This window comes from Mesorhizobium sp. LSJC280B00 (assembly GCF_000502835.1).
GTDB lineage: Bacteria > Pseudomonadota > Alphaproteobacteria > Rhizobiales > Rhizobiaceae > Mesorhizobium.
In genome coordinates this window covers 1-57,014 of record NZ_AYVL01000025.1, presented here as the reverse complement: position 1 = coordinate 57,014, position 57,014 = coordinate 1, and the positions used below count along the sequence as shown (strand labels likewise).

53 protein-coding genes and 6 pseudogenes (1 of these 59 running past the window's edge) are annotated in these 57,014 nt (G+C 60.7%); 36 read left to right on the top strand and 23 right to left on the bottom strand.

The genetic code is table 11. The features are described 5' to 3' along the window. Positions 1 to 345: the 5' end (the start) of a GntR family transcriptional regulator gene (locus X773_RS66310; protein WP_023679264.1), read on the bottom strand. The gene continues 357 nt to the left of window position 1, outside the view; the window shows 345 of its 702 coding nt (coding positions 1–345); its start codon is at positions 343 to 345; the stop codon falls past the left edge of the window. A gap of 323 nt (positions 346 to 668) precedes the next feature. Between X773_RS66310 and X773_RS66300 the strand changes: the two genes are divergently transcribed. From X773_RS66300 to X773_RS66290, 3 genes are read left to right on the top strand one after another with little or no spacing between them, the layout of a single operon-like run. Further along, entirely contained in the window at positions 669 to 1,895 is a 1,227-nt protein-coding gene (locus tag X773_RS66300; protein ID WP_023679262.1) for an iron-containing alcohol dehydrogenase, read from the top strand. Positions 1,896 to 1,913: 18 nt separating this feature from the next. Continuing rightward, the gene (locus X773_RS66295) at positions 1,914 to 3,401 is read left to right on the top strand and encodes an NAD-dependent succinate-semialdehyde dehydrogenase (RefSeq protein ID WP_023679261.1); all 1,488 of its coding nucleotides are present in this window, start codon (positions 1,914 to 1,916) and stop codon (positions 3,399 to 3,401) included. Between the two features lie 8 nt (positions 3,402 to 3,409). Then, positions 3,410 to 4,231, top strand: coding sequence for an alpha/beta hydrolase (locus tag X773_RS66290; RefSeq protein ID WP_023679260.1), 822 nt, complete (start codon positions 3,410 to 3,412; stop codon positions 4,229 to 4,231). On the opposite strand, the gene X773_RS66285 is transcribed toward X773_RS66290, so the two are convergent. From X773_RS66285 to X773_RS66260, 6 genes are all read right to left on the bottom strand, one after another. After that, on the bottom strand, positions 4,232 to 4,981 hold the full coding sequence (locus X773_RS66285) for a ribonuclease activity regulator RraA (protein ID WP_023679259.1): 750 nt from the start codon (positions 4,979 to 4,981) through the stop codon (positions 4,232 to 4,234). It lies immediately after the preceding gene. A 22-nt stretch (positions 4,982 to 5,003) separates the two neighbouring features. Continuing rightward, entirely contained in the window at positions 5,004 to 6,167 is a 1,164-nt protein-coding gene (locus tag X773_RS66280; RefSeq protein ID WP_023679258.1) for a mandelate racemase/muconate lactonizing enzyme family protein, read from the bottom strand. Positions 6,168 to 6,200: 33 nt separating this feature from the next. Then, positions 6,201 to 7,298, bottom strand: coding sequence for an ABC transporter ATP-binding protein (locus X773_RS66275; protein WP_023679257.1), 1,098 nt, complete (start codon positions 7,296 to 7,298; stop codon positions 6,201 to 6,203). Between the two features lie 10 nt (positions 7,299 to 7,308). Next, positions 7,309 to 8,199: a carbohydrate ABC transporter permease gene (locus X773_RS66270; RefSeq protein WP_023679256.1), complete on the bottom strand. Its 891-nt coding sequence runs from the start codon at positions 8,197 to 8,199 to the stop codon at positions 7,309 to 7,311. After that, the gene (locus X773_RS66265) at positions 8,196 to 9,155 is read right to left on the bottom strand and encodes a sugar ABC transporter permease (protein WP_023679255.1); all 960 of its coding nucleotides are present in this window, start codon (positions 9,153 to 9,155) and stop codon (positions 8,196 to 8,198) included. The genes X773_RS66270 and X773_RS66265 overlap by 4 nt, the downstream gene beginning before the upstream one ends. Positions 9,156 to 9,231: 76 nt before the next feature. Next, positions 9,232 to 10,710 carry a sugar ABC transporter substrate-binding protein gene (locus X773_RS66260; protein WP_023679254.1) on the bottom strand — a complete coding sequence of 493 codons (1,479 nt, stop codon included), beginning with the start codon at positions 10,708 to 10,710 and terminating at the stop codon, positions 9,232 to 9,234. 208 nt (positions 10,711 to 10,918) lie between these two features. On the opposite strand from X773_RS66260, the gene X773_RS66255 reads away from it, so the two are divergent. From X773_RS66255 to X773_RS66240, 4 genes and pseudogenes are all read left to right on the top strand, one after another. Beyond that, on the top strand, positions 10,919 to 11,629 hold the full coding sequence (locus X773_RS66255) for a GntR family transcriptional regulator (protein ID WP_023679253.1): 711 nt from the start codon (positions 10,919 to 10,921) through the stop codon (positions 11,627 to 11,629). A gap of 54 nt (positions 11,630 to 11,683) precedes the next feature. Continuing rightward, the gene (locus tag X773_RS66250; RefSeq protein ID WP_023679252.1) at positions 11,684 to 12,850 is read left to right on the top strand and encodes a mandelate racemase/muconate lactonizing enzyme family protein; all 1,167 of its coding nucleotides are present in this window, start codon (positions 11,684 to 11,686) and stop codon (positions 12,848 to 12,850) included. Between the two features lie 56 nt (positions 12,851 to 12,906). Beyond that, complete coding sequence (locus X773_RS66245) at positions 12,907 to 14,268, top strand: mandelate racemase/muconate lactonizing enzyme family protein (protein WP_023679251.1); 1,362 nt, start codon at positions 12,907 to 12,909, stop codon at positions 14,266 to 14,268. A 17-nt stretch (positions 14,269 to 14,285) separates the two neighbouring features. Next, positions 14,286 to 15,393: pseudogene (locus tag X773_RS66240) on the top strand (mandelate racemase/muconate lactonizing enzyme family protein). A gap of 278 nt (positions 15,394 to 15,671) precedes the next feature. Here the strand turns inward: X773_RS66240 and X773_RS66235 are convergent. After that, a complete protein-coding gene (locus X773_RS66235) occupies positions 15,672 to 17,258 on the bottom strand; it encodes a serine hydrolase (RefSeq protein ID WP_031212501.1) in 1,587 nt (528 codons plus the stop codon). Between the two features lie 224 nt (positions 17,259 to 17,482). Here X773_RS66235 and X773_RS66230 point away from each other — a divergent pair, with 224 nt between their 5' ends. Both X773_RS66230 and X773_RS66225 read left to right on the top strand, forming a co-directional pair. Further along, on the top strand, positions 17,483 to 17,710 hold the full coding sequence (locus X773_RS66230; protein ID WP_023679247.1) for a hypothetical protein: 228 nt from the start codon (positions 17,483 to 17,485) through the stop codon (positions 17,708 to 17,710). Positions 17,711 to 17,782: 72 nt separating this feature from the next. Continuing rightward, a pseudogene (locus tag X773_RS66225) lies at positions 17,783 to 18,941 on the top strand (IS110 family transposase). 775 nt (positions 18,942 to 19,716) lie between these two features. Here X773_RS66225 and X773_RS76685 read toward each other — a convergent pair. Then, positions 19,717 to 20,025 carry a hypothetical protein gene (locus X773_RS76685; protein WP_156937426.1) on the bottom strand — a complete coding sequence of 103 codons (309 nt, stop codon included), beginning with the start codon at positions 20,023 to 20,025 and terminating at the stop codon, positions 19,717 to 19,719. A gap of 88 nt (positions 20,026 to 20,113) precedes the next feature. Here X773_RS76685 and X773_RS66220 point away from each other — a divergent pair, with 88 nt between their 5' ends. Further along, positions 20,114 to 21,790, top strand: coding sequence for a winged helix-turn-helix domain-containing protein (locus X773_RS66220; protein WP_023679245.1), 1,677 nt, complete (start codon positions 20,114 to 20,116; stop codon positions 21,788 to 21,790). 70 nt (positions 21,791 to 21,860) lie between these two features. After that, positions 21,861 to 22,028, top strand: a complete 168-nt coding sequence (locus tag X773_RS76680; RefSeq protein WP_156937425.1) for a hypothetical protein — start codon at positions 21,861 to 21,863, stop codon at positions 22,026 to 22,028. Positions 22,029 to 22,296: 268 nt separating this feature from the next. On the opposite strand, the gene X773_RS66215 is transcribed toward X773_RS76680, so the two are convergent. Next, a complete protein-coding gene (locus X773_RS66215) occupies positions 22,297 to 22,809 on the bottom strand; it encodes an OmpA family protein (protein WP_023679243.1) in 513 nt (170 codons plus the stop codon). A gap of 10 nt (positions 22,810 to 22,819) precedes the next feature. Next, a complete protein-coding gene (locus X773_RS66210) occupies positions 22,820 to 23,479 on the bottom strand; it encodes a L,D-transpeptidase (RefSeq protein WP_023679242.1) in 660 nt (219 codons plus the stop codon). A gap of 267 nt (positions 23,480 to 23,746) precedes the next feature. Between X773_RS66210 and X773_RS66205 the strand changes: the two genes are divergently transcribed. Then, positions 23,747 to 24,808: an aminopeptidase gene (locus X773_RS66205; protein WP_348625946.1), complete on the top strand. Its 1,062-nt coding sequence runs from the start codon at positions 23,747 to 23,749 to the stop codon at positions 24,806 to 24,808. 231 nt (positions 24,809 to 25,039) lie between these two features. On the opposite strand, the gene X773_RS66200 is transcribed toward X773_RS66205, so the two are convergent. After that, positions 25,040 to 25,273, bottom strand: a complete 234-nt coding sequence (locus tag X773_RS66200) for a hypothetical protein (protein WP_023679240.1) — start codon at positions 25,271 to 25,273, stop codon at positions 25,040 to 25,042. 323 nt (positions 25,274 to 25,596) lie between these two features. Here X773_RS66200 and X773_RS75110 point away from each other — a divergent pair. The 3 pseudogenes from X773_RS75110 to X773_RS0139060 all read left to right on the top strand — a co-directional run. Next, a pseudogene (locus X773_RS75110) lies at positions 25,597 to 25,881 on the top strand (enolase C-terminal domain-like protein); the annotation flags it as partial. A 4-nt stretch (positions 25,882 to 25,885) separates the two neighbouring features. Continuing rightward, positions 25,886 to 26,379: pseudogene (locus X773_RS66195) on the top strand (enolase C-terminal domain-like protein); the annotation flags it as partial. Between the two features lie 138 nt (positions 26,380 to 26,517). Continuing rightward, positions 26,518 to 26,766, top strand: a pseudogene (locus X773_RS0139060) (glutathione S-transferase family protein); the annotation flags it as partial. 55 nt (positions 26,767 to 26,821) lie between these two features. Here the strand turns inward: X773_RS0139060 and X773_RS66190 are convergent. Beyond that, entirely contained in the window at positions 26,822 to 28,492 is a 1,671-nt protein-coding gene (locus X773_RS66190) for an FAD-dependent oxidoreductase (RefSeq protein WP_023679237.1), read from the bottom strand. A 145-nt stretch (positions 28,493 to 28,637) separates the two neighbouring features. On the opposite strand from X773_RS66190, the pseudogene X773_RS66185 reads away from it, so the two are divergent. The 5 genes and pseudogenes from X773_RS66185 to X773_RS66165 form a co-directional block, all read left to right on the top strand. Then, positions 28,638 to 28,910, top strand: a pseudogene (locus X773_RS66185) (SAM-dependent methyltransferase); the annotation flags it as partial. 38 nt (positions 28,911 to 28,948) lie between these two features. After that, positions 28,949 to 29,272, top strand: a complete 324-nt coding sequence (locus tag X773_RS66180; protein ID WP_245274789.1) for a DUF718 domain-containing protein — start codon at positions 28,949 to 28,951, stop codon at positions 29,270 to 29,272. An 813-nt stretch (positions 29,273 to 30,085) separates the two neighbouring features. Beyond that, on the top strand, positions 30,086 to 31,441 hold the full coding sequence (locus X773_RS66175) for a selenium-binding family protein (protein ID WP_023679235.1): 1,356 nt from the start codon (positions 30,086 to 30,088) through the stop codon (positions 31,439 to 31,441). Beyond that, complete coding sequence (locus tag X773_RS66170; RefSeq protein ID WP_023679234.1) at positions 31,438 to 31,809, top strand: 2Fe-2S iron-sulfur cluster-binding protein; 372 nt, start codon at positions 31,438 to 31,440, stop codon at positions 31,807 to 31,809. Before X773_RS66175 ends, X773_RS66170 begins: the two co-directional genes overlap by 4 nt. 5 nt (positions 31,810 to 31,814) lie before the next feature. After that, positions 31,815 to 32,264, top strand: a complete 450-nt coding sequence (locus X773_RS66165; protein ID WP_031212498.1) for a CoA-binding protein — start codon at positions 31,815 to 31,817, stop codon at positions 32,262 to 32,264. A gap of 73 nt (positions 32,265 to 32,337) precedes the next feature. Here X773_RS66165 and X773_RS66160 read toward each other — a convergent pair whose 3' ends face one another. Continuing rightward, the gene (locus X773_RS66160; protein WP_036239198.1) at positions 32,338 to 33,567 is read right to left on the bottom strand and encodes an NAD(P)-binding domain-containing protein; all 1,230 of its coding nucleotides are present in this window, start codon (positions 33,565 to 33,567) and stop codon (positions 32,338 to 32,340) included. A 59-nt stretch (positions 33,568 to 33,626) separates the two neighbouring features. After that, positions 33,627 to 34,184, bottom strand: coding sequence for an OsmC family protein (locus tag X773_RS66155; protein WP_023679231.1), 558 nt, complete (start codon positions 34,182 to 34,184; stop codon positions 33,627 to 33,629). Between the two features lie 1,335 nt (positions 34,185 to 35,519). Here X773_RS66155 and X773_RS66150 point away from each other — a divergent pair. The 8 genes from X773_RS66150 to X773_RS66115 all read left to right on the top strand — a co-directional run bounded on the left by X773_RS66150 (position 35,520) and on the right by X773_RS66115 (position 42,689). Then, positions 35,520 to 36,131: a cupin domain-containing protein gene (locus X773_RS66150; RefSeq protein WP_023679230.1), complete on the top strand. Its 612-nt coding sequence runs from the start codon at positions 35,520 to 35,522 to the stop codon at positions 36,129 to 36,131. Positions 36,132 to 36,247: 116 nt separating this feature from the next. Continuing rightward, positions 36,248 to 37,186 carry a substrate-binding domain-containing protein gene (locus X773_RS66145; protein ID WP_023679229.1) on the top strand — a complete coding sequence of 313 codons (939 nt, stop codon included), beginning with the start codon at positions 36,248 to 36,250 and terminating at the stop codon, positions 37,184 to 37,186. Positions 37,187 to 37,260: 74 nt separating this feature from the next. Further along, positions 37,261 to 38,058: an ATP-binding cassette domain-containing protein gene (locus X773_RS66140; protein ID WP_023679228.1), complete on the top strand. Its 798-nt coding sequence runs from the start codon at positions 37,261 to 37,263 to the stop codon at positions 38,056 to 38,058. Then, entirely contained in the window at positions 38,055 to 39,059 is a 1,005-nt protein-coding gene (locus X773_RS66135) for an ABC transporter permease (RefSeq protein ID WP_023679227.1), read from the top strand. Before X773_RS66140 ends, X773_RS66135 begins: the two co-directional genes overlap by 4 nt. A 4-nt stretch (positions 39,060 to 39,063) precedes the next feature. Next, entirely contained in the window at positions 39,064 to 40,152 is a 1,089-nt protein-coding gene (locus X773_RS66130; RefSeq protein ID WP_023679226.1) for a phosphotriesterase, read from the top strand. Positions 40,153 to 40,179: 27 nt separating this feature from the next. Beyond that, positions 40,180 to 40,950 (top strand): glutamine amidotransferase, encoded by a 771-nt coding sequence (locus X773_RS66125; protein WP_023679225.1) that lies wholly within the window; start codon positions 40,180 to 40,182, stop codon positions 40,948 to 40,950. Positions 40,951 to 40,953: 3 nt separating this feature from the next. After that, positions 40,954 to 41,862 (top strand): ribokinase, encoded by a 909-nt coding sequence (locus X773_RS66120; RefSeq protein ID WP_023679224.1) that lies wholly within the window; start codon positions 40,954 to 40,956, stop codon positions 41,860 to 41,862. Further along, complete coding sequence (locus tag X773_RS66115) at positions 41,859 to 42,689, top strand: BtpA/SgcQ family protein (RefSeq protein ID WP_023679223.1); 831 nt, start codon at positions 41,859 to 41,861, stop codon at positions 42,687 to 42,689. The genes X773_RS66120 and X773_RS66115 overlap by 4 nt, the downstream gene beginning before the upstream one ends. A 222-nt stretch (positions 42,690 to 42,911) precedes the next feature. Here the strand turns inward: X773_RS66115 and X773_RS79375 are convergent, their stop codons facing one another. The 4 genes from X773_RS79375 to X773_RS66100 all read right to left on the bottom strand — a co-directional run bounded on the left by X773_RS79375 (position 42,912) and on the right by X773_RS66100 (position 44,854). After that, entirely contained in the window at positions 42,912 to 43,112 is a 201-nt protein-coding gene (locus tag X773_RS79375; protein WP_348625945.1) for a hypothetical protein, read from the bottom strand. After that, positions 43,109 to 43,354: a type II toxin-antitoxin system prevent-host-death family antitoxin gene (locus tag X773_RS66105; protein WP_023679222.1), complete on the bottom strand. Its 246-nt coding sequence runs from the start codon at positions 43,352 to 43,354 to the stop codon at positions 43,109 to 43,111. The genes X773_RS79375 and X773_RS66105 overlap by 4 nt, the downstream gene beginning before the upstream one ends. Positions 43,355 to 43,736: 382 nt before the next feature. Continuing rightward, positions 43,737 to 44,024: a hypothetical protein gene (locus X773_RS75105; protein WP_023679221.1), complete on the bottom strand. Its 288-nt coding sequence runs from the start codon at positions 44,022 to 44,024 to the stop codon at positions 43,737 to 43,739. A 365-nt stretch (positions 44,025 to 44,389) separates the two neighbouring features. Further along, on the bottom strand, positions 44,390 to 44,854 hold the full coding sequence (locus tag X773_RS66100) for a hypothetical protein (RefSeq protein ID WP_245274788.1): 465 nt from the start codon (positions 44,852 to 44,854) through the stop codon (positions 44,390 to 44,392). Between the two features lie 236 nt (positions 44,855 to 45,090). Here X773_RS66100 and X773_RS66095 point away from each other — a divergent pair, with 236 nt between their 5' ends. Further along, entirely contained in the window at positions 45,091 to 45,483 is a 393-nt protein-coding gene (locus tag X773_RS66095) for a hypothetical protein (protein WP_031212493.1), read from the top strand. A 57-nt stretch (positions 45,484 to 45,540) separates the two neighbouring features. Here the strand turns inward: X773_RS66095 and X773_RS0139035 are convergent, their stop codons facing one another. Further along, positions 45,541 to 47,082: a caspase domain-containing protein gene (locus X773_RS0139035; RefSeq protein WP_051406215.1), complete on the bottom strand. Its 1,542-nt coding sequence runs from the start codon at positions 47,080 to 47,082 to the stop codon at positions 45,541 to 45,543. 209 nt (positions 47,083 to 47,291) lie between these two features. Here X773_RS0139035 and X773_RS66090 point away from each other — a divergent pair, with 209 nt between their 5' ends. The 3 genes from X773_RS66090 (at position 47,292) to X773_RS66080 (ending at position 50,945) form a co-directional block, all read left to right on the top strand. Next, on the top strand, positions 47,292 to 49,241 hold the full coding sequence (locus X773_RS66090; protein ID WP_156937424.1) for an adenylate/guanylate cyclase domain-containing protein: 1,950 nt from the start codon (positions 47,292 to 47,294) through the stop codon (positions 49,239 to 49,241). A 26-nt stretch (positions 49,242 to 49,267) separates the two neighbouring features. Continuing rightward, positions 49,268 to 50,026 (top strand): hypothetical protein, encoded by a 759-nt coding sequence (locus tag X773_RS66085; protein WP_023679216.1) that lies wholly within the window; start codon positions 49,268 to 49,270, stop codon positions 50,024 to 50,026. 457 nt (positions 50,027 to 50,483) lie between these two features. Continuing rightward, the gene (locus X773_RS66080) at positions 50,484 to 50,945 is read left to right on the top strand and encodes a phasin (RefSeq protein WP_023679215.1); all 462 of its coding nucleotides are present in this window, start codon (positions 50,484 to 50,486) and stop codon (positions 50,943 to 50,945) included. On the opposite strand, the gene X773_RS66075 is transcribed toward X773_RS66080, so the two are convergent. Further along, entirely contained in the window at positions 50,942 to 51,259 is a 318-nt protein-coding gene (locus X773_RS66075) for a hypothetical protein (protein ID WP_023679214.1), read from the bottom strand. The two genes, X773_RS66080 and X773_RS66075, sit on opposite strands and share 4 nt — an antisense overlap. Positions 51,260 to 51,626: 367 nt before the next feature. On the opposite strand from X773_RS66075, the gene X773_RS66070 reads away from it, so the two are divergent. From X773_RS66070 to X773_RS66060, 4 genes are all read left to right on the top strand, one after another. Continuing rightward, entirely contained in the window at positions 51,627 to 52,577 is a 951-nt protein-coding gene (locus X773_RS66070) for an FIST N-terminal domain-containing protein (protein WP_245274787.1), read from the top strand. Then, a complete protein-coding gene (locus tag X773_RS78390) occupies positions 52,555 to 52,842 on the top strand; it encodes an FIST C-terminal domain-containing protein (RefSeq protein ID WP_245274786.1) in 288 nt (95 codons plus the stop codon). Before X773_RS66070 ends, X773_RS78390 begins: the two co-directional genes overlap by 23 nt. 10 nt (positions 52,843 to 52,852) lie before the next feature. Further along, a complete protein-coding gene (locus tag X773_RS66065) occupies positions 52,853 to 54,193 on the top strand; it encodes a hybrid sensor histidine kinase/response regulator (RefSeq protein WP_023679213.1) in 1,341 nt (446 codons plus the stop codon). A 70-nt stretch (positions 54,194 to 54,263) separates the two neighbouring features. Then, positions 54,264 to 54,809, top strand: coding sequence for a hypothetical protein (locus X773_RS66060; protein ID WP_023679212.1), 546 nt, complete (start codon positions 54,264 to 54,266; stop codon positions 54,807 to 54,809). Positions 54,810 to 54,907: 98 nt separating this feature from the next. Here the strand turns inward: X773_RS66060 and X773_RS66055 are convergent, their stop codons facing one another. Both X773_RS66055 and X773_RS66050 read right to left on the bottom strand, forming a co-directional pair. Beyond that, on the bottom strand, positions 54,908 to 55,591 hold the full coding sequence (locus X773_RS66055; protein WP_023679211.1) for a response regulator transcription factor: 684 nt from the start codon (positions 55,589 to 55,591) through the stop codon (positions 54,908 to 54,910). Between the two features lie 809 nt (positions 55,592 to 56,400). After that, on the bottom strand, positions 56,401 to 56,859 hold the full coding sequence (locus X773_RS66050) for a hypothetical protein (protein ID WP_245274785.1): 459 nt from the start codon (positions 56,857 to 56,859) through the stop codon (positions 56,401 to 56,403). Positions 56,860 to 57,014: the final 155 nt, after the last annotated feature.

The following is a 57,014-nucleotide window of genomic DNA, read 5'->3' as shown; positions in this document are numbered from 1 at the left end:
CGCTGCCTTGGCTGCACCATGAGGCTCGAGCAGCAGGCGAAGCTCGTAGAGTTCATCGAACCGTCGTTTCGTGATCTGCGGCGCAGCGCGGTAGCCGATCAGATGCGTCTTCAGCACCAGGCCTTCGCCTTCGAGCCGGCCGAGCGCCTCGCGGATCGGCGTGTGGGATACGTTGAATTCCTTGACCAGGCTGTCGACGGTGATGCGCGAGCCCGGCGCAATCTTCAGGGACATGAGTTGCGCAAAGATCGCTTCGTAGACGTCCTCAACCAAGCTGCTGGAGCGCTGGATACGTCCGCCGGCGGGGTTCGCTTCGTCTACACTGGGTAAGTTCATGGGCTGCATTTTTTGCCTCTTGACACATCAAGTTGCTAACACGATGCTCCGGCCAATGCAATCCTATATCCTATACGATTTTATAGAGGATATTATTTGAGGCCATTTCAAGACAAAGCGATGGCGCTTGCGGTGGTCCTGCTGGAACAGCGTGCCGCCCTGGCAGCCCGTGCTTCCTCACCGGCTGAACGGACCGCCAGCGTTGCGGGCGATGGTTCGGCACGTCGATACGCAACCGCGCTGCGAGACGGGTTTTACATCGAACCCGGCCTTTGGGCCGAGTTGAACGCCATCTCGCATTCCAATCCAGTCATCATCACAGGATGCAGGTCATGAGCCTTTTCGCTGCCCTAAGGCTGCCGCGCGAAATCCTCTTCGGGAAGGGCCAACGCCACGTCATTCCGGTTGTCGCGGCGAGGCTCGGGCGTCGCGCACTCGTCTGCACCGATGAACGTTTTGCCGCAACGGGCCCGTTCGCAGAGATTGTCACGGGGCTGCGAGCCGCCTCGATAGACGTACTGGTGCATGATCGTGTGCTGCCCGACGTTCCTCGGGACACCGTTGCCGTCTGCGTCGAGGAAGCACGGAAGTTCGCGCCCAACGTGGTGATCGGCATTGGCGGCGGCAGTTGTCTCGACATGGCGAAATGCGCCGCGTTGCTCATCACTCACGGCGGTCAGCTCCAGGATTACTACGGCGAGTTCAAGGTGCCCGGCCCGACGCTGCCGCTGATCGCGGTGCCGACGACAGCCGGCACGGGCTCTGAAGTGACCCCGGTCGCCGTAATCTCCGATCCGGATCGCACGCTGAAGGTCGGCATCTCCAGCCCGTATCTGATCGCGGCCGCGGCCATCTGCGATCCTGAACTGACGATGACATGCCCGCCGGCATTAACCGCGATCGCAGGCGCCGATGCGCTGACGCATGCAATCGAGGCCTTCACCGCCGCCAGGCGCGGAACCGATCCCGGCCTTCCGCAGAACCATGTCTTTATCGGCAAAACCGCCTTGACCGATCACTTCGCCCTGCTGGCGATCAAGCTGCTTGGCCGAAGCCTTGAAACGGCATACCGCCGGCCCTCCGACGAGGACGCCCGGGCCGACGTCATGATGGGTGCACTTGCAGCCGGCTGCGCGTTCGGAACGGCCGGCACAGCGGCAGCGCACGCCGTGCAATATCCGGTTGGCGCGATAACCCACACCGCTCACGGATTGGGTGTCGCCACCATGCTGCCATTCGTCATGAAGTACAACAGAACAGCCGCAGTGACCGAGATGGCCGAGATCGCCAACGCGCTCTGCCTCGATGCAAAAGGCCGGACGCCCGAAGAGTTGGCCGACGCGACCATTGGCGAGGTCAGTCGGCTGTTTGGGGCAATCGGGATCACCCCCACGTTGGCCGAGCTGGGGCTGCCTGCCGACAAGCTCGATTGGACGGCGGAACAGGCGATCGGTATCGAGCGTCTCATCAAGAACAATCCGCGGCCATTCGATTTGAGGTCCATGCGACGTCTGGTCCAGGCCGCCTTTGATGGCGACCTCGCCAGCTGCGTCATGTAAACAATCGGGAATATCGAGATGAACACGTTTTCACAGGTTCTGTCGGATGATCAGGGCGTCAGCGACTTCCACACAATCTCGCACCGGCTGTATATTGGCGGCCAATGGCGGCAGTCCGCGGATGGCAGGGTAATTCCGGTCATTGATCCGTCGACGGAAGCCATCATCGCGGCCGTACCCGATGCGACCTTGGAGGACGCGGCCGCCGCCGTTGACGCCGCTGCCAAAGCAGCCCATGGCTGGCGGACAACGTCGCCGCGAAAGCGTTCCGAGATCCTCAGACGCTGCTTTGAGCTGATGACGGAACGATCGGAGGCACTGGCTACTCTCATCGCACTGGAAAACGGCAAGGCCCTGCGGGATGCCCGCGGCGAGATCGCTTATGCCGCGGAATTTTTCCGTTGGAATGCCGAGGAGGCCGTTCGCATTACCGGTGAATTCGGTACTGCGCCTTCCGGCACCAATCGCATTGTGGTCGACTACGAACCGATCGGCATATGCATCCTGATCACGCCCTGGAATTTTCCTGCCGCGATGGCGACGCGCAAGATCGCGCCGGCACTTGCCGCTGGATGCACGGTGATCCTGAAACCGGCCAGTGAGACCCCGCTTACCGCCTACGCGCTGGCCGCGCTCTACCAGGACGCAGGCGTTCCACCGGGGGTGGTTAACGTCCTGACAACCTCCAGTCCCGGCCCTTTGACAGCCGCCATGCTGGCCGATCCGCGGGTGCGCAAACTCTCCTTCACCGGTTCGACGAGTGTGGGCCGCGCTCTGCTGGCAGAGGCTGCCAGGCATGTGGTCTCGTGTTCCATGGAACTCGGCGGCAACGCACCGTTCATTGTGTTCGACGACGCCGATCTCGAAGCGGCGATCGATGGCGCAATGGTGGCCAAGATGCGCAACGCCGGCGAGGCCTGCACGGCCGCAAACCGCCTCTACGTCCAATCTGGCATCTACGAAGCCTTCTGCGAGGGCCTCGAGAAGCGGATGTCGTCGCTCAAGGTCGGCGCCGGCACCGACCCGGACACGGAATGCGGGCCTATGATCACGAAAAAGGCGATCGAGAAGATAGACCGCCTTGTCGTCGACGCGGTCACACGCGGCGCGCGGGTCTTGTGCGGCGGCTCAGTCCTGTCCGGACGTGGTTTCTTCTACCCTCCGACAGTGCTTCGCGACGTGCCGGGCGACGCAAAGATGGCGCATGAGGAGATATTCGGGCCGGTGGCGCCGATCTCCAGCTTCGAAACGGAGGCCGAGGTCATCGCGCGCGCCAATGACACCGAATATGGGCTTGCTGCCTACATCTACACGCGCGATCTGACGCGCGGCATGCGGGTGGCCTCCCGGATCGAGGCCGGGATGATTGCTCTCAACCGCGGGCTGATGTCCGATCCAGGAGCCCCCTTCGGCGGCGTCAAGCAGAGCGGGCTCGGCCGCGAGGGAGGGCAGCATCACGGCATTGCGGAATTCATGGAGGCGAAATACCTCGCCATCAGCATGTGAGCAGAAGAATGCAAGGCGATCCCTTTCGCATCCGCGACCACGTCGCGGATTTTGACGAAATCGTGCAGGACTTCGTTGATCGCAGCGAGGTCGCCCGCGCCACCATTGCGATGGCGGCAGACGTGGCCTACGGACCGGATCCGACCGAGACCATGGACCTGTTCTTTCCCGCGGGCAAAAGAACGGCGCTTCCGGTGCACATCTTTGTCCATGGCGGCTACTGGAGAATGTTCTCCAAGCGCGACTATTCATATATGGCGACGACGATTACCCAGGCCGGGGCCATTGCCGTCATCCTTGATTATGCTCTGATGCCCAAGGTCCGAATGGCGAGGATCGTCGACCAGGTGCGCCGGGCCAAGCAGTGGGTCCTGGCCAACATCGCCGATCATGGCGGAACCCCGGCGGCCCTGACCGTCAGTGGTCATTCGGCTGGAGCCCATCTTGCAACGTTCCTGTTCGATGGGGCGCACACCCCCTCGAATGTAAGGGCAGCCCTTCTGTTGAGCGGGCTCTACGATTTGAAGCCGCTCCAGGATTCCTTTCTCGCCAACGAGATTGGAATAACCGACGAGGAAGTCGCCATGTTCACGCCGCTCGCCTGTCGGCATGATCCTCAAACCAAGGCGGCGGTTCTGGTCGGAGCCAATGAGACGCCACCCTTCCATCAGCAAGCCGATCGATTCAAAGCAAGCTTGCTGCGGCAGGGATCGTTGGTAACGTCGCATGTGCTCCCGAACCGCAACCACATGGACAGTGTCAGAGATCTTGGCGTGCCGGGGACTGAGGCTGCCGATTGCCTGGCAAAACTGATCGCCAAGGCCTGCTGACTAACTCGGGTTCTCCAGGCGATTTGTTTTGCGCCACTCCTCGTACTCCCCGCGGGCATCGTCATGCAGCGGATAGTAACGCTGCAACGGGCCGCCCTCCATGAGCTTCACTCGTGAGAACTCCTCCCAATCATGATGCTTTTGTGATTCTTCGATCACCTTCGGGGCCATCACGACGGGAAGCACCACCACCCCGTCGTCGTCGGCGACAATGATATCGCCGGGGATCACCGTGACACCGCCGCAGGCAATCGGAACGTTGACGGCATTGGGATAGATGCTGGTTTGCACATGATAGTTTGGCGTCCAGCCGCGCAGCCATAGGGGCAGGTCGAGCTTTTCGACATTGGGCCGGTCGCGCATGCACCCGTCGATGACGATACCCGCCCCGCCCCTGCCCTTGAAATACGTCGACATCATATCGCCGAAGACGCCCGAGCTCATATCGCCGCGCGCGTCGACCACGACCACATCGCCCTCCTGCGCGTGATAGAGCACGTGCCGGTGCAGTTGCGTCTCCGGATCAGCATATTCTCCCTCGGTGAAGAGGTCCGGCCGCTGCGGCAGGAACTGCAGCGTCAACGCCTGCCCGACGATCGACTTCCCGTGGTTTTGCGCCACCGGACCGACCATATGCGGATTGCGGAAGCCCATGTGGCCAAGCGTGCCGGCAACCGTCGCGGCGCCGATCTCCCTTAGCGCGTCGATCAGGTCTTTAGGCGGCCGCGTGATATCGGAAGTATGCGTCATTGTGGACTCCGGATGAATGGAACTACCAGTTCGTAACAGAACCATCGCGGCGCTTAAGGTGAGGCGCTTCCCAGAAACGCAAACTCTGCGCCTGGACCGCAACTTCGTTGACCTCGACGCCGAGTCCCGGCAGATCGCCGACCGGGTAATCGGTCCCGTCGAGCCGTGGTTGCACGGGGAAGAAGTCGGAATTGTCGAAGCCCAGCTTTGTTTCGGGTGCCCTGGTCTCGAGCCACGCGAAGTTGGGTACCGCGGCAGCGAGATGCACGGTCGCGGCCGTGCACACTGGACCAAGGGGATTGTGCGGCATCAGGTCCACATAATGCGCCTCGCTCCAGCCAGCGATTTTCATCGCCTCGGTGAGCCCGCCGACATTGCAAATATCGATCCGGTTGAACTGATGGATGCCGCGCTCGATATAGGGCAGGAACTGCCACTTGCTGGCAAATTCCTCGCCGATGGCAAAGGGGATTTCGGTCATCGTGCGCAGCGATTCATAGGCCTCCGGCGTCTCGGCCCGTATCGGCTCCTCGAGGAAATCAAGCACGCCGCGACCGAGCTTGTTGCAGAAGCTCGCCGCCTCTGCCACCGACAGCCGATGATGATAGTCGAGGCCGAGGACCACGTCGCTGCCCAGCGCCTCGCGCGCCTTGTTCAGCATACCCGCGGTAGCGCCGATGGACTCGCGCGGCTCGAAGATGTCCTTGCTGTTTTGCCCGAAGGGGAAGAAGCGGATCGCCTGCCACCCCTGCGCGCGAAGTTCGCGGGCCCGTTCGATGGCAACGTCGCCCTCGGCCTCGTCGCCGGTCGAGGCAAAGGTGGGAATGCGGTCGCGCTGCTTGCCGCCCAGCAGCTCGTAGACCGGCACGCCCAGCGCCTTGCCCTTGATGTCGTGAAGGGCGATGTCGATGGCGGAAATCGCCGCCTGAAGGACTCGCCCGCCTTCGAAGTACTGGCTGCGGTAAATCTCCTGCCAGATCCGCCCGATCTGCATCGGGTCGCGGCCGATGAGAAACTCGCGATAGTGCTCGACCGCGCCGGCCACGGCCCTCTCGCGACCGCTCAAGCCGCTCTCGCCCCAGCCGAAGATGCCCTGGTCGGTCTCGACCTTGACGAGCATCTGGTTGCGCGTTCCTACCCAAACCGGATAGGGCTTGATCGCGGTGATCTTAAGCTTCTCAGTCATCCACGCCCACGTTCCACACGCATCGGCCCTATCTCAGTTGGCCTTGAGGGCCATTTCAGTTTCGCCATCGAACAGATGCATCCGCTCCTGGTCGAACTCGAGCCAGATCTGCTCGTCGGGCGCGACGGCAATGTTCGGCGGCACGCTGACGTTGACGATAGCGCCGGACAGGAACGCCTGAACGAAGGTGACGTCTCCGGTCGGCTCCACCGTATAGGCCTTGGCCGGGACGCTGCCTGGCACCGCACTCTTGTGGAGCTTGATCGTCGAGTGACGTGCGCCGAGCACGACTTTCCGGGTCGTCGCTTTCGCCACCTTCTGGGCATTGCGCGGTGAGAGCTCAAGGCGCCAGCCCTCGGCGCCGGTCAACACCGTGTTGCCGTTTGCCGTCGAGGCCTGCAGCGGAATAAGGCTCATCGCCGGGCTGCCGATGAAGCTGGCCACGAACATGTTCACCGGATGGGCAAAGACCTGCGCCGGTGAATCGTATTGCTGCAGGTAGCCGCCATTCATCACCGCCATCTTGTCGGCCATGGTCACGGCTTCGAGCTGGTCGTGCGTCACATAGATGATCGTCGCCTTGAGGTCCTGGTGGAAACGCTTGATCTCCGACCGCATCTGCACGCGCAGTTTGGCATCGAGGTTGGACAGTGGCTCGTCCATGAGGAACACTGCGGGGTCGCGAACGAGGGCACGGCCAAGAGCCACACGCTGCTGCTGCCCGCCCGAAAGTTCGCGCGGCTTGCGCTCGAGCAGGTGCGTCATGTCGAGCACTCGCGCCGCTTCCTTGACCTTCTTGTCGATCTCGTCCCTGGGGAGTTTGCGCATCTGAAGCGGGAACGCCAGGTTCTTGTAGACCGATTTCTGCGGGTAGAGCGCGTAGTTCTGGAACACCATTGCGATGTCCCGGTCCTTGGGGTCGAGGTCGTTGACCACGCGCTCGCCGATGATGATGTCGCCCGATGTGATCGGGGTCAGCCCAGCGACGAGATTGAGCGTGGTTGTCTTGCCGCAGCCTGAAGGGCCGACGAGCGCAACGAACTCGCCGTCATTGACCGTCAACGAGACGTGGTTGACAGCTTTGAAGCCGCCATAGCTCTTGACGAGATCTTGGAGGACCACGTGGGCCATCGGCAACTCCCTAGTGCTTGACCGCGCCTTCTGTAAGGGCGCGTACGAAGTATCGTTGCAGGACCAGGAACAGCACCACGACGGGCACGCTCATCATGAAGCTGGCCGCCATCAGGCCCGGAAAATCCGTCGTATTTTCCGAGAAGAAGCGTTGGATGCCGACCGGCAGGGTCAACTGCTCGTTCTTGGAGAGGAAGGTGTAGGCGTAGATGTACTCGTTCCACGCGCCGATGAAGGAATAGATTGCGGTGGCGATGATCCCCGGCGTCGAGAGCGGCATCACGATCATGATGAAGGCCTGGAACCGTGTTGCGCCATCGATGCGCGCCGCCTGCTCAAGCTGCACCGGGATATTGTCGTAAAAGCCCTTGAGCAGCCAGATCGCCAGCGGCAGGCCAAAGGTGAGATAGGTGAGTATCAGTGAGCCATGCGTGTTTATCAGACCGATCGCGCGCATCAGGATGAAGAGTGGCACGAGAAAGATCACCGCCGGGAACATATTGCGCAGCAGCACGGCAAAGAACAGGAAATTCCGGCCGGGGAAACTGAAGCGCGAAAACGCGTAGGCCGCTGGGACAGCCACGATCACTGAAAGGATTGTCGTGACGGTCGACACGAAAAGGCTGTTCCAGAAGAAGCGGAGGAAGTCCTGGCCGACGCTGTTCTGCGGATCGAGCAGTTTCTGATAGCTGGCGAGGGTAGGTTCGTCCGGCCACCATTGCGGCGGGAATTGCGTCGCCGCGAATCCGGACTTGATCGAGGTGATCAGCATCCAGATCATCGGCAACGCGGTATAAAGCAGCATGAACACGAGGAATATGCGCCCGGCCCACCGCCATCCGTCGACGCGCATGCGGCGACGGGTCTGGGCTCGAGGGGCTGTCTCGGCAATCGTGCTCATGCGCTCCCCTCTTTCCGCTCGTTGCCGCTTAACGCACGGACGTAGAAGTAGCCCAGCGTCATCAGCGTGAGGAACAGGAGCACCGAATAAGCCGATGCCACGCCCCAGCGCTGCCGTCCGAAGGCGAGCTCATAAATGTGGGTTATCCAGATATGCGATGCGTTCGACGGCCCGCCGCCGGTCATGATCCAGGGGATGATGAAGGAATTGAAGTTGGCCACCGCGAGCAGCAGCATCGTCACCACCGAGACGTTGCGCAAGTGCGGGAAGGTGACGTGCCAAAAGCGCTGCCACGCATTGGCACCGTCGACTTTTGCGGCGCGCAGCAATTGGTCGGGGACTGTCTGCAGGCCGGCCATCATCATGATCATGGCAAACGGAAACTCGCGCCAGATATTGACGACGATCAGGGAGGGCAGCACCGTGCTGACATTGTCGATGAAATTCGGCGGCTGGTCGGCCAATCCGCGGCCGACCAGCACCGCGCCGATGACCCCGAAGTCCGAATGGTAGATCCACTTCCAGATATAGGAGGCGGCGACGGCGCTGATGACCCAAGGGATGATCAGGATAGCGCGCAAGACACCACGGCCGATGAAGTCGCGGTGGAGCGCCAGCGCCGTTGCAAACCCCAGGACAAAGGAGATGAAAGTGGACCCCAGCGTCCAGATCAGTGTGTTCCAGGTGACCTTCCAGAACACCTGACTGGTGAGGATGGTCGTGTAGTTGTCGAAGCCGATGAAGGTCTTGTCGCGGAGTTGCAGGCCAGGCGGTGTCTTAAAGAACGACAGCTCGACTGTGTAGTAGATCGGATAGGCGATGACGATGAGCATCACGGCGATCGCTGGGAGCACGTACGCGTAGTCGGCGCGATGCTCCCAGATCTTCCGCAGCGCGCCGGACCAACCGGGTTGCAATCTTCGGCGAGCCTCGGCCTTGCCGGTCACGATCGTCACTTGTGGCGTGCCCTTTTTCTTCGGAACGAGGCGGCTGCGCCAGCGGCGCAGCCGTCAGTCGTAGGTCCGGCCTGGACTAGAGTCCGCCCATCAGGTCTTTTACCTTCTTGGCCGCGTCGTCCGCTGCCTCGTCGACGGTCATCGCTCCGGTCAGGGCATTCTGCAGCATGTCCGGGATGATGATGTTCATGATCTCGGGGGCCTGCGGCAGAGCTGGGAACGGGATGCCGTATGGCAGCATCGAGGTGGTGACGTCGAGGAACTTGATGTTGTCCAGACGTTCCTTCATCCACTTGGTCTTGAAGCCGTTGAGGTTGCCCGGGTTTGATCCCGCGTAGGCCATCTTCAGCGACCATTCAGGGCTCGTCCACATGCAGATGATAGCTTTCGCAGCCGGCTCGTCTACCTTGCCGCCCTCGACGTATTCGGGTTTCAGGATGTGAATGTTCGAGCCGCCGAACACGACGGCGCGCTTGCCGTCGGGACCAGTCGGGATCAGGCCGTAGCGCATGTTGTCGATGACCGTCTGCGCCTTGTCCTTGTCGGTGCCCGTCGCCTTTTTCTGCAGGTCGAGCATGACGTTGTAATCGGACGGGTGCGAGATCATCATGCCGAGCTGGCCGGCGACGAACAGGGGCTGATTATCGGCCTGCTGGTTGGTGAGCGCCGAAACCGGAACCGACTTGTCGCGAACATACATGTCGTAGGAGGCTTGCAGCGCCGCCTTGCTCTGTGGACTATCGAGCTGGACCTGCTCATAGGTCGGATTCGCGGTGGCTTCGTCGAAGACGCCGCCGCCATAGGCCCACAGCTGTGGCATGAAACGGTACGGCGTATTGCCGGCATTCTTGCGCGCCACGAGGCCGTAGCCGGCAATGCCGAGCTTGTCGTGGATCTGCTTGGAATATTTGACGACATCTTCCCAGGTTGCCGGAGCCTTGTCCGGATCGAGGCCCGCACGCTTGAAGATGTCGGCGTTCCAGATGAACGCCATCGTCTCGTTGTTGGTCGGAATGCCGTAGGTCACGCCCTCCCAGGTCACGGCCTTCATGGCGCCGGGCCAGAAATCCTCGGTCGAATACCCCACGTCCTCTGGCTTGAGCGGCTGCAGATAGCCCTTTGAGGCGAACTCGGTACCACCCAGGATTTGCAGGCGGACCGCCATAGGCGCGGCATTGCCCAGGAGCGCGGTGCGGAACTTGTCGAGAAGATCGTTATAGGTGAGGGCTTGTTCCTCGAGCTGGATGTTCGGATATGTTTTGCGGAAGGTCTCGAAGAATTCCTTGTAGTACTGGCGCAGGAGGTCCGGGTCGCCTTCGAACACGCCCTGATACCAGAAAGTCAGTCGCCCCTTGTAGTCGAGCGGTGTGACCTTGGCGCAATCGGCCGCCGTGTCAAAATCCTGTGTGCCCGCAATCGAGCGCACATATTCCGGCGACCACTTGCTCAGGTCGACCGGCGGTGCACCCAGCGCCGATGTAGACGTCAGGGATGCCATCAAAGCAGTGGCGACAGTGCCGCGCAGGACGGCACTGCCGAGCGCAATTCTCGTCATAGGTATCCTCCCTGGTTCTCCCATGCCGCCCTAAAGCGGTCCTTGCTCGTTTCGATCGCGAGGATGCCTCTTTCAACTCAGTGTATCCTCTCGATCGCTTGGTACGTTTTCAGATCATGGATTGCCTGTCAACGCGCCAGATCGTACATTGTTTGCGAAAGCCGTGTGTGATATCGGGCAAAGTATGTATTAAATTGGGGAGCCGGCCTTGGCCGAAATAAGCGATTTCAAAGCGATGCCACCGGTGGGGACCGATCCCATCGGGGCCTCCAGCGAGGGCGCCTCGCTTTATGAATTGATCAGGGAAGATATCATCGAGGGACGGCTCGCCGCCAACGAACGGCTTGTCGTCACCGATCTCGCCCGGCGTCACGGCACTTCGACCAATCCTGTGCGCGAGGCCCTGCAGTTGTTGCGCGGCGAAGGGTTTGTCACCTTTGTCGCCAACCGTGGGGCGCGCGTGCGACCCATTGATCAAGATTTTGTCCGAGATATCTACGAGATCGGTGTTCTGATCGAGCCAGCCCTGACACGATGGTTTGTGAATATGGCTACCGGCGAGGACATCGCCGAACTCGAACGTCTCCAAGGCCTGATCGAAGAGAACAATTTCGCCGACACATTCAGGCATAGTGAGCTGGATACCGCTTTCCACACCGTGATGTACCAGCGGCACTACAACCGCCACGCAGCCGAGCTTTGGTGGAAGCATCGCGAAGTGCTGCGAGCCGTGAGCCGTCGTTTCAATTTCACGCTGGCGCGACGTGCCGCGATCATGCGCGAGCACCGCGAACTCATCGCGCTTGTGAAGGCGGGAGAGGCCGACAAGGCGGCCGAACTCGTTTCCCGCCATGTCGAGGGTTCGGGCCGGCATATTCTCGAACAGATGCGAGCGCGCAACGCCGCTCGGGCCGGATAAAATGTCCAGTCCAGAACATCGTTAGCTGACCATTTTCAGGCAAAGGTAGTTGAGATGAAAATCACGAGCATTCGGCCGTGGCTGATCAAGTCCGATGCTTCTTACTGGGGAGAGTTCCTGTTCGTCGAAGTGACGACCGACGAGGGAGTGAGTGGCTGGGGAGAGATCACCACCACGACAAGGCTCGCCAACCGCGCTCTCTGCACGATCCTGCGGCAGATCGGCGTCGCCGTGACAGGCGAGGATCCGGCGCGTATCGAGCATCTCTGGCACAAGATCTTCCGCAGCTTCACCTACATGGGAAGCCGCGGCGCCGCCGTCGAATGCGTGAGCGCCATCGATATTGCCCTCTGGGACATCCGGGGCAAAGTCCTCGGCAAGCCGATTTACGAGCTGCTTGGCGGGCCGGTACGCGATGAAATCGCGCTCTACACCCATCCCAACCAGGCCAAATTCACCAGCAAGGAGGCTGTGGTCCGCGAAATTCTAGACATTGTCGAGTCCGGACACACTGCGCTCAAGTTCGATCCCTACCCCCACCAGGGCCGCAGCGCCGATGGCCTGCCCCGCGAACAGCGAGACGGCTACCTCGATGGCAGCATGACCCGCAAGGACGAGCGCGAAGCCGCCGAACTCACGGCTCTGATCCGCGAAACGGCAGGACCCGATGTCGACATTCTCATCGATGCGCACGGCCGCTTCGACGTCCCCACCGCCATTCGCCTCTGTCGGAGCCTCGAGGAGGCCGGCCAGATCGACTGGTTTGAGGAGCCCTGCCCGCCCGAGAGCCTTAACGCCCTCAAGCAGGTACGTGAGAAGGTCAATACCGCCATCTCGTGGGGCGAGCGCGGCCACACGAAGTGGGATTTCGTGCCGGTACTCGAGAACAGGCTCGCTGATTACATCATGCCCGACGTTACCTGGACCGGCGGCATTACCGAACTCAAGAAGATTGCTGCGCTATGCGAAGCCTACTACGTGCCGGTCTCGCCACATGACGCCGCGGGACCGATCAACGTGGTTGCGGGAGCGCAGGTGATGATGACCGTTCCCAACTTCTACAAACTTGAAACATCGGAGTGGAACCTGGGCAAATACGATCACCTGATCGACAGACCACTCGACATTTCGAACGGCAGCCTCAAGCTGACGTCGAAGCCTGGTCTCGGTATTGAGATGGACCGCGACTACCTGCAGGCCCACGAGATTGAGCTGGGCTAGCAACACGCTGTGCCGGCCCAGGGTGCGGGACGACAAGCCGAAAACGAGGATAAGTCATGGCAAAGACAGGTGGCGCCGACGAAGCGCTCAATCGGGTAAACGCGAACTCCAAGCCATCCCAGCTTCGCATCACCGACATGCGGGTAGCCGAAATCGTCGGCGCGCCGTTCACCTCAACCCTGCTCAAGATTTACACCAACCAGGGCATCGTCGGGCTTGGCGAGGTGCGCGACGCCGCCAGTGCCACCTACGCGCTGATGCTGAAGAGCCGGCTGCTTGGCGAGAACCCTTGCGACATCGACCGCCTGTTTCGCCGGATCAAGCAGTTCGGTGGCCACGGCCGGCAAGGCGGCGGCGTCTCGGCGGTCGAGATCGCGTTGTGGGATCTCGCCGGCAAGGCCTATGGCGTTCCCATCTACCAGATGCTCGGCGGCCGGTTTCGGGAGAAGGTGCGCATCTATTGCGACACCGACGCTACCGTGCCGAGCGGCACCGAGACCGGCAAGCGCCTCAAGCAGCGCATGGCGCTCGGCTTCACCTTCCTCAAGATGGATCTGGGGCTGATGCAGATCGCGGATGTACGCGGTGCGGTCGTCTCCCCTGCCGGTTCACTTGAAGGGTACCGCATCCATCCCGGCCGCGGACCGGTCAAGACCATGGAGGAGCGGCGCGCCCGCAATGCCGCTTACGATTTGCATAACGTCCCCCATCCGTTTACCGGCCTCCACTTTTCCGACAAGGGCCTCGACCTGCTTGAACAGTACATTGCCGAGGTTCGCGATGTTATCGGCATGGATATTCCGCTCGCCATTGACCATGTCGGCCACATCTCGCTGCAGAACGGCATTCGGCTCGCCAGGCGGATTGAAAAATACGTGCCGGCCTGGCTCGAGGATGTGATCCCATGGCAGTACACCGAGCAGTTCCGGCAACTGCAGGCCGCCACTACGGTGCCGATCTGCACCGGCGAGGACATCTACCTTAAGGAAGGCTTCGAGCCTCTGCTCAAGAGCGGCGGCCTCTCCATTATCCACCCGGACCTGCTCACCAGCGGGGGCATCCTCGAGACCAAGAAGATCGGCGACATGGCCCAGGACCACGGCGTCGCAATGGCCATCCATATGGCCGAAAGTCCAATCGCCGCAATGGCCGCGGCACATGTCGCGACCGCGACCGAAAACTTCATGGCGCTCGAATACCACTCTGCCGATGTCGACTGGTGGGACGATATCGTCACCGGCGTTCCCAAGCCGCTCGTGAAGGACGGCTTTATCACTGTTCCGGACAAACCTGGCCTGGGGATTGACGACGTCGTCGACGAGGTGATCTCGCAGCATCTGCAGCCGGGTGTCACCGGCATCTGGCAGCCCACGGATCACTGGGACAACGAGTATTCCTGGGACCGCACCTGGAGCTGAGGCGAAAAGAACCGAAGATGAAGATCACCGATCTCCGCTGCGCCGTCATCGGCAAACATCCCATCGTCCGCATCGTTACCGACGAGGGCCTCTATGGCCTTGGCGAAGTCGAGTTCACCAAGACCTATCTCAAGCCTTGGGTGCTGCATTTTCGCGATGCGCTGATCGGCGAGGACCCTACCGACGTCGAGCGGGTGATGCTGAAGATCCGCCAACGCGGCTCTTTCAAGCCCTATGGCGCGGCGGTAAGCGCTATCGAGCATGCGCTGTGGGACATAGCCGGCAAGGCCGCAGGCGTGCCGGCCTACAAACTGCTCGGCGGCAAGGTGCGCGACAAGGTGCGCGTCTATAACGGCTCGATCCGGCAGAAGCGAACGGGGGACCGGCCGGAGGATTACGCCGCCGACGTGAAATGGATGATAGAGCAGCCGCAGAATTTCTTCATGATCAAGCAAGGGATCTCGTTCCACTCCAACATGAAGGACACCATCGAGGACTTCCATTACGGCGTGAAGCAGAATAAGGCTGGCTACCACGGTGCCATGGATCAGGGCGTCATCAGCGAGCGCGGTTTCAACCACATGCTCGATTGCGTGATCGCGATGAAGGAAGTGCTGGGCGACAAGGTGAGCCTGGCGCTCGACTGCGGCCCGGGCTGGATGCTGCCCGATGCGATCAAGTTCGCTCGCGCGGTCGAGAAGTACAATTTGATGTNCCGGCGAGCAGATATACCTGCGGCACAATTTCAAGGAGCTGATCGAAACGCAGGCGGTGCGCGTCATCGGCCCGGATCCGGCCGATATTGGCGGCATTGCCGAGCTCAAATGGGTCGCCGAGCACGCCTATATGCACTCGATCCTGATGGCACCGCACGGCACCGCGAACGGCCTTCTAGGCCTCGGCGCGCTGATCAATGTCTGCGCCACGCTGCCCGCCAACTACATTGCGTTCGAATACCCGAGCGCCTCCGACCCCTGGTGGGAGGACCTCGTAATCGGCCTGCCGTCGCAGATCGTGAAGGACAGCATGGTGGACTTGCTGGAAGCGCCGGGGCTGGGCCTCGACATCGACGCCGAAGCAACCAGGAAGTATCTCCGGGAAGAGGATGCAGGCTTCTTCGACTGAACCATCCTTCTTGCGCCACCCAGCACCGCGCGGACTGATTCTCGCAAATTGGCATCCAGAATGACCGTTTCGGGGCCTGGAGCCGTCGGTCTGCTTCGGATCAGCGGCTGGCCAAAGCCGACGTAGCTTGTCGGAAGCTCCCGAGCAAATGCCGGCTTCCTGATTTCCATGCCCGGAAGCGAACCGTCACAAATCCGCCATCTCAGGCATCACCTTGCAGACGGCCGGTTCGCCTTTTCGACGGCATAGGGTGTATGGAGCACCCGACGCCCCCACCCCTACCTCTGAAAATGCCCCAACCCGTTCTCATTCAGATAGTCCACCGTCATCACCCGCGCGCGAATGCCGCCGGGGGAACCGACGAACTTCACCGATGACAGCGAGCCGGTCGGCGCGTTCTCTCCGCGGGGCGTGAGGGCGTAGGTGTCGCCGTCCCAGTGATCGAGCGTGAACTGCATGGGCTTGGGGCCGAGTTCGAGCATCAGCTTGTCGCCATCGGCCCGCACGGTGGCGGTGTCGAAATAATTGCTCGTATATTGGCCCTCGTAGAAGGATGGACTGCGCGCCTTGGCGGGGTTCGTCGGCTTGTCCTCGCCGGCGAGGTCGCCCACCGGCTTGTAGTAGCCCATGAACCGCGGCTTGATGTAGGGATACCAGTCGCGGGTGACCTGGCCATATTGCACGATGTCCATGAAGCTGGCGGCGACCGCCTCGGCGGCGCCGACGGGGGAGCCGTTGGTGAGCACGACGATGCCGACATCGGCCGAGGGCAAGATCTGGAAGGTGGTGCCGGCGCCGAGCAGGAAGGCGCCGGAATGGCCCATGGTGGTGCGCCCATTGGCGTTCACCCCCACATTGAAGCCATAGCCATAGGAGCTGGCCCGCGTATCGGGCGTCTCGCCGCGGTAGGTCACGCTCTGCGGTGTGATGGCGGGCTGCAGGATCTTCGGGTCGATCATGGGCTGGCCGTTATAGGTGCCGTCGCCAAGCAGCAGGATCATCCACTTGGCAAGATCCTGGGCGCTGGAGGAGACGCCGCCCGCCGGCGCCTGCTGGTCGGGGTCGCGGTCATAGAGCGGCTCGAACACATTCTCCGCCACGCGCGCATGCAGCAGGGCGCGGTTCTTGCCGGCGGCAATGAAGTCCTCGTGCCGATAGCTGCTCGAGCGCATGCCGAGCGGATCGAACAACAGGCTCTTGGCCAGCGGCTCCCAAGGCTGTTTCTCGGCGTGGGCCACTGCCTCGGCGCCGATCGTCGTGCCGAAATTGGCGTAGTGATAGGAGATGCGGAAGGGATCGAGCGGCACCATCCACAGGCTCCCGACGATCTGCTTGCGCTGGAAGCCGAGATCCTCGAGTTCGTCGCCCGCCGCCATCGGCAGGCCCGAGCGATGCGCGAAGAAATCGCCGATGGTGGCGTTGCCCGAGACATAGTCGAGATTGAGGCGGAAGCCGTCCCAGACCTTGCGGACCGGGGTATCCCAGTCGAAGCTGTGGTCCTTCGTCATGGCGATCGCGGCCACCATGGCCGAGATCGACTTCGACACCGAGGCGACCTGGAAAATGGTGGTGCTGCTGACCTTAGAAGTGTCGTCCCGGTTGTCGCGAAGGCCATAGCCCTCGTCAAAGATCATTTTGCCGCCATGCACCACCGCCACGGCGAAGCCGGGAACGTCGGATGCTTCCTTGACTTTCTTGACGATGTCCGGCAGCGCGGCCAACGCCTTCTCGACACCGCCGGGATACAGCTGCATAGCATCCTGCGGCGGCGATGGCCCAAGCTCCGGCAGGCAGGACTGCGCGGCTGCCACGGCGGGCAGCATGATAACGAGGGAAAGTACCAGGAGAGCAGCGACCTTCTTCATTGCATGTCCTCAAACTTGCACCGGCAGATGATCGGACCATACGCGGCAAGATGAAAGATGGTTACAGCTATTTTCTACTGATATGTTTAAGTCCAAAGATCAGACAGAGACGGCGGCTGCGCGCATGTGATTTCGGGACCTGGTGAAGTATCCGCGTTACCCACGCGCCCGGCAATTGGATGGGACTGCGCGGGAGAACGTCAAGTTCCAAGGCCGGGCGGCAAATGGCATCCGATCACGAGTTGTTCGCCAACGGGCTGGCGGCCAACCAGAAAGTCATCGAAGCCAGCTATATGGCCCATCGCGAGGCCCTATGGCCTGCTGCATGGAGTCCGAGGGCCGAGGGGCCGGGACGCTTCGTCTTCACCGATCTTGCCTGCGACACGGGGCCGTTTGCTGTCCGTCCGGTTATTGCCGCGGGACCAGTTAAAGCCGCCGTTCGGCTCACGTGAAGATCCTATGGGGATGGAAGGCGACCAGCGCTCTGCCAGAGTGAAGTCGCCAAACATCACCTGGAGGTCAGCATGCAAGCCAACACCACCAAAGCCCCGGCCGCTATCCGCGTCGATCTTGCCGCAATATTTGTCTCGTTAGAACTGTCTCGTTCAAAATGGCTCGTGACTTCGCTTGCGCCAGGTGCGGGCGAGAGAATATCGAGACACATCGTGCCGGGGGGGCGACATCCCGGGTTTGCTCGATCACGTCGCAGAGCTGCAACGAAAGGCGGAAGTGCGGACAGGGCAGAGCTTCCGGGTCATATCAATCCAGGAAGCTGGTCTGGATGGATTCTGGATACATCGGGTCCTCGAACGCGAAGGCATCGAGAGTTATGTCGTGGACCCGGCATCCATTGCCACATCGCGTCGCCGCCGGCGGGCCAAGACCGACAGGATTGACGGGGAAGCACTGGTTCGAGCGTTGCTGGCCTACAACCGCGGCGAGCCTAGGGTTTGCGCCATGTTGCGAGTGCCAACGCCGGAGGAGGAAGACCGTCGCCGGTTGGTGCGGGAGCGGAAGGCTCTGACGAACGAGCGGATCAGGCACGTCAACAGGATAAAGGGCCTTTTGTTCAGCCAAGGCGTGTCCGGATACGAACCGTTGAAAGGCGATCGACGCAAACGCCTCGACGCGCTCATTACCGGAGATGGACGTCCACTGCCGCCAGCGCTCAAGGCGCAGATCAGCCGCGAACTTGATCGCATCGAGTTGCTGATCCAGCAGATCAAGGATGTTGAAGAGGCCCGCGACGCCATGCTCGTCGCGGCAGATGTACCAACACCGGCCCTGCTGCTCAGCCTCAAGGGAATAGGTCCGGAGTTCGCGGCCGTCCTGTGGTCTGAGGGATTGTCGCGCAAGTTTGACAATCGACGACAGGTTGCCGCCTACGCTGGTTTGGTGCCAACGCCCTGGCAAAGTGGGCAGATTAATTGCGAGCAGGGAGTCTCGAAGTCCGGCAATCCTAGGCTCCGGTCGACGCTTGTCCAGGTTGCGTGGCTCTGGGTGCGCCATCAACCCAATTCCGCACTCAGCCAGTGGTTCAGGGCGCGAGCCATCCAGAATGGTGGCCGGTACAAGAAGACGGCGATCATCGCCCTCGCTCGGAAACTGCTTGTTGCACTGTGGAAATACGTGAACGCCGGAGTCGTTATAGAAGGAGCTCTCCTGACGAAACCATCAGCGTAGACGCCAATCGATCATAACAATCTCTAGGCCGATCAGGCCTGGCAGATCCTCGGTAGACGAACCGACGAAACTCATGGCCTCAACAGCCGCCGCTGAAGAATGGTTTCGTCTCTTGGGTCCGAATCCGCCGCAAGCGGGATCATGGAACAGGTGCATGCGCCCTGACCGAATATAAGGTGGACTGGGTTCGTTCGCGAACCGCGTCACGCAAACGGACCCATCGAATGGATCTGCGGATTGCCCGGAGGTACATGACAATGTCGACGTGACGCCGTTTGTGGTTGACCATCCCCATATAAGAGTTTCGGGCGCCGGCAGGCGTACGAAAGTCCCCGAGGAAGGAACCCGCGGGCCGCAGACGATGGCTATGGGGATTTCGGATTTCGGCAGACGTCGGCGATGGCGTGACCGCCGTCGGGAAGCGCTGGGGTGAATGCGGACAGACCGCTTCGTTGCGCCCCCGCGCGGTGTTGTCGGCTTGGTCGGCAGCTGGACGCGACCTCTTCAGCATCGAGGATCATCATGGACGTGCGTCGATCCGTTGCCGGAGGCTGAGTGCCTGCAGCTGAAGGCTGAACCATTCCATGCCGGGTCATGGCGTGCTGCTCCCGGTCGACCGGGAGCCGTGTGGTGGTCCGCGCGGTTGCCTCCACCGTTCAAACAGCTCGATGACGATCATGCGGCCGCCGCAGCACGGGCACGGCGGGCGGAAGTCGTCCGGTTCGTCGGGGTCGCCGTCGTCGGGCGGCGCGGCAGGGGCAGTCGAGGATCGCCCTCACTGACCCTCCTGGGTAAGTTGGAAGATACTGGCCGTCCGAGCAGGACCAACGTTAGTTAGCTCACAGTACGTGAAAGAAGCAAAAGAACCCGGTTGCGGCGGAAGAAATTCCCCCTGGTGCTTCCATGCGAGGCAGGTTTTGATCGTGTCGAAAGATTTTTGTTCTCGGCGTTCATCGATGCGGCCATCGATAAATACAAGAGAAATTACATGCGCGGTTGCATTTAGAGATTGAGGATCTGCTTTCGCAGCCGTTGGCACTGCCAAGAGAAGAGCCAGAGCGATGATGAGCTTGGTGCGATTCATGTCGTCCTCCGTTTCATCCGGTGCTGCTGGGGTCGCTTGGAGGCGAAGGCCGAATGGGCTAGACTAGGAAGCGCGCCAGGAAGGTGAAATGTCCCGAACGGCCCCTGAAATTGACCTGAAATCTGCTGAAACGATCACGTTCCGCGGTTTCGTCTTCCTGAGCAAAAGCAAAGAACTCCGAACCGTCGAAGGCAAAGCGGTCAATCTTCGCAGCCAGTCCGCCGAGGTGCTCTCGGTGCTCGCGGCGCGACCGGGCGAAATCGTGTCCAAGGATGCTCTGATGCAGGCGGTTTGGCCCGATACCTTCGTGACCGACGACAGCCTCACTCAATGCATTGCCGATATTCGCCGCGCGTTGGGGGACGACGCGCACGTGATGGTGGAAACCGTCCCAAAGAGAGGCTACCGACTGAACGCCGATCTATGGGACGCGGCGGACCCAAACGCCGCAGCCGGCACGGAACGTGCCAGGACCCGATTCTCGCAGCGCGGCTTCATTCTTGCTGCACTCGCTCTCCTTGCGGCAGCGATCGGCGCATACTACGGCGCGGAAGCCTGGCGAGCCGCTCCCGTTCGTTCGAGCGACATGCCCAGGATTGCGATCCTTCCCTTCGACGACATGAGTGCAGGTGCGGACAAGGGATATCTCAGCGATGCCGTTGCCGAGGGGATCATCACCGAGCTGGCGCGGAGCAAGACTTATGCCGTCATCGCCCGGAACTCGAGCTTCAGGTACCGCGGTAAGCCGATCGACGCCAGACAGATTGGAGATGAACTCGGCGTCGACTACCTGCTCGAAGGTAGCCAGCAGAAGATCGGAGACCGGCTGAAAGTGTCCGCCCAGTTGCTGAATGCGCATGACGGATCACATGTCTGGGCCAACTCCTACAACCGGGAGATTGGCGATCTTTTCGTCGTCCAGGAGGAAATCATCCGCACGCTTGCGGATCGGGTCGGAATAAGGATCGAGCGACCGTTGCCACAGAGCGATGCCGCGCAGGTCAGCGCGCTCCGCTATTACCTGATGGGGAGGGCCAAGATCGGAGAGGATATCTCAGCCGAGGGGAACGAGCTGTTAAGGCAGTTCAGCCTCAAGGCGATCGAAGAGGATCCGAACTCCCAGTTCGGCTATATCGGGCTGGCCTGGTACTATCGCAATGACGCGGTATTCGGGTGGCACGCGCAGGAACACAACCGGAACGAGGCGTTGAAACTCGCTGTCAAATACGCCGACAAGGCCATCCTGCTCGCTCCTGATGACGCAGAAGCGCATGAGGTCCGCGCCAGCATCCACACCGAAGCCGGAGAGGTCGAGCAGGCCCTTGCCCAGTACGATCAGGCGATCGCCTTGAACCCGAGCAACTCGCATATCCTCGTCATGAGTACGAACGTGCTGCTGTATGTTGGCCGCGCCGACGAAGCGATCGATCGGATCGAGCAGGCCAAAGGCATCGATCCCTTCCACCCTGACTGGTTTCACTGGCAGATGGGCTGGGCGCTCTGGGAAAAGAACGATTGTGGGGCGGCGCTGGCTGCGATGCGGAAAATGTCCAGGATCCCGAGCGGCGCACAGCGCATGCTTGCGGGGATCCACGCTTGTCTAGGAAACAAGCGAGAGGCAAAGGAAGCGCTTGCGGTTTTCCTCCAGAACACTCCCAGTGAATCCATCAGTAAAGAACGCAGGGAGTGGGACAAGATTTGGACCGCACCCGGAAGCCTCGACCGCTGGATCAAGCAGATGCGGTTCGCGGGGTTGCCGGAGTGACGGCCGACCGTATGCGGCCCAGCAGAAGTCATGGGCTGCAAACGACCCTTGAAGTGGGCCACGAGCGCTGGTGGCGCTCACGCTCAGGGCGCCGATGCGTACCAAACACCTTCATTTCCTCACTTTTATGTTGCGACTTGCCAGGCTGGCCGATGACCAGCCTGATGCGGCCGCGGAGACGATCGCGGTAATGCCCCAGGCCCATCCGCGCTTCACACTCAAAGTCTTTCGTCGCTAGGAACCCTACAGGGAGGCGGAGGTGCTCGATAAGATTGTCACGCTCCTGCGCCGTGCCGGTATTCCGGACTGACCTTGGTCGTCTACTTGCCGCCTTGCCTGAACCAGTGACAGCTGCGTCCGCAATTACTATCCTAGCGACGCATGCCGCTGCGTCCGCTTCGGGAAATCAAAGAACGCGAGCCAGATGACCGACATTAGGCGCAAAGCAGCCATGCCGCCGTCGCGTGTGAGACTCTGCTTCGGGTCACAAGCAGAACAGCAGCCCCCTACGGCTCGTCCCTCTCATCGCGCAAATTAGACACAACGCGGCGGTTCTGCGACCTGCAGGCGGTGTCGGGGCACTCGCGGACGAGCCTGTCCTTGCCGTAGCCCTTGGCCCACATGCGGTTGCGATCTATGCCGCCGGCGGCGAGGTAGTCCATCACCGCATCGGCGCGCTGCTGCGACAGCGCCATTTCACTTGCGCCGGGGTCGTCGGCGAAACCCTGCAGCTTGAGCAGCCAGCGCGGATGCTTTGCTAACCAGGCGATCTGGGTGTCGAGGGTGGCCTTGGCGACAGAATCGAGCGCGGCCGAACCTTGCGTAAAATAGGTGCGGCGGCCGACATTGAGGATAAAATCCTCCTCGCTGCCCGGCTGCACGTTCTGGAAGCCGGCAACCTCGGTGTTGGTGACGTCGGGCGTGGAAGGGGCCAGCGTGTTACTGGTCGAGCAGGATGCGGCCAGCACCAGCAGGCCGGCGGCGAGCAGCCGGCGGGTGTTTTCAATCATGCGGTTCATGAGGCGCCAATCATTCGACAGTGGTGGAAGCGGGCGCCTGGTCGGCGATGTGCGGCAGGACCTGCACCGCGGTGCCGATCGGGCAGCGCTGGTAGAGGTCGATGATGTCTTCCGGGAACATGCGGATGCAGCCGCTGGAAGCGTCGGTGCCGATGCTCCATGGCTCCAGCGTGCCATGCAGGCGGTAGCCGGTGTCGGCGCCGTTGCGGTCCAGATAGAGCGCGCGCGGCCCGAGCGGATTGTTGGACGCGCCGCCTGCGACCATGGGCGGTAGGTCCGGCCTGCGCTTCCGCATTTCGGGGGGCGGGACCCATTGCGGCCACAGCGCGCGGCGGTCGATCGTCGCGCGGCCGTACCATTTGAAGCCGTCCTTGCCGACGCCGACGCCGTAGCGGATGGCGGTCTTGTTTTCCATGATGACATAGAGGAAATGGTGGCGGGTATCGACCACGACGGTGCCGACCGGCTCGCTGCTGAAATACTTGACGATCTGGCGATGCCATCTCTTGTCGATCTTCGCGAAGTTGGTCTTGCGATACACAAAATTGTTGTCGCTGGCGGTACCGGCGAAAAAGGATTTTGCCGCCGCTGCTTGAGCAATGTTGCCGGTTGCACCCACCGCGACCAGCGCCAGGCCGCCGAGCACGACATCCCTGCGTGATAAAACCATCGGCAATATTCCCCCCCATGCCAAAAGCCTGGCGGACCATAGTTGAGAATTACTTCGCCTCAAAGTGGAAAATGCTGCGTTGCTTCAGGCCGCCGTGTCCGGACATTCGGCAATTTGGCGGCGTGTGACCGAATTGTGACAATCTTGCCGAGGACGAACGTCTAGCCTAAACCCCATCCAGGATCTTAACCAAATTGGCGCGATGGTTTCGGACCGGGCGTAGTTGCGACATTTGCCCTATCCGGACGTGTGAGCGATGCTGTGGGCATGATGCATGCTTTTTTTCGTTCGGTTGCTGCGATGATCGTGATGTCCGGCGTGGCAGGTTGCACCAGCATTTCCTACTACGCACAATCCCTGAAGGGTCACCTGGAGATCATGGCGGCGCGGCAGGATGTAGGAAAGCTGATCGAAAATCCTTCGACCCCTGGGACATTGCGCGCTCGAATGGCATCGGCGAGCGCCATCCGACAGTTTGCGATAGATGAACTAGCGCTGCCGGACAACAATAGCTACCGCAGCTATGTTGACGTTGGTCGGGACGCGGTGACATGGGCCATCTTCGCAGCGCCGGAATTCTCGCTGACGCCACGAACATGGTGCTTTCCAGTGTTCGGATGCGTTCCGTACCGAGGATACTTCTCCAAAAGGTCTGCGATTGAAACCGCTGTCGAACTTCAGAGACAGGGCCTGGACGTCTATGTGACGGGCATCACTGCATATTCCACACTCGGCTGGTCAAGTGACCCGCTGCTAAGCACCATGCTCAGCCAAGATGAAGCGGGTCTTGCAGGGCTGGTGTTCCATGAGCTGGCCCACCAGCGCGTCTACGTACAGGACGATTCCGGGTTCAACGAGGCGTTCGCTACCGCTGTCGAAACAACCGGTGTAAGAAAATGGCTGCGCGCGAATGGGGATACTGCCGGTTTGCGCCGTTACGAAGCCGACCGGAGGCGCAGAGCTCAATTTCTTGCGCTGGTGTCGCAGACCCGAGACGAGCTAAGGCACGTCTATGACGACAGCGCTACCTCTGAGCAAAAGCGGGCCGCAAAGATAGCCGCGATCGAACGGCTGCGGATGCGCTACCGAGAGATGCGCGACAGTCGCTGGCATGGATACCGGAGGTACGATGTCTGGTTCGATTCTCCGATCAACAACGCGAAGCTCGCCGCGACTTCCGTCTACGGCGATCGGGTGGCGACGTTTCTCCGCTTGTTCGATTTGTGTTCGGGCGACTATCCACGATTCTTCGCGTCGGTTCGATGGATAGGAGCGTTAGACAAATCTGACCGCGCCGAAGCGCTCAAGGCGGCAGATTCATGCGATTGATCCGGTCAAATCCGCAAGCCAGAAGCGGCGAATCGGTCGCTGATGTACTCGGCAGCCGGAGCAGGTGATTGAATTGACCATTTGTCGGCCGATTTCCTAGGTACTTTGACGTCGGCGGGGCCGGAAGCCGCATGCCGGCCTACAGAAGCCAAAAGCGGACTTGCCTGAACTCCCTGCGGGATCTTGGACCACAATGATTGCCGGCGGGCCGTGGCGCCGCAGCGTGCGCCCCTACGAGGCCGAAAACCTCACGCTCACGCCGCGCTGCCGAAAATAAGCCTGCATTAGCTTGCGGCCCGAACGGTTGTTCTGCGCCAGCCTGGTCGGATCGAACACCGCTTGTTCTATCCCCTCTCGCGCCAGCGCTGCTTTGAGCGCCGCGATATGTGCGTCGATGTCGGCATTGTTCACCCGGAGCGATGCATAGATGCTGTCGGTCGCCTCGGCCACGGTCGGCTCGCTCACGGGTGTACTCCTTTGGCTATTCGGGCGGCGGCTTAGCACAGATCAGCGGCTTCGCCGATACCGATAATACGGCTAGATGGGCGGCAACAGTGTCCCTTGGGGTCGGTTGTGAATCATGGGTTCCGCCTGAGTCGGAGATCGCAAGCCATGTCGACACGAACGAGTCAGGAGGATTGGACGCACACGTTCGAGTATCCGGGCTTGCCTGCCGCGACGCGGGCGGGGGATGGCTCCGCCCGGGCGTGGTCTGAGGAAGTTCACCTCAAATTGCTCTTCGAAAACCGCACGCGATCGGGTTTTGCATTCATTCGCGCCAGCATTTCCTGGGCGACAGGGTCGGCCTGGCGCTAGACTGCGGCCCGGGCTGGATGCTGCCCGATGCGATCAAGTTCGCTCGCGCGGTCGAGAAGTACAATTTGATGTGGCTCGAGGACATGCTGACCGGCGACTATGTGCCGTGGGTCAATCCGCAGGCCTATCGGGAGCTGACCACCGCCACCTCGACGCCAATTCATACCGGCGAGCAGATATACCTGCGGCACAATTTCAAGGAGCTGATCGAAACGCAGGCGGTGCGCGTCATCGGCCCCGATCCGGCCGATATTGGCGNCGCCAATTCATACCGGCGAGCAGATATACCTGCGGCACAATTTCAAGGAGCTGATCGAAACGCAGGCGGTGCGCGTCATCGGCCCCGATCCGGCCGATATTGGCGGCATTGCCGAGCTCAAATGGGTCGCCGAGCACGCCTGTATGCACTCGATCCTGATGGCACCGCACGGCACCGCGAACGGCCTTCTCGGCCTCGGCGCGCTGATCAATGTCTGCGCCACCCTGCCCGCCAACTTCATTGCCTTCGAATACCCGAGCGCCTCCGACCCCTGGTGGGAGGACCTCGTAATCGGCCTGCCGTCGCAGATCGTGAAGNCTTCGAATACCCGAGCGCCTCCGACCCCTGGTGGGAGGACCTCGTAATCGGCCTGCCGTCGCAGATCGTGAAGGACAGCATGGTGGACTTGCTGGAAGCGCCGGGGCTGGGCCTCGATATCGACGCCGAAGCAGCCAGGAAGTATCTCCGGGAAGAGGATGCAGGCTTCTTCGACTGAACCATGCTTGCGCCACCCTGCACCATGCGGACCGCTTCACGCAAATTGGCATCCAGAATGACCGTTTCGGGGCTGGATGCGGACGGTCCGGTTCTCGAACGACCTAGTCAGAAAACTGCCCTTCCGCTGACGACCCGCGACGAGACCTGGCATAAGCAGCGCCTGCCCATGGTCGAGGATCGCATCCGTGGCCGGCTGGGCGAACTTTCCGATCGCCTGGGCAATGCCGACTGGCTCGATGGTGCGTTCAGCGCCGGTGACCTTCTGATGGTGGCGGTGCTGCGCAGGTTGAACGGATCGGGTATACTGGACGAATATCCGAACCTCTCCGCTTATGTAGCCCGCGGCGAAGTGCGGCCAGCCTTCAAGCGTGCTTTCGATGCTTAATTGGCGGTTTTCACGCCGCATCGACCGGCTGATGACATTCTGGTTACTTGACCCTCTAGCTTTGGTTGCGGTCTACTTTCTCTTTATTGGCCAGATACTGGTGGACGAAGGCGATGGCCATGCTGCCCTCGCCGACCGCCGAGGCAACGCGTTTGACCGGGCTCAGGCGTACGTCGCCGCAGGCGAAGATGCCGGGCGCGCTGGTCTCGAGCAGGTAGGGGTCGCGGCCATGCGACCAGAGCCCGGCCTTCTTCACGTCGTCGCCGGTCAGCACATAACCGCGTGCATCGCGCGCTACGTCGGCCGGCAGCCACTCGGTCTCGGCGTTGGCGCCGATGAACACGAACAGCCCGCCGCATTCGTGCCGGCTCACCTCGTTGCCGGTCTTGTCGAGAATGTCGATCGCCGTCAGGTGCGTCTCGCCGTGCACGGCCTGGACTTCGGAGCGAAGCTGGACCTTTACGTTGGATTTCGCCCTGAGCTGCTCGATCAGATAGTGGGACATGCTGTCGGCAAGCGAGGGGCCGCGCACCAGCAGCGTCACGCTGCGCGCATGGCCGGAAAAATGCATCGCCGCCTGGCCGGCCGAATTGCCGGCGCCGATCAGGTAGACATCCTGCCCATGCGTGCTGCTCGCCTCGCTGCGCGCGGCGCCATAATAAACGCCTTTGCCGATCAACCGGTCGAACCCGTCGATGGCAAGACGGCGCCAGGCGACGCCGATTGCCAGGATGAGGCTGCGGGCGCGCACGACATCGGTGCCGTCGAGCACCACCTCGTGCGTCGTCGGGTCAATGCCGGCGACCGAACGGGTGACCAGGATTTCGGCGCCGAGCCGCTTTGCCTGCTGCAGCGCGCGGCTGGCAAGCTCGTCGCCGGAAATGCCGCTTGGAAAGCCGAGATAGTTCTCGATGCGCGAGGATGTTCCCGCCTGCCCGCCGGGCGCCTCGCGTTCGACGACGATGGTGCGCAGCCCCTCGGAGGCGCCATAGACCGCAGCCGCAAGACCGGCCGGTCCGCCGCCGATGATCGCGACGTCGTACTCGGCGCCGCGCGGGCGCGTCTGCAGCCCGAGGCGAATGGCAAGATCGCGCACGGCGGGTGCTTCGATAATCTCCCCGTCCGCCAGCCGGGCAACGGGATCATCGAGAGCCGGCCTGCCGAGGGCAGACCAGAAAGCCTCGGCATCCGACGTGTCGGGCAACAGCCAGGTGAACGAAATCTGGTTGCGGGCCAGAAACCGGCGCAGTTCGCCGCACGCCGTGTCCCAGCGATGGCCGACCAATGTGACGCGCGGCCTCTGCGGCTCGGCAGTGACGCTTTGCAGCCCGCCCATCCGCTCGCGGGCAAGCGCGCTGACCTTTTGGGCCACGTCCTTTGAAACCGCGGCGATGGAATAATACTGCTGAACCTCGATGCGCATGACGCGGGAAGATTCGGCGGCGCGATAGCCACCGGGAAAACCCGAGCCAAGCGCAATCGGCACCTCGCCGAAGATCGTTCCCGGCAGACGCCAACCCAGCGTTCGCTCGATGCCGTCGAAGGTCTTTAGGACTTCGATCTTGCCGGCGAGAACCGCAAACAGCGCGGCCTCTCCACCCTCGTGAATCGCGAACTCTCCGGGGCTGAGGTGAAGATCGGCCGCTGTCCGCGCCAGCCGCTCCAGCTCTGCCGCCGGCAAACCCGAAAACAACGGGATCGCTCCCACTTCATCACTTGTCAGCATGGCCCCTCGCGGGAGCCAGTTAGCGTTGTTTTTTTGTCGTGATCAATAAAAAAGTGAGGCGGAGCCGCGTTTTGGCAGAGAGCGCAACCTCCCCGTTGTGTACCGTTGTTGTGGGGGAGATCGGCAGCCTCGACGCCATGCCACGCATGCTCGTAGCTCGCTCAAGCCGGACGGCACGTGGATGATCGTCGAGCCGTTCGCGCACGATCATCTGGCTGTTAACCCCGTCGGGCGCGCCTATTATGCCGCCTCCGCCTTTGTGTGCACGCCCGCGTCGCTGGCGCAGGATGTCGGGCTCCAGGGCTGGCGCCCAGGCCGGAGAGGCAACGCTGAGGGAGGTCGTCACCAGCGGTGGCTTCACCGCTTCCGCCGCACCGCGGAGACGCCGTCCAACATGGTGCTGGAGGCCCGCCCGTAGTAGGATGGCTGCCGCAGGAAGATTGCTGCTCAAAAAGGGTGCTGCTCCAATCGATCGGAGGAAGCTATGACCGCCTACAATGTAGGCCGCTTTCGCACAAAGCCAAGCATAAAAAGGCCTTCGTCGAAGCGCACAAGACTATCGCGCTCAACGCGACAGGCTTTCGCAAGGGCGCCCTGATCAAGACTGGCGAGCCCACGTTCTGCTTTGTCGGCGAGTGGCAGGACATGGACAGCCTCGCCGCCGCGCGGCCGTCGATGATCGGCATTCTCGACACGTTCCGCGATATGCTCGAAGACCTCGGCGGCGACCTCGGCCTTACCGACCCGGTCTCGGGGACAGTCGTTGCTGAGGTAAGCTGAGGCAGGCTCGAGTTAGCGAAGGCCGGCCGAACTCCCAGGCGATCAACCAAAAAGGCAGAGCAGGTTTTGGCGGATGTAGCCAAGCGACAGAGGTTCGTGCCGGAATTGGTCGGGCGTCTGACGGGCTGTAGCGGCTGAGCCGGAGGCTTGGGTGGCCTCAGCCCGCTGCGTGAGGATTCACCGCGCGCTACGGTTTTTCTCTGCTTCGGATGATCCAAGCGGACAACGGTCCGACGAAGACACTGTCGGCGAGTGCTCGTTCCTCCGCACTCAAAGAACCAGGCATCGTGCACGCAGTGCTGGGTTCGCTCAGCAGCGTCGAGGTAGCGATTGCAAGGAGACTTGCTCTCATTTTGCACACCCGCTCAGACCCCACACGCATTGCGCCGATGTTAGCTCAACCTGATAGGATGACCATGCGCGATTGCGATTGAGGATCAGGTAATGGCCGGAAGCGGTCCGATCGATTGCGGTAAGAACGCGCGAGAATGCAGACATCCAATCCGGGTTCGAAGTCTCGAACTGACCCAACCCAGACGTTCCCGACCGCTGGAATACTGTCTTGAAACCGTGGAAAGAAGCCGGGGGCTTTCACTTGGGCTTGGTCCAGGCACTGCTCTCCGATCACTCCGCCAACGTTCCCTCGGGATAAGAAGCTGGCGTTGGGTGGTCCCACGGGGGCTCTGTCGCCAAGTTGTACGTCACGTGCGCACTTCACAAGCACCTCGGCCATAGCGCCAATGCCAAGCATGCACTAACATTCCAGCTTGCCCCTTTGGGGCTGGCCAGTGATCTGTTCAAAGGGAAATACCCATGACCAATCATTGCTGTGGACCGGGCTATGCTTCTCCAGCCGAGGCGATGACGGCACCTCGCGAAAAGCTGCTCTATACGATTGCCATCTACACCGGCACGGGCATTCAGAAGCCGGACTATCTGTGCACCATTGATGTCGACCCGGAGAGTTCGACCTACAGCCAGGTGATTTCGCGTTTGCAAATGCCGGGTATTGGTGATGAGCTTCATCACTCGGGCTGGAATGCCTGTTCGTCGTGCCACGGCGATGCGAGCATGGAGCGGAAATATCTGATCGTGCCGGGTGTGCGCTCGTCAAATCTGCATATTGTCGATTGCGGTACCGATCCGCGCAGCCCGACACTGTTCAAGGTGATAGACGGCGCTGAAATCAAAGCCAGGACTAACCTGTCGGCGCCACACACGGTGCATTGCCTCGGCTCGGACATCATCGTTTCCATGCTTGGTGACGCCCAGGGCAATGCCCCCGGCGGCTATTTGCAACTCAGCAAGGAGTTCGAGATTGTCGGCCGCTGGGAAAACTCCATGGGCAGGATCAAGTTTGGTTATGATTTCTGGTACCAGCCGCGACACAACGTAATGGTCAGCTCGGAGTGGGCCGCGCCTAACACTTTCATGCCTGGTTTCGACCTGGAGGAGGTGGGCCACCTGAAATATGGCCGAGAGATCCATTTCTGGGATTTTGAAAAGAAGGAGCCAAAGCAAACATTCTATCTCGGTGAAGATGGCTTGATCCCACTGGAAGTGCGATTCCATCATAACCCCGACAGCAGTCACGGCTTTGTTGGCGCGGCCCTTTCTGCAAATATCATCCATTGGTGGAAGGACGCGGCGAGTGACTGGCAATGGGAAAAAATTGTCGATGTCGGCAATGAGCCGCATCCCGAATGGCCGATACCAATACCGGGCGTGATCTCGGTCATTCTGCTCAGCATGGACGATAGATACCTCTATCTGTGCAACTGGTTGCATGGCGACATTCGTCAGTACGACATCTCGGACCCTCACAACGCCAAGCTTACCGGACAAGTGTGGATGGGCGGACTTCTCGGCCGTGCGCCTGAGGTCAATGGCGTGAAAGTGACTGGCGGGCCTCAGATGATACAGCTCAGCCTCGACGGCAAGCGCCTTTATGTGACGACCTCACTCTTCTCGACGTGGGATAATCAGTTCTATCCCGAAATCCGCACCAATGGCGGATGCATGCTGATGGTCAATTGCGATACGGAAAACGGCGGCATGGAAATCGATCCGCTATTCGTTGTTGATTTTGGTAAGGAACCAAATGGACCAAGCCGCTGCCACGAAACCCGTTATCCCGGGGGTGATTGCACGAGTGACATCTGGGTATGACCTGCTTCACCATCATTCTCGCCAATCAAGGCGGTGCGGCCTTTGACGTCGATCCCCGCAAGCCCCTCTTGCAAAGCTTGCGCGAGCAGGGCGTGGATCTGCCGTATGGGTGCAAGTATGGCGGCTGCATAACCTGTGCGGCCAAAATAATCAGCGGCAAAGTCGATCAAAAAGCGCAGCGGGCGCTGAACAACCGCCAGATCAACAATGGCTATATAATCCTCTGCGTCGCCCGCCCTATGAGCGACTGCACGCTGGAGGTCGGCGTTGAGAGCCACGACAAGCTCTATCGCAACCCCTTCCTTGACCCGCTGGCCGCTCATGAATTGAAAGCCGATATTGCGACCCCGTTGGAAGCAAAGAAATGACCCATATGAATCATGATGAGCCCTATTCGGAGGCTTATCTGCAAGACATTCTTAAATCGGTCAAAACCATCGCGATGGTTGGGGCCAGCCCCGATAAAACTAAATTTTCCTATGGGGTACTCAGGGTGCTGCACGAAATCGGCTACGACATGATCCCGGTCAACCCCAGTCCCGGTCTGGATGAGATTCGAGGGCTTAAGGTGTACGCGTCACTAGCGGCCATCGACCGGCCTGTGGATATGGTTGAGGTTTTTCGCCGCTCCGAAGATCTGTTGGAAGTTGCACAGGAGGCCATCGCAATCAATGCCAAGGTTCTGTGGGGTCAGATTGGGGTGCGCGATGACGCTGCCGCCCAGTTGGCGGAGGAAGCGGGCTTGAAAGTGGTGATGAACCGCTGTCCCAAGATTGAGTTGTTCCGCCCCTTCTGGAAGCCAAAGCTGCACTTGGGAATATGACTGCAGGGGCGCAGAATTCGGGGTTGTCGCGGCAACCAACCTGTTCCCTCTGGAGTCTCAGACGTTGATTCTGCTAGCAGATTGAATTTTGCCCGAGGTACGATGCCAGATGATCGCTGAGATCACGCGCGTCGTCGCCAGCGCCGTCGATCAGAGCAGACTTGCGGCGGCGCAGAAACTGCGTCCCCATCAGGTACAGGCCCGGATGTTCCGCTACACCGCCGTCGTGACGGACGTGGCCCTTGCGGTCGAGGACCGGCAGTTCCAGCCAGGAGTAGTCCGGCCGGTAGCCGGTGGCCCAGATGATCGTCCTGATAGCGCCTCCGGCAAGATCGAGGCCGAGCGGCGGGTTGTCCTCGACACGGGTCGGCGGCGGGCGATCCGGCGGCCCGACCGTAGCGTCCAGGCCGTTGGCGCGCGCCCATTCGTCGATGAGGTCGAGCAGCCGTGCCATCTTGAGATCGGAAAGCGCGCACATGTTGCGCAACGACCCCGCAAACTGGGCCTTGCCGTCTTCGGTGATGCCGGCAAGACGACCGATGAGCCGGACGCCGAGGTCGTCGAGCGCATTGAGGTCGAGGGTGATGCGGTCGGGCGTGCCGGCAAGCTGTAGCGAAGGAACCCGTCGCGCCCGCCTGATGTCGTCCACCTCGTCGTAACGCTCGTCGAGCACGCCGGCGGCGTCCATCCACCATTCCAGGTCCTTGCCGCGATAGACGCGGGGCGCCCGGATGTGCTCGCCCACCGACAGGGTCACTTGACGCCCCGAACGCTGCAGCTCCTGTGCGATCTGGGTGCCGCTCGACGACGCGCCCACCACCATCACGCCACCGTCGGCGACCTGACTCGGATTGCGGTAGGACTGTGCCGTCAGCATGGCGACCGACGGCGGCACGCGGCTGGCGACGTCGGGCAGGCGCGCGATGTTGCACGCGCCCGACGCCAGCACGACGGTCCGACACCGCCACTCGCCGCGGTCCGTGCGCACAAGATATCCCGCCCCGTCGCTGCGAACCGAGGTAACGGTCGAGTGGGTTCTGACCGGAGCCGAGATCGCCTTGGCATAGTTCCCGAGGAAGTCGATCACCTCAGGCATCGTCCGGTAGCCGTCGGGATCGTCGCCGTCATAGCGGAAGCCCGGCAGCCGGCTCTGCCAGTTCGGGGTGAGCAGCCGCAGTGAATCCCATCGCTCGGTGCGCCAGGTATGGGCGATCTCGCCGCGCTCCAGCAGCACATGGTCGATAGAGCGCTCCGCGAGGCAGCGGCTCATCGCGAGCCCCGCGTGCCCCGCGCCGACGATCACTGTGGTGACGGAACTAATCGCACCCTCTCATCAGGAGAGTCTACGGTTCGAAGCGCCTTTCAATTCACCACGACCGTGACGTTCGTCGGATTGGTGACAATGTCATAGACCGCCGACCGCTTCTGCGACTGAGCGACGATAGCCTCGATGTCCTCGCGCTTGGCGTCGGCGTCGATGTTGTATTTCACCGTGATGCCGCTGAAGCCGTTGCGCACGTCGCTGTCGATGCCGAGTATTCCGGCGAGATCCATGTCGCCTTCGATGGTCGCCTTCACCGACTTCAACTGGATGTTCCGGTTCTGGGCAACCGCGGCGATGCCGGCGGTCAGGCAACTCGCCAGTCCGACCAGCACGTATTCGACGGGCGTGGCGCCCTTGTCCTGGGAAGCGAAGACCTCCGGATGGTCTGCGTCGAATGTGAAGGTGGTCTTGCGATGCTGATCCTCGCCGAGACCGTAGAAGCTCTCGACCGACGAGTGGCTGTGGGTGCCATCCTTCCATTCGCAGGCCGCGCGCCACTTGAACTGCGCTGCCTCCGGGGCGTTGGTAAGCGCTTCGCGTGCGCCGAGCAGCGCCTCTACGTTAACGCCGTTGTTTGCCTGTACTTCGGAAGCCATAATTATTATCCTCCCTACCTTGCACTGGCTCAAAAACCCGACCGATCTCACTGACCTCCCGATCAGATTTCACCATGGCGCGGCATGCTATGGGTCGCGAAGCGTTTCTTCAAGTTGTTTCCGCAGCGGAATGTTCGCCCTCGTGTGCCGAGTTGTGCCTTTGCAGGCTCTGGCGCGACCACGACCTTCAGCGTGGTCAATTGCAGTGTCTGCTTCCGGGCGGAGGCAAAGTTCGCCTCTATGGCCGACATCAGGCGCAGAGCAGACGGTCGGGTTTCTAACCCGGAGCGACAAGAGCTGACCTTTGGTCGGCGCAAGTGTCGTCCTGACGTGACCCAATGCGGTCTTCCGTTGCGAGCGTTGCTGGGGCTGCGTTAAGTCGGTCGGAGGCCAATGGTATTTTCAATGGAACGCTAATATACATGGAAACCCCAACGAGCAGCGCCTGCTAGATACTTGAGGAATGCCATGCGAAGGCTCATCTTCACGGCGATGTGTATCGCCGCCGCAACAGCCGCTAACGCCCATGATTGGTACGAAGATAAGATTGACCCACAGACCAAATTCAAGTGCTGCGGCGGTTCAGATTGCCGCGCCATACCTCGGTCTTCGGTGCGGTCCAGGGTAGACGGCGGGTACACTTATTTGCCGCATAATTTCACCATCCCACGGGACCGTGTACAGGAATCCCCGGACGGGCAATACCATATCTGCGAAAATAAATATGTTGTAACCAACCAGCTGTATTGGCGTTGCTTCTTCGCACCTCGTGTCGATGTGTCTATACTTCTAAAGCATTAACCGCGCATCGCTTCCGCAACTTACATAAGCAAGATGCTAGTCCATTAATTCTGTTGGACTTTCTTCAAAATCGCCGAAGCTCAAGCGGTGCGCGACTGCCCCAGCGATTTCATTGGGTACGTCGCGGCTATCGAGAGCCTGCGCGCCCTGGGCGTAACTCCATGGGGCGCTGCCGCGGGTGACTTCTGGGCGCGCTCCGCAAATTCGGTGACAGTCCAGATTTTATCATGTCGGCGCGGCCGTGGTTGTGTAGATTGGCTGCGTGGCCCGCCTTGCCCGCATTGTTGTTCCAAGTCCACTCGCCACGTGACGCAAACGCGGTAACGGCTGGCGATTTCGACCACGATGGACAGCCAAGCGATAGGGGATAACTGGCGCGGGATCATCAGCACGGTTCATGCGGGAGCGGCATTCGCCGGATGAGATAGCTGCCGCTGCAGTCTCGAATTTGACGCATCAGCACTTGCAAATCGTCAGCCGAGGTCTTTTGCTCGCGCGATAGTTGCCCTTGACCGTTGAATGGTTGGCGAACAGATGAACAAAATCGATCGACGGCGGCCAGAGTCAGAAACGGACGCCACCGTAAATGCCGCAAGACTTGGAACTCGGCTGCGCCTCGCCCGCCAGACACGCGGCATGACGCTGAAGACGCTGGCCGCGGCTGCGAATTGCTCGGAAAGCCTGCTGTCCAAGATCGAGAACGGCAAGGCTTCGCCGTCCCTGCCCATGCTTCACCGTCTGGTCGAGGTTCTCGACACCAACATCGGCTGGATGTTCGAGCAAGTCGACGACGACGAGGCGATCGTATTCCGGGCGGGCGCAAGGCCTTTGATCGCGCTCGACGCGCTACGGCGTGGCGAAGGAATTTCGCTCGAACGCATCATCCCGTATTCGCCTGGCCACCTCTTACAATGCAACATCCATCACATCGAGGCAGAGGGCTCGAGCGAAGGTCCGATCCAGCATGCCGGTGAGGAAGTCGGCTACGTGCTCGCCGGGCGGATCGAACTGATCGTCGACGGCAAGAGCCATGCTCTCGCCACGGGTGATGCCTTCGTGTTCAGGTCGGAGCTGCCGCATCATTACCGCAACATCGGCGAGGAACGCGCTAGCATTTTCTGGGTCAACACGCCGGCGACTTTCTGAGCAACGCTCTGCGTTCATTTGGATTGACAAATATTCAAGTCTCTTGAATGCTTGCCTCGTGCCTGTAGCACCAACGGGACCAGCCGAGGTCTGGTCCGCAAGCAAGGGGAACCGAAATGCGTCTGTTCAAACTTCTCGCCGGCTGTGCCGCCGCCATTGCCATGGGCTCGGCAGCCATGGGATCGGCGCTTGCCGATACGTTCGCTCTCGTCAACATCAACCAGCAGGCCCTGTTCTTCAACCAGATCAACGAGGGCGCGCAAAAGGCAGCCGACGCCGCTGGCGCCAAGCTGGTCATTTTCAACGCCAACAATGTGCCGAGCGCGCAGAACGACGCGATCGAGAACTACATCACGCAGAAAGTCGACGGCATCATTCTGGTCGCCATCGACGTCAACGGCGTCAAGCCTGCGATCACTGCAGCCAAGACGGCCGGCATTCCCGTCATAGCCATCGACGCGCAGATCCCCGACGGCGACAATATTTCGTTCATCGGCGTCGACAACACCAAGGCCGGCGAGGACATCGGCAAATTCTACGCCGACTATGTGAAAACCGATATGGCCGGCAAGGCCAAGATCGGTATCGTCGGCGCACTCAATTCATTCATCCAGAACCAGCGCCTCGACGGCTTCAAGAAGGCGGTGACCGAAAGCGGCCAGGCCGTCACCTTCCTCGACACAGTCGACGGCCAGAACGTTCAGGAGACCGCGTTGAGCGCTTCGGAAAACCTGATGACCGCCAATCCGGACATGAACTCGCTCTATGCGACCGGCGAACCGGCCTTGCTCGGCGCCGTTTCGGCGGTGACCAGCCAGGGCCGCACCGGCGACGTCAAGGTGTTCGGCTGGGATCTGACCAAGCAGGCCGTTCAGGGCATCGACGACGGCTGGGTGGTGGCGGTCGTGCAGCAGGATCCGGCCGGCGAAGGCAAGGCCGCGGTCGAAGCGCTGGGCAAGATCAAGAAGGGCGAGAAAATCGACCCGATCATCAATATCCCGGTGACGATCGTGACCAAGAAGAATGTCGACCAATATCGCGCGATGTTCAAGTAAACTGCGTCGGCGACCGAGCCGCGGCGCCGCCCGAGGCTGCGCCGCGGATCCCTTGCAATCGCGTGGAATTCCAGATGAGCAGTGGCCAGACCTATCGGGTGCGGATGAGCGGCATCTCAAAGCGCTACAACGCCATCCAGACGCTCGATGACGTGTCGCTGACGCTGAAGCCGGGCGAGGTGCTGGGGCTGGTCGGCGACAATGGCGCCGGCAAGTCGACATTGAGCAAGGTGCTGTCGGGGGCAGTGGTTCCCGACGCCGGCACCATCGAAATCGACGGCAAGCCGGTGATCTTCAGCTCGCCGGCGGACGCACGTGCGGCGCGCGTCGAGATGGTCTACCAGGACCTGTCGCTCTGCGATACGGTCGATGTCGCCGGCAATCTGTTTCTCGGCCGCGAGCCGCGCCGCCGCATCGCAGGCATTTCCTTTCTCGACAAGAAGCGCATGCATGACGAGACGCGCCAGATGCTCGATCGGCTCGGCATCGTCATTGCCGACACGCGGCTCAAGGTCGAAAACCTCTCCGGCGGGCAGCGCCAGTCGATCGCGATCGGCCGCGCCGCCTCGTTCAAGCCGGCCGTGCTGATCATGGACGAGCCGACGGCAGCACTTGCCGTGGCCGAAGTCGAGGCGGTGCTCGAACTGATCCGCGCGGTCAGTGCGCGCGGTGTCAGCGTCATTCTGATCACCCACCGGCTGCAGGATCTCTTCCTCGTCTGCGATCGCATTCAGGTCATGTATGAAGGGCGCAATGTCGCCGAGCGGCTGATCGGCGACACTAATATCGAAGACGTGGTCAATCTGATCGTCGGCCGCAAGTTCAATGCGCGTTCCGCCACCAATGGCTATCGCGGTGGAGCGCCGGCATGAGCGACGCGATCCACACCGCCCAGCCCTCACGAGTACGCAGGGGCACCTGGCGCGATGCGCTGCTCGCCAATGGCAGCGTCGTCTCGATCGCGCTGTTCTTTCTGGTCGTCTGCATCATCTTCTCGGTTGCGACCGACGCGTTTCTGACATCGCCCAATCTGTTGAACATCCTGCGGCAGTCGGCGCCGCTGCTGATCGTCGCCGCGGCAATGACTTTCGTCATCACCACTGGCGGCATCGATCTTTCGGTCGGCTCCGTGCTGGCGCTGGTGGCGACGCTGTCGGCGACGCTTTTGCAGTTTGGCCTGCCGTGGCCAGTCGTTATCCTCGCCATGTTGGCGCTCGGTGCCCTGCTTGGGGCGGTACAGGGCTATTTCATTGCCTATGAGGGCATCCCGTCCTTCATCGTCACGCTTGCCGGGCTTTCGGTGATCCGTGGCGTGGCGCTGCTGATCACCGGCGGCTATTCCATCCCCATCGAGCCCGGAAGCGCTTTCACCGTGCTGGGCCGCGCCTGGTTCCTTGGCGTGCCGGTGCCGGCGCTGATCGCGCTGGCGATCCTGGCCATCGCGTATCTCGCCTTCAACGAGACGCCATTCGGCCGCTATGTCACCGGTATCGGCGCCAATGCCGAGGCGGTGCGGCGCGCCGGCGTCAACACGCGGCAGACGACGCTCTTCGTCTATGTGATTTCCGCCATCGCGGCAGCCCTTGCCGGGATCATTATTGCTGCCCGGCTTGGATCGGGATCTTCGAATGCCGGCCAGGGTTTCGAGCTGGAAGTCATCGCCGCCGTCGTGCTCGGCGGCACCAGCCTGTTCGGCGGCCGCGGAACGATCATCGGCACGGTGCTCGGCGCGCTGACGGTGGCCGTCATCGGCAACGGCCTGATCCTGGCGCATCTGTCGCCTTTCCTGACGCCGATCGTCACCGGAACGATCATCCTGATCGCCATCTGGCTGAACTTCCGCCTGTTCCGCGGCGCCGTGCGGAGCCGTTGAGCCGATGAGCGATCTGTTCGATGACGCGGTGCCCAGGCGGCGGCTGCCAATCGGGGTCGAAACCGGCCATGTGATGACCGTGCTCGGCCCGGTTCCGGTCGAGGAGATGGGCATTACGCTAATGCACGAGCACATCTTGCTCGATGGGGCGCGCAGCTGGAAATGCCCCTGCCATCCCGATGACATGGCGATCGCCGAGCAGCCGGTGAACATCGAGATCATCGGCGAGTTGCGCATGAACCCATACGTCAACCGCGACAACGTCTCGCTCGACGACGCCGACCTGGCGTTGTCTGAGCTGCAGCGCTATCGCGCGTTGGGCGGCCACACCGTCGTCGATGCCACCAATATCGGCATCGGCCGCGCCCCCGAAAAGCTCGCTCGCATCAGCCGCATGTCCGGCCTGAAGATCGTCATGGGCACCGGCTTCTATCTCGAGCACACCCATCCCGAATGGCTGAAGGCGATGGATGTGGACGCCGTGACCGAGTTCATCGTCAACGATGTCGGCGGCGGCGAGACGCAGCCGCCGATCATGGCCGGGCTGATCGGCGAAGTCGGCGTCAGCAAGGATTTCACCGCCGAGGAACGCAAGTCGCTGCGAGCTTCGGCGCGCGCCTCGCGCATCACCGGCGTGCCGCTGTCGATCCATCTGCCTGGCTGGGAGCGGCTGGCGCACGAGGTGCTCGATATCGTCGAGGCCGAAGGCGCCGATCTTCGCCACACCGTGCTCTGCCACATGAACCCGAGCCACGACGATCCCGACTACCAGAAAAGCCTCGCCCGGCGCGGCGCGTTCCTCGAATACGACATGATCGGCATGGACTATTATTACGCCGACCAGGACGCGCAATCGCCCTCCGACGAGGAGAATGCACGCGCCATCGCCGCCCTTGTCGAGGCGGGCTTCGGCGACCGCCTGCTGTTGTCGCAGGATGTGTTCCTCAAGATCATGCTGACGCGCTTCGGCGGCTTCGGCTATGGCTATATCCTGAAGCATTTCATACCGCGCCTAAAACGCCACGGCGTCGAGCAGCCGGCCATCGACCGCATGTTGATCGCCAATCCGAAAAGCGTATTCGCGCGGCTCTAAGCGGCCTGGAATTACACTGGAGTTCAAATGTCCAAGAAGAAGATCCTGCTTGCCGGCGAATCCTGGGTGTCGACCGCGACCCATATCAAGGGTTTCGACCAGTTTCCGACCGTTACCTACCACACCGGCGCAGACGAGTTGCTGGACGCGCTGAAGGCGACCGACTTCGACGTGACGTTCATGCCGGCGCATGAGGCGCAGCGCGGCTTTCCACAGACCATGGAGGCGCTGTCGGCCTATGACGCGGTCGTGCTCTCCGACATCGGCGCCAACACGCTGCTGCTGCATCCCGACACCTGGGTCCACTCCAAGCCGACGCCGAACCGCCTGCGCCTGCTCCGCGATTACGTCAGCGGCGGCGGCGGTCTATTGATGTTCGGCGGTTACTACAGCTTCCAAGGCATCAATGGCGGCGCGCGCTACCGCAAGACGCCGGTCGAGGACGTGCTGCCGGTGAACTGCCTGGCCTACGACGACCGCGTCGAGGTTCCCGAAGGTTTTGCGCCGGTGCCGAAACCAGGGTCGAGCCATCCCATCCTCAGGGGCCTCGGCTCGGACTGGCCGATCCTGCTCGGTTTTAACGAGGTGACGCTGAAGGATGGGGCCGAGGTCCTGGCCAGCGTGTCGTCGGACTATGGTTCGCTGCCGCTGCTTGTCACCGGCCATTACGGCAAGGGCCGCACCGTGGCCTGGACATCCGATGTCGGGCCACATTGGCTGCCGCCGCAATTCATCGCCTGGCCAGGCTACAAGACCCTGTTCGAACAGATGCTGGGCTGGGCGACCGGTGAGAGCTGAGCCATGCATGTCCACGTCGTCGGCAATGCCTGCCTCGATACCGTGTTTCGCGTCGGCCGCTTCCCTGCCGCGGGCGAGACCTTGAATGCCGTGAGCTATGCCGACGGGCTCGGCGGCAAGGGCGCCAACCAGGCAGTCGCAGCAGCACGGACTGGTGCAGAGGTGACGTTCTGGACGGCGCTCGGCAAGGATCCCGCTGGCGCGTGGATGAGGAGCCGCCTCGACAGCGAGCTGTCAGGCCTTGAGGTGAGCGAATTCGAGCTGCCGAGCGACCGCTCGACCATCGTCGTCGATCGAGGCGGAGAGAATTTCATCGTCAGCGGCGTCGCCTGCAGCGAAGCCTTCGATCCGGTGGCGCAAACAGCACTTGTCCGCTGGATCGCTCCCGGCGACATCCTCGTCTGCCAGGGAAATTTACGGACTGCCGTGACCAATGCCTGCCTCAGAGCAGCAAAGGGAAACGGTGCGCGCACCGTTCTCAACGCCAGCCCGATCGACACGGCCTCGCTGCCCGATCTCGGCCTGGCGGAGGTTCTGGTGGTCAACCAATCCGAAGCGCAAATCTTGACCGGCCGGGATGACATGACAGCAGCCGCTCACGCGCTGGTGGCCAAAGGCGCAGGCGCCGTCGTCATCACCCTCGGTGCCGCAGGCTGTATCGTGCTTGGCACGGACCGGACGGAACCGCTTCGCTTGCCGGGGCAGCGAGTCGAAGCGCTCGACACCAGCGGCGCGGGCGATGTGCTCTGCGGCTGTCTGGCCGGTGGGCTTGCCCGGAGCATGCCGGTCATCTCGGCGCTGAAGCTGGCGCTCGCCGCTGCCGCAATCGCCGTGACACGGCCGGGCACTCTGGCATCCTGTCCTTCCGCCTCCGAGATGGCGGCGATCATCGATCAAATGGAGCTCTCATGACCCCGCTCGGCCAATCTGGCGGCAACGCGCTCGTGGACCTTTTCGGCCGCACAAAGGTGGTGATCGGCGTCGTTCATCTGGCGCCGCTGCCCGGCGCGCCGCGCTATGACGGCGAGGGTATCGAGGCGATCTACCAGCGCGGGCTCGATGACGCCAAAGCCTATCTCGACGGCGGCTGCGACGGCGTCATCATCGAGAACCATGGCGACATCCCCTTCGCCAAGCCTGATGATATCGGCCCGGAGACGGCGGCCTATATGGCGGTCGTTTCCGACCGCATCCGCCGCGAACTCGGCAGGCCGATCGGCATCAATGTGCTGGCCAATGCCGCGATCCCGGCCTTGGCGATCGCCAGCGCAGCCGGCGCCGGCTTCGTCCGAGTCAATCAATGGGCGAACGCCTACGTCGCCAATGAGGGGTTTGTCGAAGGCGAATCGGGCCGCGCGGCACGCTACCGCGCCAGGCTGCGCGCCAATGGCATCCGCATTTTCGCCGATGCCCATGTCAAGCACGGTGCACACGCCATCGTCGCCGACCGCCCGGTGGAGGAACTGGTCAAGGACCTGGTCTTCTTCGACGCCGACGCCATCATCGCCACTGGCCAGCGCACCGGTCACGCCGCGGATTTGGGCTACATAAGTATGATCAAGCAGGCCGCCGGCCTGCCGACGCTGGTCGGCAGCGGTGTCACCCCGGATAACGCCAATGATATCCTTGCCATTGTCGACGGGGTCATCATCGCCAGCGCGCTGAAGCACGACGGCGTCTGGTGGAACCAGGTCGACTCTGCTCGAGTAAAGGCGTTCATGGGTGGTCTGAAGCGATAGCTGGACTACCCTACCGAGGGGCTTGGGGTCCAGCTTGATCAGAGACGACGGACGGGCCCAGGATACTGCTCGACCAGATCGTCGACGGTCAGCAAAGTAATGCCTTCTACAATCGATTGAGCAATCAGGGTCCGATCGAATGGGTCCTTGTGGATGGGTGGAAGCCCCTCCACTGCAATGGCATGCTCGCCGGTGATGGCAGCTTATCATAGCCATTGTCGATCAGGCCCCGACGGAAAGACGCGCATCGACCTCCAAGTCAAGGCGGCCCAGACCGCGTTTAATGGCAATCTCCCAGGGAGTTGCGGCCCTGAACGTCAAGTGGTTATCGGCATTCTCGATCTCAGCGAGGGCTGCGAGCGGGAGCTTTTCGGGCTCGCCCGCCGCCCAGAGCAGAAGGTGGGTATCGAGAAGAAGTTTCATGCATCGCCGCCAAACAGCTTCTCGATTTCGTCATCGGCCATGCGATCAAAATCGTCCGGAACTGCAAACTGCCCGGCCATAAACCCCACCCGACGCATTTCGCCGGCCGCAGGTGCGTCTATGGCAACGACCTTGACCATCGGCTTGCCGGATTTGGCGATAATGAAGGATTCGCCTTTGGCCGCCCTGTCGACAAGACGAGACAGATGCGTCTTGGCCTCGTGGATATTGACGGTGCGCATTGCGGCCTCATGACTTAGTCCATGCAACTTAGTCTACACGGCCCGATTTTCGAGCGTGTTTCAGTCAGTGAAGGTGAAGGATGCCGGATGCGGCTGATCCTTTCGGATCGGCCGCATGGCACGACTTCAACAAAGACGCGTAATCGACTGCCTGAACTGCATGTTTGTTGGGACTGCGTCTCACCTGATGTTGGCCGAACCTGTTGGTCCGCCATGCGACGTCGGAGTTCACAGGAGCGATTTTTGCCCAGCAAATGCTCTACATTGCGCTAGGGGCCGAAAGCGAAACGTCCGCTTTTAGGGCGCTGCACCACGGCGGCGACGAGCCCGACACTGTACCGAAGGCGATCGACGCGACGGGCGCCAAGGGCCTTACCGGACTCTATGTTCCCTTCACGATTCTCGGCTTAGTCGGTCGGCGGGATTGAGCCGCGCTCTCGAGGGCCAGGGCCAACCGCTTCTCGTCTTCGATGGCGCGATCGACTGCCTCAATTTCCTCTTGGAGCACCTTCAGCTCAGCTCCGTAGCTGGAGCCGTCGCTGTCCCCGATCTGAAAGCCACTTGCCCGCATTGCGTCGCGAGTATGGTGCACGTTACGGACTCCTTCGCGCCGCGTCGCGACCAAGATTTCCCTAAACTCTCCAAGACGTTCAACGTGATTGCGAGCCATTGCGTTCTCCTATTTCGTCTTCATCGTCGCCGACGGCGATTCAGAACGGCTAAAACCTACGGAGATACTCTCGACAAAGCATGAGTGCGGAAGCTCAAATTTGAATGTCTTGCAATAGCGTGAAGCGCGGCAGGCAGAAATTGGCTTCGACCCGATCGATCTCAGACCAAATGCCAGACACTTTCGGCCAAGCGCGTCTGCGGCTCCCCCAACGGGGGGCCATCCGCTCATGTAATCAGTAAAAAGTCGAGTCCGAGAATGGCCCGGGCCATGGACGTCCCGCCATTCTGGAAAGCGCGTTGAGTAATGCTCCTCGACAACAATCATGCTGGCACACTGGCGTCGAAGGTCCGAGGCGAGGCCGGCTAATTCGTGCCGTGTTCGCTGGAGGTATCACTCCTCTCTGAATCCTGCAGTGAGGCGTGGCGAAATCCGAACTCGCCCCGTAGATGCTTGACGTGGGCTTTCACCCCGGCCTGACCCATGGTCGCCGGCCGCTTTATGCCCTTCGGCGGTGGCCCGGCGTGCTCTTGGACACGCTTCCACAGCCGTTCGCGCATCTCCTGGTTCAAGGTGATGAAGGCCGAACCGGCATATTTTCCGGTACCGGGCTTCGCCAGCAAGGCGAATGCCGCCTTGCCCGGCTCGCGCTCGACGCCCAATAGTTCGTATTCCTGGACTGTGAAGCTCTTCGTCTTCAGCCAATTCGTCGTCGGGCCGCTTCGATACGGGCTGTCGGCGCGCTTCGAGACGATGCCCTCAAGGCCCGCTTGGTCGGCAAGATAGGCGGCGGTAAGTGCAATGAGGCTCGCAATCCAAACACCGCGCATCACACGCTCGGGCGGCCTGCGCATTGTAAACACTGAGAACGCGTTGGCTTAAGCGCAAATCCTAGGGAACATGCTAGAATGTGCGGCTTCGCTCAACTTGAGCAAATGTCCCCAACGACATCTAGGACGCGCTGATTTCCGCTTCTTGAAAGCTTGTTATCATGATAATTTTCAGTCTCCTCGCTTAAGAATATATAGACATGTCAGTCAAACCGGCGGGGGATGGGGAGGATAGGATGAAACTGTTATCGCTTGTTGTCGCAGCTACGTTTTCACTTGCTATGTCCGCTTGGGCCGAGGATCTACCAAGTAGCGCGAAGAAAGCATCGATGGAAGAATTTAAGACTTTTGCTAATGGGAAAAAGGTAAATGTAATTATATACGACGCTGGAGCTGCCATAACTGCCACCCTTGTCTGGAACTGGAAGAAAAAACAGATCATTGGCGAAGCTTTGGTGAACAACAAAACTAAGATAAAGGTCAAAGTTCCCTTGACTTTCGACGGTGACAAGGCCTGTTCACAAGACCAAGGTAAACCAGTTTGTCATCTTATCTACATTGACAACGACAAATTTTACGAGGTGCGCGACGACGGCAAAGTCCACGCGACTTCGACGTTGGTTCAATGAGACGGACCACGTCCGAATGGTTTGGTCGGCGTTTGCACGGACCCGCAAATGCCGGCCCTATTCAGTACGCTTGTCAAGTCTTACGACACCTGCACACTCGCCTCCGACTCGAGAAAACTCACCGCTGCCTTTCGCACCTTGAAGCCTGCCGATGATATGGTTTTGCCTTGGCGCACCATCGTCATCGACGAAACTTAAATAGATGTCGAATGCCCCGTCGGCGGTGATTGTTCCGGCCAAAGGCACCATCGCGGAAATTTCCGTTCCATCGATAAAGATTGTCGTTGACTGTTCAGTGTAATCGCAGGCGGAATTACCTGCGCGCCGCGTCAGTGCCCACGCGCCATCAAAAGCCTTTACCTTGACCGGAGCGCAGACACGTTCTGGGATATTCTTGATTGCGCGCAACACCTCTTTCGTCGGCTCCAGGCTGGCAAGCTTCAATCCCCGCTGCTCGGCAAAGGCTTGAAGAGCTTTCCGACTTCCCGGTCCCCATTTGCCGTCTGCCTGTCCGACAAGGCAGCCGACTCGCGTTAGCTCTGTTTGCGTTGCCTTTGTCAACGCGCGCGGATCAGCCAAAGCTTGCGTCACATCTAAATCAGGATGAGCTTCTGCAACCTCCACGCCCTCGATGGAAATCGAGGGGGCTTTGCCACGATCTGTTGCTGCCTGTTCGATCTCGTCGATCTTCAAGCTGGCTAACGCCGCAAAGGCGCCGCTTGGATACTGTCTGAGATAGGCCTCAAAGAAGCGCTTGTCCGTTTTTTCCTTGATGGTCTCCCAATAGGCGACTTCTACGTCCCCTCCTTTCGCACCCGCCGTGACAGCGGTGTTTCCGGACAACGGTTGCAAAATGACGTCGCCCGTCAGCGAGGAGTTGTCCCATGGCACTTGCTTGCCGTCGGTTGCTTCAAGCACATCCCTACGGACGTTGATGAGGTCGCGGGAGATGTCCTGGCCAGGCGTACCAAGATTCTTCAGCAGCGCAGATGTGAACGGCGAGTTCCTTCCCTCGCCGTCCAGCGCAACGTTCCCGGGCTGCGTTGCAAAGGCTATGAGCGATCCAACGCCCGTGCCTAGCTTTGCCAAGCCCCGACCGACCGACCCTGATCGCGTACCCATCGAGCGCCCAAGGTTCTGTGAGAAAGGACTGTCCCGGCAAGCATCCAAAAATACCAGGTTGACCTTCGTGGTTCGCTCCATGGCCGACAAGACGAGGTCCATGGGCACGGCTTCGAAGTCGAGGTCGTTATATGTGGATAGCCGCGCATCAACGGGAGCCATGTAGTTGGTGCCGTTCACCTGGACGCCATGGCCGGCATAGAAGAGAAGCGCCATGTCGGCACCATCCAGCTTGCCGATGAAATCTCGAACCGTGCCGCGCATCCCGCTCAGATCGAGGTCCTCGCCTGCAACCACCTCAAAGCCCAACGCCTGCAGTTTTGCGGTCATATCCACCGCATCATTTTTTGGATTGGAAAGTGGAACCGCGTATCTATAGGCAGAATTACCGATGACCAGCGCGACGCGCCGTTCTGCCCACGCTTGGGCGCTCAGCGAAACTAGAAGAAGCGCAATGGCGAAGCGAAGCGCCATCATGGCTGTATATCCTTAGTCTCAGCTCATGCAGCGGATTCACCAGTCGATGGACAGGATAAAACCGGAGCAGTCTTGCGAGACTGAGCCCGGTGCTTCGCAGTGTCAAGTCCAGCGGATCTAGCGAAGGGCCCACCGCTAGCCCACAGTTCGTCAGCGGTCTATGCTGTGTAGATTCACGCCGATAGACACCGAAACGAATTGCACGCAGCTTGGCCGTCTTCACGCCGATCGGAATGGTTCAAAAAGGGCGCCTTCTCGCGTCGCTCGGATTCTTTTTCATTCTGGGCGCCTGCATTGCCACATTCTCTCCCTCAGGCGAGAAACTGCTGCGCGACGTCTTGATGACGACCATCTCGCCCTTCGTCGCGCCCCCGACAGACATCGTGATCGTAACGATCACAGAGCAGACATTGGAAAGGTTTCCCTATAGATCGCCGCTGGATAGGGGTGCCTTGGCCGACCTTGTGCAGAGAATCGATAAGGCTCATCCGAGAACAATAGGCATTGACTTGCTTTTCGATCAGCCAACCGAGGCAGAAAAGGATCGGCGCCTAGCTGAGGTTATCGAGGCGGCCGAAAGTCCGGTAATTGTCGCATCTGCATCACACGACGACGACCTTACCGACAAGCAACTGTCGTATCTTAGTCGCTTCGCGCCAAGCGCCATCCGCGGACTGGCCGCCCTGTCTCATGATAGGGTCGACGCGGTTGTGCGGGAAGAATTTCCAGGGCGCGTTGTGAATGGCAACTGGCAACCTAGCTTTGCATCAGCGCTCGCGCAGACCGCCGGCATATCGGCATCGCAAGCTGCGGAGAAGATGGTCTACTATCGGGCTACAGGCATTCATCCGGCACGATGGACAATATATCCGGCACACGCCGCCGCTTTCGCGCCCCCGGCCTGGTTCGCCGGGAAGTTCGTTTTGATCGGCGTCGACCTCCCGCTGCAGGATCGTCATGCAACCCCCTTTGCCGTGCTGAACGGCTCTGTTGCCGGAGCGCTGCCGGGTGTCGTTATTCATGCCAATGCGCTGGCGAGATTGATCAAGGGCGACAAAATCATTACGCCAGGGGCGGTGGCGGCGTTTGGGCCCTTCGTTCTCGCGACGGCGCTCTGCATCTGGGTCGCTTGGCTCCGCATATCAGTGCTGGTGAAACCTATGGTCATCATCGGCGCAGTCGTTTCGGTTTTGATCTTAGAAGCAACCGCGTTTGCCAAGGCCGGGATTCTGTTACCAATGGTCGCGCCGTCGATGCTGCTGCTAGGGCTCTCCGGATTCGTCGCAATTCTGGCATGGCACCGGGACTCGAAAGAAAGGCGTTTCGTCCAGAACGCGTTCTCTCAGTATCTCAGCCCGGCAGTCGTGGCAGAGCTAGTCAGCAAGCCGGCGTCACTGCGCCTCGGCGGATCCGAACGCTTGATAACGTGCGTGTTCACCGACCTTGAGGGGTTCACCAGTTTGGGCGAACGGACGGAACCAGAGGTATTTGCTGCGGTTCTGAATGAATACCTCGATGCGGTTTGTGGTCTCTTCATTGAACATGGAGCCACGATAGACAAACTGATAGGCGATGCAGTCATTGGTTTTTTTGGTGCACCGGGTGTGCAGGAGGACCAAGCCGAAAGGGCCCTAAAACTAACGCTCGCTACCGTCGCGATGTCTCGAAGATTTCGGACAGATGTAAAGTCTAGAGGCCACGACGTTGGCGTCACTCGTATCGGCGTCCATCGAGGACCTGCAGTTGTCGGAAATTTTGGGGGCAATCGATTCTTCAACTACACGGCCATGGGCGATACGGTGAACACCGCTGCCAGGCTCGAAGGCGCGAACAAGTTTCTAGGTACCATGAACTGCATCAGCGAGGAGGTGGCGAACTCTTCCGATGACTACCTGCTTCGGCCATCCGGTGTGTTGTGTCTGAAAGGCAAGACTGAGTGGATCTCAGCCTTCGAGTTGCTGGAGGACGGGCGTATGAATCGCGAGATGGTGGAGGCTTACTCGCAAGCTTATTTGCTGATGTCCGCGCGTGACAAGACTGCCGCTGCTGCCTTTGCATCGCTGGCCATTCAATATCCCAACGATGGCCTCGTTGCTTATCACCTTGGAAGACTGAAGCAGGGTGAGGCTGGCGATAGGATCTATCTTGAAGGCAAGTAAAACAAGCGTATGGTTGAACGTGCGTCATGTATCGGCAACCCAAAATCATTTTCCTACTGGCTGCGGCCATCGCAGCAGTTGGTTCTTGCTCGAGCGCTCTTGCGGCCAGCGAGTATGTCGTTGTCGCTGTCGATCCTCCCGCGGACAGCCCTCAGCTCGGCAAACTGTTCAGACTGGGCGACCTCGTGCATATCGAGGGTGGATCGACTGTCACTTTGATGGGTGACGATGGCTCGGTCACTGCGTTGCCGGGACCTGCGGATGTTGTGGTGACTGACGACGCATCGGGTTCTGGATCAACCTCTAACGGGGCGGCGGGCGCTTCTTCGAGTTTGACTGCGATTTCGGATCTATTGGGGAATGCCGCTGGTCAGCTCCAAACCATAGGTGGGTCTCGTGGCGTTTCCGACACGACGGCCGCCACCTTGGAACCTTGGATGGTGCCGGTCGAAAATCGTCTGACAGGCTGCGTTTATGACCTCAAACTGGAGCTTTGGCGCCCACCGGGGCACAGGGCGGATGTTTCGGTTGCCTATAATGAAGAGTCGCTGGCGACAAGCTTGGTCTGGGACAAGGACACCCCAATTTTGGCAATTCCCGGAAACGTGCCACCGGATCTTCGATCCGTTGAGTTGGTGATCGACGATGAGTCGGTTCGAATGCCTATCGTGCATTTGCCCACCGGCCTCAGCCCGTCGGATCATGTGGGACTGTATGCCTGGATGATAGAAAGCGGTTGTCTTCTTCAGGCATCCGCACTGATCCGGAACTTGGCTAACCGATAGACCACCAGGGGTGGTCACTTCACGGCGCACTGGAAGCGGTAGAGGCGCGCCTTCGCGTCAACCACCGCCATATCGAGGCAACTTCTCGATGGCGCGCTAAGGAAAGCGATCGCCTTGTGCCCAGCGGGTACGCCGACTGAAAGTTTGCGGCGCACGAATTTAACGCTTTCGTTGACGTAGACTTGGACGGTTGCCGAATAGCGGCTGAAGTAGATACCCAGGTGGCAAAACGTCGTGCTCTGTTGCGAGGCTATGCTGGATCAGGTGGTCCGTCCAGAAGAGTTCTTCCTGCAGAACCGGCGATCTCGAGATGCCACCGACCCTCCGCATGCCCCCTCGGAACGCTGGAAGAGGGATGGTGCGTCGCACAAAAATATTGCAATGCACTATAAATGCCGTAACGTCAGTTTCGTAAATGAACGAGACGGCTTTTGTGAAAGGCCGTCCACCGGAAAGGATGGAAACTATGGCCAAGACCGCTGACACCGTTGAAAATACCTCATTCCCCACCTTCGAAGCGTCGAAGGCTGCCGACCAGGTCCGCGCTGTCGCCGAAAAGGGCGTCGAGCAGTCGAAAGAAGCCTATGCGAAATTTGCGTCAGGCACCGAGACGACCCAGAAGGCTCTGCAGTCGAGCTTCGAAACCGCCAAGACCGTCGGCAACGAGTTGTCGCTGAAGACAATTGCTGCTCTGCGCGCCAATGCCGAAGCCGGCTTCTCGCACCTCGAAGCCCTGGTTGCCGTGAAGTCGCCGTCCGAGTTCATCGAACTCCAGACTGCCTTCTTGCGCACGCAGCTCGAAAAGACCGTCGAGCAGGCCAAGGAATTTCAGGCCGTGACGACCAAGGCTGCCGAAGATGTATCGAGGCCGATCAAGGATGTCGTTGAAAAGGCGATGAAAGATCTCAAAGTCGCCTAATTGAGCCTAAGCGATCGGAAATAACCGCGAAACAACACCTTCTCCAGCCGGTCTTTTTCCTTTTGGCTGGATGCTCTTTGGTGCCTGCGTTGCCATGGCGGTGCGGGCATAGCTCTCTCGGCTGCGATCATCCGCACAATCTGACGGCGGCGAGCGACGAGCCCGGCCAGGGCCTCGGCTTCGGTGCCGCGCAACGGGCACTTGCCGCTTGCTCGACCCAACGAAGGCAGCGTTACAGCAGCATCGGTGGTGTCGGTCCTGGCCCGCTTGCCGAGCGCATTGGCGTAGGCTGTCACCTGCCCCGGATTGACCACGACAACCGCCAGGCTAGACTGGCACCCTGTCCAAAGCGGCAACCGCTAAGCGCGATATCCTGCCCCATTCTTGGCACGTCGAGCTTGCCAGCCGTGATCCGTGGACATTCGCCTGCGGCAAATTCAGCTGGGCCTTCGTTGCACGGATGGCGGTGCGATGCGGCCTTTCGTCTGTGAGTGGCTGCGCGGACGCCGTCAAACGGCAGAAACTTCAAATCCATCATGTTGGCTCATTGCCAAAGCACCGCTTCAAGACAACAATGACCTCGACGCCGGCGCGCCAGACGCGCACAAAAAAGAGCGTTGGAGGAAATGGAGGAGGAAGCCGCTGGCCAAGTCACGGACGCGCTATGCATGCGGCCTTTCGGTGCTCACCACCGACGAATCTGACGCGGATGCGTTCGCCCGGGCGGTGGCAGCGGAAACAGTGGCCATTGACGCCGGGTTTGCCCTCCTGTTTTTCTCGCAGAGCCTCATAGAGGCCGGCGCCCTGTCAGAAGCGCTGAAGACCCACGCGCCGGCGCTCCACTATGCCGGCTGCTCGACGGCCGGTGAGATAACGCCCAAGGGGCTGGAGGAAGGCCAGGTCCTGGCTATGCTGCTTCCCTCCGCATCGTTTTCGGCGGCCAGCACCATGGTCGAAAATCTGTCGTCATCGGGCATGGACGGGATTACCGGCGAAGTCGAGGCGCTGAGGCGTTCGTTACACGAGCGCCTCGGGCACGAGCGAGCCGACACCACTTTCGCGCTCTGCTTGATCGACGGCCTGTCTTATGCCGAAGAAGCGGTGACCTCCGCCATCCATTGGGGGCTCGACGACATCCCACTGATCGGCGGGTCGGCTGGCGATGATTTGAAATTCGAGACAACGCGGCTGATCTCGAACGGCAAAGTGACCTCCGACAGCGCCATCATCGTGCTGGTCACCACGGAAATTCCTTTCCACGTGTTCAAGACCGACAATTTCGTTCCGACCGACGAGAAGCTGGTGGTGACGGCATCCGATCCCGACCACCGCATCGTGCGCGAATTCAACGCCACCATTGCCGCCGAGGAATATGCCGCCTCGGTCGGCGTTGTCGCACAGATGCTGACGCCACTGAGTTTTGCCTCGCACCCGGTGGTGGTGAAAGTCGGCGGCGAATTTTACTGCCGTTCAATCCAGAAGATGCACGCGGACGGCTCGCTGTCGTTCTTCTGCGCCATCGACGATGGTGTCGTGCTTGCCGTCGCCCAGCCTAAGGACATGGTCGAGGCGACCCGCGCCGCGCTCNTGCGCCATCGACGATGGTGTCGTGCTTGCCGTCGCCCAGCCTAAGGACATGGTCGAGGCGACCCGCGCCGCGCTCAGCGACGTCAGCGAAAGGCTTGGCGGCATTGACCTGATCCTCGGTTTCGACTGCGTGCTGCGCCGGCTCGACGCGCGCAATCGGCAGGTCTATCGCGAGATTTCGGAACTCTACAAGGTCAACAACGTCCTCGGCTTCGGCACCTATGGCGAACAGTACCGTTCGATGCATCTGAACCAGACCTTCACCGGCATCGCCTTCGGTGAACGCAAGGCGGCCGAAGCGGCGGAGTAGGAAATCCGGGATGCCGCTCAGGAACATCGACGACCTGGAAAGGCTGAAGAAGATCAACGCCGCGCTGATCAGCCGCGTCGAGCGTTCCATGGACCAGCAAGGCAATGCCTTTTCGCTGTTCCAGACCGCCATTTCGCTTGAGAGCCGGGTGCGCAGCCGCACCGAAGAGCTGCATTCGACCTTGCGCCGGCTGGAGCAGTCGAACATCGACTTGAACGCAGCCAAGGAAAACGCCGAGCTGGCGAACCTGTCCAAGACCAGGTTCCTGGCGGCCGCCAGCCATGACGTGCTGCAGCCGCTGAACGCCGCGCATCTGTCGGTCTCGGCGCTTGCCGAAGTACAGACCAGCGAGGAAGGCAGAAAGCTGGTCCGCCAGGTCGAGCGATCGCTGGAGACCATGGAGGACCTGCTCCGCACCTTGCTCGACATTTCCAAGCTCGATGCCGGCGTCGTGCAGCCCGACATCACCGATGTCAGCCTGGAGACGCTGTTTTCGTCTCTGCGCTCGGATTTTCGGCCGGTCGCGGAGATGAAGGGGCTGACGCTGAAGTTCCGGCCGGTCGATGCGCTCGTTCGTTCGGACCGAACCTTGCTGCGCCGCATCCTGCAGAACATCCTGTCCAATGCACTGCGCTATACCCGCTCGGGCGGCGTGTTGGTCGGCACCAGGCATCGCGGCGACACGATCCGCATCGACGTCGCCGATACCGGCTGCGGCATCCCCGACGACCAGCGCGAGGCGGTATTCGAGGAATTCCATCGGGGCGTGATCCCGACGGATGCCGGGCTTGCCGCCGGCGGGCTGGGGTTGGGGCTGGCCATCGTGCGCCGCATCGCCGCGGCACTCGGCCATCCCGTCACGTTTTCGTCGAAGGTCGGACATGGCACGATTTTCCATATCGACGTTCCGGTCGGGATCGGCGACACGGCCGATCCAATCGCCAGCACCGTCGACATGGAGCGGCCGCGCGGCTACGGTCTGTTCGGCACAAGGGTGCTGCTGGTCGAGAACGACATCGACGTGCTGCAGGCGATGACCTCCCTGCTCGAGCGCTGGCAATGCCTGGTGCGGCCCGCCACCTCGACCGGTGACGCGCTCGACTTGCTTGGCGATACCGACTGGTTGCCAGATATTGTCATAGCCGACCAGCATCTCGACGGCGGCGACCTCGGCACCACCACAATCGCCAAAGTCCGTGATTGTCTCGGCCGCGCGGTGCCGGCGCTGATCGTCACCGCCGACGGTTCGGAGACAGTCGCCAAAGCCGCCCGCGCCGCCGGCATCGAGCTGATGCGCAAGCCGCTGAAACCAGCGCAACTGAGGGCGTTGCTGGCACATCTGCTGGCTTGAACTGGTCGTATCTTCCCAGCATACGGGTCACCGTATTCCAGCCATTACTTGTGCCTAGGCGGTAATTCATATGAAGCAGATTCACTTCTTCGCGCTAAAGGACGATCTTCTTCCCGTATTGGAGGCAGTAGAACGTGAAATTTCGATAAAATACATCCTCATGGGTCATTTTCCCAAGATGGAATTCGACTCTTTTAGCAATAGAATGCAAATTCCAACTCTTGGGCAATCAACCACTGAATCGGCTTCCAGCGGTCGATCATTTCTTGTCACTGGCCACGCTGTGCCCATTGAGGTGAGGCCGATAAAAACACCTTCCGGCATCCGGTATTCGCTAGATCAGCTTAGCAATCCGGACACAGTAACTTTTTCCCCTGGTGGGCGATGGGCTGAAGATGTTGTGATAAATGGCCGCGTGGCTACGGTCTCCGACACGCCGCTCGCTCAGGAGCTAATGAAGACTTTTACTAGAGCATTCAAAAAGCAATTTAGTAAAATTAAAGCATTCTACGTTGGACCGGGGGCCGCCATTTTACTAGACGCGGGAAAGCGGCTAACTGCTGCAGAGCAATCGCCGCGTGAATTTGATCTGACTAGAGAGGCGCGGGTTGCTTAGCTGGTGTCAGGAACGGGAGAGCCGTGGCTAGTCTAGTCCGATTGCGGTGACACGAGTGCGGTCGACTACGGTGACAGTGCGCTTTTTAGCGAGCCCTCTCAAAACCCCGCCGGATCGCGAAACAGCTCGGCATTGTCGAGCTTTGAGACCTCGATCACCGCCTGGGTGCGGCTGTAGACGTTGAGCTTGCGCAGGATTTCGGAGACATGCGCCTTGACGGTGGTCTCGCCGACCTGCAGCTCGTAGGCGATCTGCTTGTTGAGCAGGCCCTGGCGCAGCATCTGCAGCACTTTGAGCTGCTGCGGCGTCAGCGTAGCCAGGCGCTGCACCATCTCGGCGCGGTCGGTGCTGTCGGCGTCGCGCGGCCGGCCTTCATAAGTCTCGGGAACATAGATCGCGCCTTCCATCACCGAGCGGATGGCGGCGGCAAGGTCGCTCTTGCGCGCCGATTTCGGGATGAAGCCGGCCGCACCGTAGGACAGCGCCTCGGAAATGATCTTCGGTTCCTCGTAGCCGGAGACGATGACCACCGGCAGGCGCGGATAACGCGTCCTGAGCTGCAGCAGCCCGTCAAACCCATGCACGTCGGGCATGCTGAGATCGAGCAGCGCCAGGTCGAACGGCTTGGCATCCGTCAGAAGCTCGAGCGCCTCGGCAATCGAGCGTGCCTCGACCGTGTCGACTTCCGGATAGGCCATCTGCACGGCACTATGCAGCGCCTCGCGAAACAGCGGATGGTCGTCAATGATCAGGAACCTGGCGCGATCGGTCATCAGCTTCATTTCGGTTTGGTTTGGCCTAGAATAGTCCTGCAACCATGGCCAGCTTATTGGCAAATAGTACATTGCCATCTTGGCCGGCTAAAGCAGAATGTGCCCATGATTTCCGCGGCGCCACGCGGCAGATGTGGCCGTTCTGAAATGCAATGCCTTGCCCGGTGGCCCAAATCGGCCGAATGTGCCGGCGACAGATCCATTGAAACAGAGACAGGTCGTGACCGACTTCCGGCTTCGCGTGACAGCCAGTGACCGCCGGCTTTCGCACTGTTGCCGGCCGCCACACGACGCTTCCCCGACCCCCGCCTTGTTCGCGGCCGCACCGATGGTATCGGCTGGTCTGGGGTCGCGCTGGTATACGGGCTGGTTTCCTGGACAAAACGCAGCAAGCTGATGGTGCTGCCGTTCAAGCCCCGCTAGGCGCTCGATGCCGTACTGGTAAGGAGCATCACCTTGCCGCCATCGCGCTTTGGGCGCGAATTTGCCCGCGATATCCAAGCTGTAGTCCACGATCTGGGCCGCGCCAAGCCAGAACCAACTGATCGCAGTCGCTGATCTTGAAGCTATACGATCCGGTTGGACCAATTTCAGCGTATTCCCGTTGAGCCCAGCGCCCCCCGAGGCTGACAGCACGTCGGCAATGACTTACGAAGCGTGTCCGTCTACGCGCTCGCCTGCGTTCGTTCCAACGCCTGGGACCGGGCGATTTCGTCCGGCCCCAAAGATAGTGTCTGATCACTCGTTAGGCCGGCAACGCGCCGGACCTCTTGGCCGTCCAGGTGGCGATATAGTCCATCAGCCCGGGATTGAGGCAATCATAAGGTTCGAGCCCGATCGACTTTAGCTGTGACCTTATGCCGTCCATGCGGCTCGGATCGACACCGGACTCGATGATCGAAGAGACAAAGGCGGTGAAGCCCGGCGGNCCTTATGCCGTCCATGCGGCTCGGATCGACACCGGACTCGATGATCGAAGAGACAAAGGCGGTGAAGCCCGGCGGTGACCAGCCGTCTTCCTGGAAGCGTTCGGGATGGATGAAGGACAGCCCCTTGAAAGCGTGGTCGCGCTCGACCGGGCCGTGCATGTGGACGCCGCAGCCGGTGCAGGCATGGCGCAGGATCAGCGCGCCCGGATCGACGATCTTCAGCTTGTCGNCCTTGACCTTCACCTTGACCGGGTTGCTGGTGCAGGCGCAGACCAGCGTGCCGCCGGCAAAGTCGGCCTTTTCCCGTGGCAGTCCATTGTCGATTTTAGGATGCAGTTTTTCCGGCATTTTTGTCTCCTCCCGTGTTGAACATCTGCATTTTTCGGCCGCTGGCTGGTTTGCCGGCGGCTTTCTCGTCCTCAGTAAACCACCACGCTCCTGATCGACTTGCCTTCATGCATCAGGTCAAAGCCCTTGTTGATGTCCTCGAGCTTCAGCGTGTG

Excerpts from the sequence above, each read along its gene's own strand:
- X773_RS66285 (WP_023679259.1), bottom strand. The coding sequence starts at position 4,981 with ATGACGCATACTTCCGATATCACGCGGCCGCCTAAAGACCTGATCGAC.
- X773_RS76685 (WP_156937426.1), bottom strand. The coding sequence starts at position 20,025 with ATGAATCGCACCAAGCTCATCATCGCTCTGGCTCTTCTCTTGGCAGTG.
- X773_RS66275 (WP_023679257.1), bottom strand. The coding sequence starts at position 7,298 with ATGGCCCACGTGGTCCTCCAAGATCTCGTCAAGAGCTATGGCGGCTTC.
- X773_RS66290 (WP_023679260.1), top strand. The coding sequence starts at position 3,410 with ATGCAAGGCGATCCCTTTCGCATCCGCGACCACGTCGCGGATTTTGAC.
- X773_RS66190 (WP_023679237.1), bottom strand. The coding sequence starts at position 28,492 with ATGCTGACAAGTGATGAAGTGGGAGCGATCCCGTTGTTTTCGGGTTTG.
- X773_RS66295 (WP_023679261.1), top strand. The coding sequence starts at position 1,914 with ATGAACACGTTTTCACAGGTTCTGTCGGATGATCAGGGCGTCAGCGAC.
- X773_RS66300 (WP_023679262.1), top strand. The coding sequence starts at position 669 with ATGAGCCTTTTCGCTGCCCTAAGGCTGCCGCGCGAAATCCTCTTCGGG.
- X773_RS66175 (WP_023679235.1), top strand. The coding sequence starts at position 30,086 with ATGACCAATCATTGCTGTGGACCGGGCTATGCTTCTCCAGCCGAGGCG.
- X773_RS66140 (WP_023679228.1), top strand. The coding sequence starts at position 37,261 with ATGAGCAGTGGCCAGACCTATCGGGTGCGGATGAGCGGCATCTCAAAG.
- X773_RS66150 (WP_023679230.1), top strand. The coding sequence starts at position 35,520 with ATGAACAAAATCGATCGACGGCGGCCAGAGTCAGAAACGGACGCCACC.
- X773_RS66280 (WP_023679258.1), bottom strand. The coding sequence starts at position 6,167 with ATGACTGAGAAGCTTAAGATCACCGCGATCAAGCCCTATCCGGTTTGG.
- X773_RS66125 (WP_023679225.1), top strand. The coding sequence starts at position 40,180 with ATGTCCAAGAAGAAGATCCTGCTTGCCGGCGAATCCTGGGTGTCGACC.
- X773_RS66060 (WP_023679212.1), top strand. The coding sequence starts at position 54,264 with ATGAAGCAGATTCACTTCTTCGCGCTAAAGGACGATCTTCTTCCCGTA.
- X773_RS66135 (WP_023679227.1), top strand. The coding sequence starts at position 38,055 with ATGAGCGACGCGATCCACACCGCCCAGCCCTCACGAGTACGCAGGGGC.
- X773_RS75105 (WP_023679221.1), bottom strand. The coding sequence starts at position 44,024 with ATGGCTCGCAATCACGTTGAACGTCTTGGAGAGTTTAGGGAAATCTTG.
- X773_RS66235 (WP_031212501.1), bottom strand. The coding sequence starts at position 17,258 with ATGAAGAAGGTCGCTGCTCTCCTGGTACTTTCCCTCGTTATCATGCTG.
- X773_RS66155 (WP_023679231.1), bottom strand. The coding sequence starts at position 34,184 with ATGGCTTCCGAAGTACAGGCAAACAACGGCGTTAACGTAGAGGCGCTG.
- X773_RS66145 (WP_023679229.1), top strand. The coding sequence starts at position 36,248 with ATGCGTCTGTTCAAACTTCTCGCCGGCTGTGCCGCCGCCATTGCCATG.
- X773_RS66220 (WP_023679245.1), top strand. The coding sequence starts at position 20,114 with ATGTCCCGAACGGCCCCTGAAATTGACCTGAAATCTGCTGAAACGATC.
- X773_RS79375 (WP_348625945.1), bottom strand. The coding sequence starts at position 43,112 with ATGAAACTTCTTCTCGATACCCACCTTCTGCTCTGGGCGGCGGGCGAG.
- X773_RS66080 (WP_023679215.1), top strand. The coding sequence starts at position 50,484 with ATGGAAACTATGGCCAAGACCGCTGACACCGTTGAAAATACCTCATTC.
- X773_RS66065 (WP_023679213.1), top strand. The coding sequence starts at position 52,853 with ATGCCGCTCAGGAACATCGACGACCTGGAAAGGCTGAAGAAGATCAAC.
- X773_RS66105 (WP_023679222.1), bottom strand. The coding sequence starts at position 43,354 with ATGCGCACCGTCAATATCCACGAGGCCAAGACGCATCTGTCTCGTCTT.
- X773_RS66270 (WP_023679256.1), bottom strand. The coding sequence starts at position 8,199 with ATGAGCACGATTGCCGAGACAGCCCCTCGAGCCCAGACCCGTCGCCGC.
- X773_RS66100 (WP_245274788.1), bottom strand. The coding sequence starts at position 44,854 with ATGCGCGGTGTTTGGATTGCGAGCCTCATTGCACTTACCGCCGCCTAT.
- X773_RS66250 (WP_023679252.1), top strand. The coding sequence starts at position 11,684 with ATGAAAATCACGAGCATTCGGCCGTGGCTGATCAAGTCCGATGCTTCT.
- X773_RS66165 (WP_031212498.1), top strand. The coding sequence starts at position 31,815 with ATGAATCATGATGAGCCCTATTCGGAGGCTTATCTGCAAGACATTCTT.
- X773_RS66055 (WP_023679211.1), bottom strand. The coding sequence starts at position 55,591 with ATGAAGCTGATGACCGATCGCGCCAGGTTCCTGATCATTGACGACCAT.
- X773_RS66205 (WP_348625946.1), top strand. The coding sequence starts at position 23,747 with ATGATGCATGCTTTTTTTCGTTCGGTTGCTGCGATGATCGTGATGTCC.
- X773_RS66230 (WP_023679247.1), top strand. The coding sequence starts at position 17,483 with ATGGCATCCGATCACGAGTTGTTCGCCAACGGGCTGGCGGCCAACCAG.
- X773_RS66130 (WP_023679226.1), top strand. The coding sequence starts at position 39,064 with ATGAGCGATCTGTTCGATGACGCGGTGCCCAGGCGGCGGCTGCCAATC.
- X773_RS66095 (WP_031212493.1), top strand. The coding sequence starts at position 45,091 with ATGAAACTGTTATCGCTTGTTGTCGCAGCTACGTTTTCACTTGCTATG.
- X773_RS66120 (WP_023679224.1), top strand. The coding sequence starts at position 40,954 with ATGCATGTCCACGTCGTCGGCAATGCCTGCCTCGATACCGTGTTTCGC.
- X773_RS66210 (WP_023679242.1), bottom strand. The coding sequence starts at position 23,479 with ATGGTTTTATCACGCAGGGATGTCGTGCTCGGCGGCCTGGCGCTGGTC.
- X773_RS66115 (WP_023679223.1), top strand. The coding sequence starts at position 41,859 with ATGACCCCGCTCGGCCAATCTGGCGGCAACGCGCTCGTGGACCTTTTC.
- X773_RS66170 (WP_023679234.1), top strand. The coding sequence starts at position 31,438 with ATGACCTGCTTCACCATCATTCTCGCCAATCAAGGCGGTGCGGCCTTT.
- X773_RS66215 (WP_023679243.1), bottom strand. The coding sequence starts at position 22,809 with ATGAACCGCATGATTGAAAACACCCGCCGGCTGCTCGCCGCCGGCCTG.
- X773_RS66085 (WP_023679216.1), top strand. The coding sequence starts at position 49,268 with ATGTATCGGCAACCCAAAATCATTTTCCTACTGGCTGCGGCCATCGCA.
- X773_RS0139035 (WP_051406215.1), bottom strand. The coding sequence starts at position 47,082 with ATGATGGCGCTTCGCTTCGCCATTGCGCTTCTTCTAGTTTCGCTGAGC.
- X773_RS66245 (WP_023679251.1), top strand. The coding sequence starts at position 12,907 with ATGGCAAAGACAGGTGGCGCCGACGAAGCGCTCAATCGGGTAAACGCG.
- X773_RS66260 (WP_023679254.1), bottom strand. The coding sequence starts at position 10,710 with ATGACGAGAATTGCGCTCGGCAGTGCCGTCCTGCGCGGCACTGTCGCC.